This is a genomic window from Amycolatopsis sp. NPDC004747, from assembly GCF_053601335.1.
Genome location: NZ_JBSGBQ010000023.1, coordinates 101,221 through 158,056, shown reverse-complemented (window position 1 = coordinate 158,056; position 56,836 = coordinate 101,221). Strand labels below are relative to the sequence as shown.

General features: G+C 71.3%; 48 protein-coding genes and 1 riboswitch (1 of these 49 cut by a window edge). Of the genes, 25 read left to right on the top strand and 23 right to left on the bottom strand.

Annotated features, from left to right (window positions below; all coding sequences use genetic code 11):
* Both ACWEGE_RS32275 and ACWEGE_RS32270 read right to left on the bottom strand, forming a co-directional pair.
* On the bottom strand, window positions 1–100 hold the beginning of the coding sequence (locus tag ACWEGE_RS32275) for a DUF3618 domain-containing protein (RefSeq protein ID WP_449664225.1). 206 nt of this gene lie to the left of the window's left edge; 100 of the gene's 306 nt are visible here — the first part of the coding sequence; its start codon is at window positions 98–100; the stop codon falls past the left edge of the window.
* Window positions 97–510 (bottom strand): phage holin family protein, encoded by a 414-nt coding sequence (locus tag ACWEGE_RS32270; protein ID WP_449664224.1) that lies wholly within the window; start codon window positions 508–510, stop codon window positions 97–99. Before ACWEGE_RS32270 ends, ACWEGE_RS32275 begins: the two co-directional genes overlap by 4 nt.
* A 129-nt stretch (window positions 511–639) precedes the next feature.
* Between ACWEGE_RS32270 and ACWEGE_RS32265 the strand changes: the two genes are divergently transcribed.
* From ACWEGE_RS32265 to ACWEGE_RS32255, 3 genes are all read left to right on the top strand, one after another.
* Window positions 640–1,104, top strand: coding sequence for an SRPBCC family protein (locus tag ACWEGE_RS32265; RefSeq protein WP_449664223.1), 465 nt, complete (start codon window positions 640–642; stop codon window positions 1,102–1,104).
* 97 nt (window positions 1,105–1,201) lie between these two features.
* On the top strand, window positions 1,202–2,041 hold the full coding sequence (locus tag ACWEGE_RS32260; protein ID WP_449664222.1) for an aldo/keto reductase: 840 nt from the start codon (window positions 1,202–1,204) through the stop codon (window positions 2,039–2,041).
* Window positions 2,042–2,159: 118 nt separating this feature from the next.
* The gene (locus ACWEGE_RS32255; RefSeq protein ID WP_449664221.1) at window positions 2,160–2,627 is read left to right on the top strand and encodes a hypothetical protein; all 468 of its coding nucleotides are present in this window, start codon (window positions 2,160–2,162) and stop codon (window positions 2,625–2,627) included.
* Window positions 2,628–2,680: 53 nt separating this feature from the next.
* On the opposite strand, the gene ACWEGE_RS32250 is transcribed toward ACWEGE_RS32255, so the two are convergent.
* Window positions 2,681–3,481, bottom strand: coding sequence for a GAF and ANTAR domain-containing protein (locus ACWEGE_RS32250; RefSeq protein ID WP_449664220.1), 801 nt, complete (start codon window positions 3,479–3,481; stop codon window positions 2,681–2,683).
* Window positions 3,482–3,525: 44 nt separating this feature from the next.
* A complete protein-coding gene (locus ACWEGE_RS32245) occupies window positions 3,526–4,047 on the bottom strand; it encodes a hemerythrin domain-containing protein (protein ID WP_449664219.1) in 522 nt (173 codons plus the stop codon).
* A gap of 125 nt (window positions 4,048–4,172) precedes the next feature.
* On the opposite strand from ACWEGE_RS32245, the gene ACWEGE_RS32240 reads away from it, so the two are divergent.
* Complete coding sequence (locus ACWEGE_RS32240; RefSeq protein ID WP_449664218.1) at window positions 4,173–5,690, top strand: CYTH and CHAD domain-containing protein; 1,518 nt, start codon at window positions 4,173–4,175, stop codon at window positions 5,688–5,690.
* A gap of 114 nt (window positions 5,691–5,804) precedes the next feature.
* Here ACWEGE_RS32240 and ACWEGE_RS32235 read toward each other — a convergent pair whose 3' ends face one another.
* From ACWEGE_RS32235 to ACWEGE_RS32225, 3 genes are all read right to left on the bottom strand, one after another.
* On the bottom strand, window positions 5,805–6,596 hold the full coding sequence (locus ACWEGE_RS32235; protein WP_449664217.1) for a SigB/SigF/SigG family RNA polymerase sigma factor: 792 nt from the start codon (window positions 6,594–6,596) through the stop codon (window positions 5,805–5,807).
* Window positions 6,593–7,042: an ATP-binding protein gene (locus ACWEGE_RS32230; RefSeq protein WP_449664216.1), complete on the bottom strand. Its 450-nt coding sequence runs from the start codon at window positions 7,040–7,042 to the stop codon at window positions 6,593–6,595. Before ACWEGE_RS32230 ends, ACWEGE_RS32235 begins: the two co-directional genes overlap by 4 nt.
* A gap of 62 nt (window positions 7,043–7,104) precedes the next feature.
* On the bottom strand, window positions 7,105–7,434 hold the full coding sequence (locus ACWEGE_RS32225; RefSeq protein WP_449664215.1) for a plasmid stabilization protein: 330 nt from the start codon (window positions 7,432–7,434) through the stop codon (window positions 7,105–7,107).
* Window positions 7,435–7,615: 181 nt separating this feature from the next.
* Here ACWEGE_RS32225 and ACWEGE_RS32220 point away from each other — a divergent pair, with 181 nt between their 5' ends.
* Complete coding sequence (locus ACWEGE_RS32220; RefSeq protein WP_449664214.1) at window positions 7,616–8,581, top strand: TIGR03557 family F420-dependent LLM class oxidoreductase; 966 nt, start codon at window positions 7,616–7,618, stop codon at window positions 8,579–8,581.
* Here ACWEGE_RS32220 and ACWEGE_RS32215 read toward each other — a convergent pair.
* Entirely contained in the window at window positions 8,578–8,931 is a 354-nt protein-coding gene (locus tag ACWEGE_RS32215; RefSeq protein WP_449664213.1) for an STAS domain-containing protein, read from the bottom strand. The genes ACWEGE_RS32220 and ACWEGE_RS32215 overlap by 4 nt on opposite strands.
* 293 nt (window positions 8,932–9,224) lie before the next feature.
* Here ACWEGE_RS32215 and ACWEGE_RS32210 point away from each other — a divergent pair, with 293 nt between their 5' ends.
* On the top strand, window positions 9,225–9,953 hold the full coding sequence (locus ACWEGE_RS32210) for an ANTAR domain-containing protein (protein WP_449664212.1): 729 nt from the start codon (window positions 9,225–9,227) through the stop codon (window positions 9,951–9,953).
* 14 nt (window positions 9,954–9,967) lie between these two features.
* Here the strand turns inward: ACWEGE_RS32210 and ACWEGE_RS32205 are convergent, their stop codons facing one another.
* Entirely contained in the window at window positions 9,968–10,177 is a 210-nt protein-coding gene (locus ACWEGE_RS32205; protein WP_449664211.1) for a hypothetical protein, read from the bottom strand.
* Window positions 10,178–10,356: 179 nt separating this feature from the next.
* Between ACWEGE_RS32205 and ACWEGE_RS32200 the strand changes: the two genes are divergently transcribed.
* Together ACWEGE_RS32200 and ku are read left to right on the top strand one after the other, a co-directional pair.
* Window positions 10,357–10,554: a hypothetical protein gene (locus ACWEGE_RS32200; RefSeq protein WP_449664210.1), complete on the top strand. Its 198-nt coding sequence runs from the start codon at window positions 10,357–10,359 to the stop codon at window positions 10,552–10,554.
* 17 nt (window positions 10,555–10,571) lie between these two features.
* Window positions 10,572–11,510 (top strand): non-homologous end joining protein Ku, encoded by a 939-nt coding sequence (gene ku / locus ACWEGE_RS32195; RefSeq protein WP_449664209.1) that lies wholly within the window; start codon window positions 10,572–10,574, stop codon window positions 11,508–11,510.
* Between the two features lie 4 nt (window positions 11,511–11,514).
* Here ku and ACWEGE_RS32190 read toward each other — a convergent pair whose 3' ends face one another.
* The gene (locus ACWEGE_RS32190; protein ID WP_449664208.1) at window positions 11,515–12,147 is read right to left on the bottom strand and encodes a UdgX family uracil-DNA binding protein; all 633 of its coding nucleotides are present in this window, start codon (window positions 12,145–12,147) and stop codon (window positions 11,515–11,517) included.
* Between the two features lie 87 nt (window positions 12,148–12,234).
* Here ACWEGE_RS32190 and ACWEGE_RS32185 point away from each other — a divergent pair, with 87 nt between their 5' ends.
* Entirely contained in the window at window positions 12,235–12,651 is a 417-nt protein-coding gene (locus tag ACWEGE_RS32185; protein ID WP_449664207.1) for a CBS domain-containing protein, read from the top strand.
* Between the two features lie 61 nt (window positions 12,652–12,712).
* Here ACWEGE_RS32185 and ACWEGE_RS32180 read toward each other — a convergent pair whose 3' ends face one another.
* The 6 genes from ACWEGE_RS32180 to ACWEGE_RS32155 all read right to left on the bottom strand — a co-directional run bounded on the left by ACWEGE_RS32180 (window position 12,713) and on the right by ACWEGE_RS32155 (window position 19,569).
* Window positions 12,713–13,018, bottom strand: coding sequence for a DUF3040 domain-containing protein (locus tag ACWEGE_RS32180; RefSeq protein WP_449664206.1), 306 nt, complete (start codon window positions 13,016–13,018; stop codon window positions 12,713–12,715).
* A 65-nt stretch (window positions 13,019–13,083) separates the two neighbouring features.
* Window positions 13,084–14,850, bottom strand: coding sequence for an IlvD/Edd family dehydratase (locus ACWEGE_RS32175; RefSeq protein ID WP_449664205.1), 1,767 nt, complete (start codon window positions 14,848–14,850; stop codon window positions 13,084–13,086).
* A gap of 151 nt (window positions 14,851–15,001) precedes the next feature.
* Window positions 15,002–16,414, bottom strand: a complete 1,413-nt coding sequence (locus ACWEGE_RS32170) for a GH1 family beta-glucosidase (RefSeq protein ID WP_449664204.1) — start codon at window positions 16,412–16,414, stop codon at window positions 15,002–15,004.
* A complete protein-coding gene (locus ACWEGE_RS32165; protein ID WP_449664203.1) occupies window positions 16,411–17,268 on the bottom strand; it encodes a carbohydrate ABC transporter permease in 858 nt (285 codons plus the stop codon). Before ACWEGE_RS32165 ends, ACWEGE_RS32170 begins: the two co-directional genes overlap by 4 nt.
* Window positions 17,265–18,260 carry a carbohydrate ABC transporter permease gene (locus tag ACWEGE_RS32160; protein ID WP_449664202.1) on the bottom strand — a complete coding sequence of 332 codons (996 nt, stop codon included), beginning with the start codon at window positions 18,258–18,260 and terminating at the stop codon, window positions 17,265–17,267. The genes ACWEGE_RS32165 and ACWEGE_RS32160 overlap by 4 nt, the downstream gene beginning before the upstream one ends.
* A gap of 4 nt (window positions 18,261–18,264) precedes the next feature.
* A complete protein-coding gene (locus ACWEGE_RS32155; protein ID WP_449664201.1) occupies window positions 18,265–19,569 on the bottom strand; it encodes an ABC transporter substrate-binding protein in 1,305 nt (434 codons plus the stop codon).
* Between the two features lie 250 nt (window positions 19,570–19,819).
* Here ACWEGE_RS32155 and ACWEGE_RS32150 point away from each other — a divergent pair, with 250 nt between their 5' ends.
* The 4 genes from ACWEGE_RS32150 (at window position 19,820) to ACWEGE_RS32135 (ending at window position 27,588) form a co-directional block, all read left to right on the top strand.
* Window positions 19,820–20,815: a LacI family DNA-binding transcriptional regulator gene (locus ACWEGE_RS32150; RefSeq protein WP_449664233.1), complete on the top strand. Its 996-nt coding sequence runs from the start codon at window positions 19,820–19,822 to the stop codon at window positions 20,813–20,815.
* 414 nt (window positions 20,816–21,229) lie between these two features.
* Window positions 21,230–24,148, top strand: a complete 2,919-nt coding sequence (locus tag ACWEGE_RS32145; RefSeq protein ID WP_449664200.1) for a glycoside hydrolase family 48 protein — start codon at window positions 21,230–21,232, stop codon at window positions 24,146–24,148.
* A 10-nt stretch (window positions 24,149–24,158) separates the two neighbouring features.
* Window positions 24,159–25,688: a cellulase family glycosylhydrolase gene (locus tag ACWEGE_RS32140; RefSeq protein WP_449664199.1), complete on the top strand. Its 1,530-nt coding sequence runs from the start codon at window positions 24,159–24,161 to the stop codon at window positions 25,686–25,688.
* A gap of 67 nt (window positions 25,689–25,755) precedes the next feature.
* A complete protein-coding gene (locus tag ACWEGE_RS32135; protein WP_449664198.1) occupies window positions 25,756–27,588 on the top strand; it encodes a glycoside hydrolase family 6 protein in 1,833 nt (610 codons plus the stop codon).
* 504 nt (window positions 27,589–28,092) lie between these two features.
* On the opposite strand, the gene ACWEGE_RS32130 is transcribed toward ACWEGE_RS32135, so the two are convergent.
* On the bottom strand, window positions 28,093–29,364 hold the full coding sequence (locus ACWEGE_RS32130) for an ABC transporter substrate-binding protein (protein ID WP_449664197.1): 1,272 nt from the start codon (window positions 29,362–29,364) through the stop codon (window positions 28,093–28,095).
* Window positions 29,365–29,546: 182 nt separating this feature from the next.
* Between ACWEGE_RS32130 and ACWEGE_RS32125 the strand changes: the two genes are divergently transcribed.
* Complete coding sequence (locus tag ACWEGE_RS32125; RefSeq protein WP_449664196.1) at window positions 29,547–30,497, top strand: LacI family DNA-binding transcriptional regulator; 951 nt, start codon at window positions 29,547–29,549, stop codon at window positions 30,495–30,497.
* 94 nt (window positions 30,498–30,591) lie between these two features.
* Here the strand turns inward: ACWEGE_RS32125 and ACWEGE_RS32120 are convergent, their stop codons facing one another.
* Window positions 30,592–31,737, bottom strand: a complete 1,146-nt coding sequence (locus tag ACWEGE_RS32120) for a lytic polysaccharide monooxygenase (RefSeq protein WP_449664195.1) — start codon at window positions 31,735–31,737, stop codon at window positions 30,592–30,594.
* Between the two features lie 167 nt (window positions 31,738–31,904).
* On the opposite strand from ACWEGE_RS32120, the gene ACWEGE_RS32115 reads away from it, so the two are divergent.
* Together ACWEGE_RS32115 and ACWEGE_RS32110 are read left to right on the top strand one after the other, a co-directional pair.
* The gene (locus ACWEGE_RS32115) at window positions 31,905–33,098 is read left to right on the top strand and encodes an AGE family epimerase/isomerase (protein ID WP_449664194.1); all 1,194 of its coding nucleotides are present in this window, start codon (window positions 31,905–31,907) and stop codon (window positions 33,096–33,098) included.
* Window positions 33,099–33,143: 45 nt separating this feature from the next.
* The gene (locus ACWEGE_RS32110) at window positions 33,144–34,139 is read left to right on the top strand and encodes an aldo/keto reductase (RefSeq protein WP_449664193.1); all 996 of its coding nucleotides are present in this window, start codon (window positions 33,144–33,146) and stop codon (window positions 34,137–34,139) included.
* A gap of 10 nt (window positions 34,140–34,149) precedes the next feature.
* Here ACWEGE_RS32110 and ACWEGE_RS32105 read toward each other — a convergent pair whose 3' ends face one another.
* A complete protein-coding gene (locus tag ACWEGE_RS32105; protein WP_449664192.1) occupies window positions 34,150–35,322 on the bottom strand; it encodes a cellulose-binding domain-containing protein in 1,173 nt (390 codons plus the stop codon).
* A 533-nt stretch (window positions 35,323–35,855) separates the two neighbouring features.
* Here ACWEGE_RS32105 and ACWEGE_RS32100 point away from each other — a divergent pair.
* Genes ACWEGE_RS32100 through ACWEGE_RS32080 form a run of 5 tightly spaced genes read left to right on the top strand, consistent with a single transcriptional unit; the run spans window position 35,856 to window position 40,727 of the window.
* On the top strand, window positions 35,856–37,310 hold the full coding sequence (locus ACWEGE_RS32100) for a hypothetical protein (RefSeq protein ID WP_449664191.1): 1,455 nt from the start codon (window positions 35,856–35,858) through the stop codon (window positions 37,308–37,310).
* A complete protein-coding gene (locus tag ACWEGE_RS32095; protein WP_449664190.1) occupies window positions 37,307–38,152 on the top strand; it encodes an AfsA-related hotdog domain-containing protein in 846 nt (281 codons plus the stop codon). The genes ACWEGE_RS32100 and ACWEGE_RS32095 overlap by 4 nt, the downstream gene beginning before the upstream one ends.
* A 31-nt stretch (window positions 38,153–38,183) precedes the next feature.
* Window positions 38,184–38,999 (top strand): carboxymuconolactone decarboxylase family protein, encoded by an 816-nt coding sequence (locus ACWEGE_RS32090; protein WP_449664189.1) that lies wholly within the window; start codon window positions 38,184–38,186, stop codon window positions 38,997–38,999.
* On the top strand, window positions 38,996–39,697 hold the full coding sequence (locus tag ACWEGE_RS32085; RefSeq protein ID WP_449664188.1) for an HAD family hydrolase: 702 nt from the start codon (window positions 38,996–38,998) through the stop codon (window positions 39,695–39,697). Before ACWEGE_RS32090 ends, ACWEGE_RS32085 begins: the two co-directional genes overlap by 4 nt.
* Window positions 39,698–39,725: 28 nt before the next feature.
* Window positions 39,726–40,727: a zinc-dependent alcohol dehydrogenase family protein gene (locus tag ACWEGE_RS32080; RefSeq protein ID WP_449664187.1), complete on the top strand. Its 1,002-nt coding sequence runs from the start codon at window positions 39,726–39,728 to the stop codon at window positions 40,725–40,727.
* 312 nt (window positions 40,728–41,039) lie between these two features.
* Here ACWEGE_RS32080 and ACWEGE_RS32075 read toward each other — a convergent pair whose 3' ends face one another.
* Window positions 41,040–43,787 (bottom strand): cellulose binding domain-containing protein, encoded by a 2,748-nt coding sequence (locus tag ACWEGE_RS32075; RefSeq protein WP_449664186.1) that lies wholly within the window; start codon window positions 43,785–43,787, stop codon window positions 41,040–41,042.
* A 289-nt stretch (window positions 43,788–44,076) separates the two neighbouring features.
* On the opposite strand from ACWEGE_RS32075, the gene ACWEGE_RS32070 reads away from it, so the two are divergent.
* Window positions 44,077–45,462, top strand: coding sequence for a sugar porter family MFS transporter (locus ACWEGE_RS32070; protein WP_449664185.1), 1,386 nt, complete (start codon window positions 44,077–44,079; stop codon window positions 45,460–45,462).
* Between the two features lie 68 nt (window positions 45,463–45,530).
* On the opposite strand, the gene ACWEGE_RS32065 is transcribed toward ACWEGE_RS32070, so the two are convergent.
* A complete protein-coding gene (locus ACWEGE_RS32065) occupies window positions 45,531–46,397 on the bottom strand; it encodes a TIGR03619 family F420-dependent LLM class oxidoreductase (protein ID WP_449664184.1) in 867 nt (288 codons plus the stop codon).
* Window positions 46,398–46,674: 277 nt separating this feature from the next.
* A riboswitch (S-adenosyl-L-homocysteine riboswitch) is annotated at window positions 46,675–46,753 on the top strand.
* Window positions 46,754–46,767: 14 nt separating this feature from the next.
* Between ACWEGE_RS32065 and metH the strand changes: the two genes are divergently transcribed.
* Window positions 46,768–50,397 (top strand): methionine synthase, encoded by a 3,630-nt coding sequence (gene metH, locus ACWEGE_RS32060; protein WP_449664183.1) that lies wholly within the window; start codon window positions 46,768–46,770, stop codon window positions 50,395–50,397.
* Here the strand turns inward: metH and ACWEGE_RS32055 are convergent.
* Window positions 50,379–51,530: an FAD-dependent monooxygenase gene (locus tag ACWEGE_RS32055; RefSeq protein ID WP_449664182.1), complete on the bottom strand. Its 1,152-nt coding sequence runs from the start codon at window positions 51,528–51,530 to the stop codon at window positions 50,379–50,381. The genes metH and ACWEGE_RS32055 overlap by 19 nt on opposite strands.
* Before the next feature lie 146 nt (window positions 51,531–51,676).
* A complete protein-coding gene (locus tag ACWEGE_RS32050; RefSeq protein WP_449664181.1) occupies window positions 51,677–53,077 on the bottom strand; it encodes a hypothetical protein in 1,401 nt (466 codons plus the stop codon).
* A gap of 274 nt (window positions 53,078–53,351) precedes the next feature.
* Between ACWEGE_RS32050 and ACWEGE_RS32045 the strand changes: the two genes are divergently transcribed.
* Both ACWEGE_RS32045 and ACWEGE_RS32040 read left to right on the top strand, forming a co-directional pair.
* Window positions 53,352–55,928, top strand: a complete 2,577-nt coding sequence (locus tag ACWEGE_RS32045) for an AAA family ATPase (RefSeq protein WP_449664180.1) — start codon at window positions 53,352–53,354, stop codon at window positions 55,926–55,928.
* Window positions 55,929–56,058: 130 nt separating this feature from the next.
* Window positions 56,059–56,836: glycoprotein (locus tag ACWEGE_RS32040; RefSeq protein WP_449664179.1), on the top strand; the 778-nt coding region annotated here is incomplete at its 3' end.

Genomic DNA, 56,836 nt, shown 5'->3' with positions numbered 1-56,836 from the left:
GCTTCTGCCCGAGCGCTTCGAGCGTCTCGGTCAGCTCCTCCCGCGTGGTGTCCCGGTCGAGCCGCGCTTCCTCGGCGTTCTTGGGGAAGTCCCCGCTCATGTCCGCACTCCCTGCTTGACGGTGTCCACGTCTTCGCGGACGCCGCTGATCGCTTCTTCGGGCACCGGCGGCACCCCTTGCGTCACTTCCTTCTTGCCGACGAGCGCCGCGATCCCGGCGACGACGAACAGCGCGACCGCGACGATCACCGCCGCCAGCCAGCCGGGCACGGCCAGCGCGAGCGCCAGCACGGCGGCCGCGACCAGCGTGCCGGCGCCGAGGAACGCGAACAGGCCCGCCGCACCGAACAACCCCGCGCCGAGGCCCATCTTCTTGCCCTTGCGCTGCAGTTCGAAGACCGCGAGCCGCATTTCGTCCCGGACGAGCCGTTTGACCTCGTCGGTCAGGTCCGTCACCAGCTCGCCGACCGAGCGGTCGGCCGCCGGTGTCTTGTTTGCCTCTTCGATCACCGAACACCTCCTTTGCCTGGCCGCCGGGTACCCGGCCCCACCGGGCGTCAATCGCGCCCGGTTTGACCGCCGGTGCACCGGGTAGCCGGATGACGCCACCGATCGACATCCATCGACGAGGAGGAGTGCATGAGCACGATCACCGAAATCGTGGACGTGGAAGTCCCCGTCTCGACCGCGTACAACCAGTGGACGCAGTTCGAGGAGTTCCCGCGGTTCATGGAGGGCGTCGAGGAAATCCGCCAGGTGGACGCCACCCACACCCACTGGGTGACCCGGTTCGGTGGCGTGACGCGCGAGTTCGACGCGACCATCACCGAACAGCACCCGGACGAGCGGGTCGCCTGGACTTCGGACTCCGGGCCCGACCACGCCGGCGTCATCACCTTCCACCGGCTCGACGACTCGCGCACGCGGGTCACCGCGCAGATGGACATCGACCCGGAGGGCTTCGCCGAGAACGTCGCCGACAAGCTCGGCGTGCTCGACCGCCGGGTGAAGGGCGACCTCAAGCGGTTCAAGGAGTTCATCGAGCAGCGCGGCGGCCGGGAGACCGGCGGCTGGCGCGGTGACGTGGACCGCCCGGGGCGATAACCCACGCGTCACCCGTCCGGGGTGAGTTGGCGCGGTGGGGCGGGATCACCCGCCCCACCGCGTTTCGCGTCACGGGACCGCCGGGTAGGCCGTAGGCATGACGACCACCACTGCCGGCGTTCCGGTGCTCGAACTGAACAACGGCGTGCGGATCCCCCAGGTCGGGTTCGGCGTCTTCCAGATCCCGCCGGAGGAAACCGCCCGGGCCGTGCGGACGGCGCTGGAAACCGGGTACCGCCACTTCGACACCGCGCAGATGTACCGCAACGAGGCCGGTGTCGCGGCCGGGATCGAGGAATCCGGTGTGGCCCGCGAAGACGTGTTCGTCACGACGAAACTGGCGAACGACGCGCACGGGCACGACAACGCGATCACCGCGCTCGAAGGCAGCCTGCGCCGGCTGGGCTTCGACTACGTCGACCTGTACCTGATCCACTGGCCGTTGCCCGCCAAGGACAACTACGTCCGGACGTGGCAGGGCTTCGAAGACATCCTGCGGGCGGGCAAGGCCCGCGCGATCGGCGTGTCGAACTTCCAGCCCGCCCACCTCGACCGGCTCGCCGGGGAGACGTCCCTGCTGCCCGCGGTCAACCAGGTCGAGCTGCACCCGGCGCTGCAGCAGCACCAGCTGCGCGAGTACCACCGGGCGCACGGCATCGCCACCGAGGCGTGGAGCCCGCTGGCCCAGGCCGAGGTCCTCGGCGACCCGGTGCTCACCGGCCTGGCCGACAAGCACGGGCGGACGGCCGCGCAGGTCGTGCTGCGCTGGCACGTCCAGCTCGGGAACATCGTGATCCCGAAGTCGGCCTCGCCCGGCCGGATGCGCGAGAACCTCGACGTGTTCGGCTTCGAGCTCGACGACGAGGACATGGCCGAGATCGGCCGGCTCGACGAGGGCCGCCGCACCGGGCCGGACCCGGACACCTTCGGCGGGTGAGTGCGCGCCGGGTGACCGGGTTCGCCGCGTGCCGGCTCTCCCCGCGTGACGGGGGCGTTTCCCTGCGCGACCTGCCGGGTATTCCTCCGGCAAGGTCCCCCAGGAAGGAGCGTCCGGCATGACCACGAACGCGTACCTGTCGTTCCTCGCGATCGGCGTTGCGCTGGTCCTGATAGACGGGCAGATCATCTACCGCAGCGGCCGCCGGTACCTGGAGAACTCCTACGGCGACCCGGCGGCGGGCGCTTCGATGACGCGCCTGGTCACGGTGTTGTTCCACCTCGCCACGCTGGGTGTGCTGGCCCTGCTCTCGACCATCGAGATGGGCGGCAGCGACCTGCCCGGCGTGGTCGGGCGGCTCGGCGTGCTGCTGCTGATCCTCGCGCTGGCCCACGCGATCACCCTCGGCGTCCTGGCCCGCATCCGCGGGGAGCAGGAGGTCGAGGCCGTCGTCCAGCGCGGCCCCCGGCCGCGGGTGGAGGCGGAGCAGCAGGCCACGACGGTCACCCCGGTGCCGGGGCAGGACGGCCGGTACCCGGCCGCCAGCCCGTCGCTGGAGAACCGGTCCCCGTACTCGGCCCAGTAGGACCGGCACGTTCGAGGGCGCCACTCTCCCCGGAGAGCGGCGCCCTCGGCGTGTCAACCCTCGGCGACCGGGAGATCCACTTCGGTGTGCCGGGAGGCCAGGGTCTTCGCCAGGTCGGCGAGCTTGACGTTGAGGTCCTGGGACGCGCGGCGCAGCACGTCGAAGGCCTCGTCGGCGGTGATGCCGCGGCGCTGCATCAGGATGCCCTTCGCCTGGCCGATGACGTCGCGGCTGTCGACCGCCCGGCGCAGGTGCGCCGCCTCCAGCTCGGCCGCGGCCACGGCCCGGGTGTGGGCCAGCGCCAGTGACGCGTGCGTCGCCAGCAGCAGCGCGACGTCGATCGACCGCGCGTCGAACGCACCCGGGGTGCGTGAATAGATGTTCAGGGCGCCGGACAGCCGCGGCGGGCGGGCGTCCGGGAGCAGCGACGTGGCCAGCACCGAGTGGTAGCCGTGGCGGGCGGCGGCCGGGCCGAACGCCGGCCACCGCGGGTCCCGGCCCAGGTCCTGCGACCAGCCGACGGCCGGGCCGTCCGGGCGCGCCGACTCCACGCAGGGGCCTTCGCCGTGGTCGTACTGCACCTGGTCGAGCCGCTCGGCGACCGGGTCCGTGCCGACCGGGGTGTGGAAGGTGCCGTCGGAGTCCCGCAGGGTGATGCTGACCAGGTCGGCGTCCGGAATCAGCGCGGTCGCGGCCCCGACGACGAGCTTGAGCACCCCGCCGACCGTCGGCGTCACGTCGAGCAGGATCCGCGTGAGGTCGGCGAACTGCCGCGAGAGCGGCCCGGGCGCCGGTTCCCCGTCCTGCCCGAACCAAGCCCGGTCGCGGGCCCACTCCTCTTCGCCGACGCTCATGGGTGTTCGCTGTCCTTCCGGATCGGGGTGGCCGATGAACCCATTCAACCCGATGCCGGGGCGCGCAGGGCGGCACGGGCCCGGTCGACGAACCCCGGTCCCGGCCACAGCTGGTCGGCCTGCGGCACCCGGTCGGCGAGGTCGGGGTGCGGCAGGGTCGCCGCCGACTCGCGGACCTCGAGGACCTGCCTGCCCAGCTCCGCCTGCCGGTCGGGGGAGCAGGTGCGCCGGATCTCGCGCACCGCGGCGGCGCCTTCCTCCCGGACGTGCCGCCGGACGGCGCGGATCAGCCCGCCCAGCAGGCGCTCGAACCGCGGCTCCTGCGGTCCCGCGCCTTCGAGCCCGCGCATCAGGCGGTCCGCCTCGGCCAGGTCGCCGTCGCCGTCGAGGTAGGGCTCCTCGGCCACGGCGTGCCGGACCAGCGACGCGATCAGGTGATCGGCGAGGTCCTTGCGGTTCTCCGGGCTGCCCTGGCCGAGCTCGAGCTCGGTGCAGAGCCGGTCGAGCTCGCGGTGGTCGCCGTCGAGGACGGTCGTCAGGTCGGTTGCGGACTGCTTGCCGTTCATGCACTCTCCTGGTCCGGGCTCCGGTTCGCAAAAGGGGATACCCGCTGGCCCGGCGCCGAATCCTGTGTCGGCCGCGCGCCGGGCGGGTACCAATCCGGCGAACCCGGCCACAGGGAGGACGAACCATGGCAGCGCCGTCGCGGGTGATCGAGCGCGAACGCAAGTACGAGATCGTCGCGGGCAGCGGCGTGCCCCGGCTGGTCGGCGTCGGCGGTGTCGACGCCCAGGACGACCCGGTCGAGCACGTTCTCGACGCGTCCTACTACGACACCGAGACGTTCCGGCTGGCGCGCAGCGGCATCACCCTGCGGCGGCGCGTCGGCGGTTCCGACGCGGGCTGGCACCTGAAGCTGCCGGTGTCGGCCGATGAGCGGCAGGAACTGCAGCTGCCGCCGGGCGGCGACCCGCACAAGGTGCCCGGCCGGCTCCGGCGCCTGGTGCGGGCGTACACGCTGGGGGAGAAGCTGGTGCCGATCGCGCACCTGCGCACCGACCGGTTCGCCCACCGGCTCGCCGGCGCGGACGGCCGCACGCTCGCGACCCTGACCGACGACCACGTGACCGGGGAAGCCGGCGGCGCCACCGCGCGCCTCGACGAGTGGCGGGAGCTGGAGCTCGAGCTCGACCCCGCGGCCGACCCGGGTTTGCTCGAGGAACTCGACCGGGCGCTGACCGGCGCCGGCGCCTCGGCGTCACCGTGGCCGTCGAAACTGCGCCGCCTCATCGGCGACCGCGTGCCGGACCCGCCCCGGCGCCGCAAGAAGCCGACCGCGGGTGACATCGTGCTGACGGCGTTGCACGAGCACTACGGCCGGCTGCGCCGTGCGGACGTCGGGGTGCGGCTGGACGTCGACGATGCGGTGCACCAGATGCGCGTGGCGATCCGGAAGCTGCGGAGCACGCTTCGCACCTTCGGATCACTGGTGGATTCGAAGGAGACCGCGCCCGTCGTGGCCGAGCTGCAGTGGCTGGGTCGCGAGCTGTCGCCGGCCCGGGACACCGAGGTCACCGAACAGCGGCTGCGGGAACAGCTCGACGAGGTGCCTTCGGAGCTGGTGTTCGGGCCGCTGCGGCAGTTCCTGACCCGCCAGTTCGCGCGGGAAGCCGAGGAGGGGCGGACCCGGGTGCTGGCCGCGCTGACTTCCCGGCGGTACCTGCGGCTGTTGCGGGCGTTGGACGCGCTGGTGGAGGACCCGCCGCTGACGGCTGCGGCGCGGAAGCCGGCGAAGGCCGGGCTGCGGAAGCCGGTGCGGAAGGCCGCCCGGAAGCTCGCCCGGGCCGAGGCTGCCGCTCGTGGGTTGACCGGGCGTGAGCTGGAGGTGGCTCTTCACGATGTCCGGAAGAAGGCCAAACGGGCTCGGTATGCCGCTGACACGGTCAGGGGGGTTTACGGGAAGAAGCTTCGGGCTTGGCGGAAGAATGTGAAGACTGTTCAGGGTACTTTGGGGGAGCATCAGGACACGGTTGTCGGGCGGGGTGTCCTGCATCGGCTCGGGCTTGCCGGGCACGGGGAAGGGCAGAACACCTTCACCTTTGGGATGCTTTACGGGGAGGAATCCGGCCGGGCCGGGTTGCTGCGGGAGCGGTTTTCGCGGGAATGGCGGGGTGTTCGGAAGGGGGAGCGCCCTCGGTGGCTGAAGTGAGGCCCGCTGGGTGATTCTTCCGCTCCGCCGGCCCGGACGGCGCCCCAAGGCGGCCTTCGGTGCGCTGGACGCAACCAAGGCCGCCTTGGGCGCTGCTGCGAAAGCGACCCGGCCTCAAGCGTCGCCGGTGAGTTTTCCGCGCAGCTGCTCCAGCGTCTGGGACAGCAGGCGGGATACGTGCATCTGGGAAATGCCCACTCGGTCCGCTATCTGGGTCTGGGTCAAGCCGCCGAAGAAGCGCATCACCAGAATGGCTCGCTCGCGCTTCGGGAGTTCCTGCAGGAGGGGCTGGAGGGCCTCGTGGTTCTCGACCATGGCCATCTCGTGGTCCGGTTCGCCCATCGTGTCCGCCAGGGACAGCGCCTCCGCGTCGTCGTGCACCGGCTTGTCCACCGACAGCGCCTGGTACGCGTTGCCCGCCAGGAGGCCTTCGCGGACCTCGTCCACGTCCAGGTTCAGGTGCTCCGCCAGCTCGGTCGGCGTCGGGGCCCGGCCCAGCCTCTGCGAAAGCACCGCCGATCCCTGGCTCAGTGACAGGTGCAGCTCCTTGAGGCGGCGCGGGACCCGGACGGACCAGCCCGTGTCGCGGAAGTGCCTGCGGACCTCGCCCATGATCGTCGGGACCGCGAACGACAGGAAGTCGTGGCCGCGGGCCGGGTCGAAGCGGTCGACCGCGTTGATCAGGCCGATGCGGGCCACCTGGACCAGGTCCTCGCGGGGCTCGCCGCGGCCGGAAAACCTCGTGGCGATGTGCTCGGCCAGCGGGAGGAGCTCGGTGACCAGTTTGCTCCGGACGACCTCGCGCCGCGGGTCGTCGGCCGCGAGCGCGACCAGCTCCTCGAACAGCGGCTCGCAGTGGGCATATTCGTCCGGGCGGTGGAGGAGGGTTTTGCGCTCGTTGCTCACGCGCTCGTTCCCGGGTTGAGCACCAGCTCGATCGTGACGATGCCCGCCCCTCCACCGGGAAGCGTGTCGCAATGGGCCGTCACCGAACGGCTCAGGGTGGTCAGTACGTGCCAGCCGAACGTGCGGTCGCTCGGCGGCCGCGGGTCGGTCGAGCGGGTGGACACGATCACGTGCAGGCCGTCGGGGGCCAGGCGGAAGCGGCACTGCAGCTGCGAGCCGAGCTCGGCCAGCTGGACCAGCTGGGCGCACGCCTCGTCCACCGCCATCTTGGCGTCGGCGATCGCGTCCAGCCCGAAGTCGGCGCGCGAGACCACGCCGTGGGTGAGCATCCGGACCAGCGGGATCTGCTCCGCCATCGCGGGGAGCCGCAGCTCGACGAGTTCGTCGAGCTGCTCGTCGACGGTCGGCTTGCCGCCGAACGAGCTGTCGCTTCGAGTTTCTTCCATGCGGGAACTACTACCCATCCGGTGTAATGCTGACACTTCGTGATCAGGGGTTTCGGGTATGGTCACCGGCCCAGCGCCCGTTCGAGTTCCTTCTTGGTCATCTTCGAGCGGCCGTCGATGTTCTTCTTCTTCGCTTCGTTGTAGAGCTGCTCCTTCGTCGGGCCACCCGGGCCCTTGCGGTTCCCGGACCGCTCGCCGCCGCGCTGCTGGGGTGACTTGTCCTTCAGCGACGTCTTGCTGGCCTGCCGCGATTCACCCGACTGCGCGCGGTTCTTGTTCACCGTGCGGGCCGCGATCTCCTTGGCCCGTTTCGTGCTCGCGCCGCGGTCCTCGGCCGAGTCCTTGATGTGCTCGTACTGGCGTTCGCGCTTGCCGCTCCACGACTGAGGCATGCCCGCTCCCTTCGTCTCGCGGGGTGGGTACCCGGTTGATCGCCGGGCAAACGTCACGGTCGTGGTGGTTACCGGCTGCTGCCCACGGGTAAGCGGAGAGCTGTGCCGGCCGGGGCCCCCGCCCCGGCGCCGGGGCTCCCCACCGGAACCCCCGGAGAGCAGCCGACGAGAGGAGGCGCCGATGCGGATCGGCTACACCCTGATGACCGAGCAGGCGGGTCCGGACGACCTGGTCCGGTTCGCCGCCGGCGCGGAACGGGCCGGTTTCGACTTCGAGGTCATGAGCGACCACTACTCGCCCTGGCTGGACGAACAGGGGCACGCACCCTACGCCTGGGCCGTGCTGGGCGCGGTCACCCAGGTGACCGAACGCGCCGAGCTGATGACCTACGTGACCTGCCCGACCATGCGCTACCACCCGGCGGTGGTGGCCCAGAAGGCGGCGACCGTGCAGGCGCTCTCCGGCGGCCGGTTCACCCTCGGCCTCGGCGCGGGGGAGAACCTCAACGAGCACGTCGTCGGCCGGGGCTGGCCGCCGGCCAACGTGCGGCACGAAATGCTCGCCGAGGCCGTGCAGATCATCGGCGGCCTGTTCGACGGCGGCTACTTCGACTACGAGGGCAAGCACTTCCGGGTCGACTCGGCGAAGCTGTGGGACCTGCCGGAGAAGCGGACGCCGATCGGGGTGGCCGTGTCCGGTTCGCAGTCGGTCCGGAAGTTCGCGCCGGTCGCCGACGCGATGATCGCCGTCGAACCGAAGGCGGAGCTTTCGCAGGAATGGGACGCGACGAAGCTGGGCGGCGCCCCCAGCCGCAAGATCGGGCAGCTGCCCGTGTCGTGGGGCACCGACCGCGACGCCGCCGTCCGGCGAGCGCACGAGCAGTTCCGCTGGTTCGCCGGCGGCTGGAAGGTCAACGCCGAGCTCCCCGGACCGGCCGGGTTCGCCGGCGCGACCCAGTTCGTCCGCGAGGAGGACGTCGCCGGCTCGATCCCCTGCGGCCCGGACGTCGAGCCGATCGCCGAGGCGGTGCGGGAGTTCGAGAAGGCGGGCTTCACCGACGTGGCGCTCGTCCAGATCGGCGGTGACCAGCAGGAGGACTTCCTCGGCTTCGCGGAGAAGGAGCTGCTCCCCGCGCTGCGGGGCTAGGCGGGTGCGGGGGCGGGCCGGTGTTCGGCCAGTGCGAGACGGCGGTCCGCCCCGGTCACCCGCAGCGCTCGCCGGACCACCGGGTTCGTCCCGGTGACCACCAGCAGCTCGGTGCCGCCCTGCCCGGCCTGCAGCGCCGCGTGCAGCAGCACCCGGATCCCCGCCACGCCGAGGAAGTCCACTTCGGACAGGTCGACCACCAGCCGGTCCGGCGTCGCCCACAGGCGGTCGGACAGCAGCGTGGCCAGGTCGACGGCGGTCGCGGTGTCGAGGTCGCCGCGCGCGGTCACCAGCACCGCGTGCGGGGCGGGCCACGCCGTGCGCAGCCGCAAGCCGGAGTGGAAGTTCATGCCGGTTCGCCACCGTCCTGATGCGGCGCGGCCGCAGCGCCGCGCTCGGGGAGTTCGAGCGGCTGCTGGTTGAACCGTGCCACCGACACTAACCCTGCGCCCGCGGCTCGCAACCGTCGTTGCTCCGAACGGGCGTGCGGCGCGCCGCGGTGGTGACCGCTCGTGCCCGGTCCGACCGCGATGCAGTAATCTCGGGCCGGACCCGTTAAAGCGCTAGCGGCCCACTAGTGGCGCGCGCCCGGGTCCTCCCTGGTTGAGAGCGCCCTGTCGAACGAGGGAGGGGCGTCACCAGGATGACGGGCGGCCATGAGCAGCTCGCCGCGAGGCTCGACGAAGTCACGCTCGCGATGGAGTCGCTGACCGCGATGCTGGAGAGCGAGCTCGACGTCGGCCAGATGCTCCAGGCGGTGTGCGACCACGTCGTGCAGGTGGTACCGGGGGCCGACATGGCCAGCATCACCCTGTTGCGCGACGGCGTGCCGGAGACGGTGGCCAGCACCGACCAGCGGGCGGTGAACTTCGACCGCGAGCAGTACCGCATCGGCGACGGGCCCTGCCTGCGCGCCGCCGAGACCGGCCAGCCGGTCCGCGTCGGCGTCGGCGCGGTCGGCGACCTGTGGCCGCAGTTCGTCACCGCCGCCGAGCAGCTGGGCGTGGCCAGCTTCCTCGCCGCGCCGCTGACCGTGGACGAGGACATGTCCGGCGCGGTGAACCTCTTCGGGTTCGGCGAGCACGGCTTCAACGAACTCGGCACCAAGATCCTCGAGCTGTACACGGCGACGGTGGTCATCGGCCTGCGCAGCGCGCGGCGGTACTTCGCGGCCCGCGAGCTGGTCGACCAGCTCAACCGCGCGCTGGAGACCCGCGCCGTGATCGACCAGGCCAAGGGGATCCTGATGGCGGCGCACCGGATCACGGCGGAGGAAGCCTTCCAGCGCCTGGTGAAGCGTTCGCAGGACGGCAACCGGAAGCTCCACGAGGTGGCGGCGGAGTTCGTGGCGGCGGTGGCGACGACGGCGTGACCGCCGGCCGCTTCCTACCCGGCCGCGACCTCGTCCGGGGGCGCCTCGGACCCGACCGGCGGCTCCGGGCGGTGCCTGCTGCGCTGGCACGTCGTGCAGACCAGGGTCCGGCCCAGCACCGTGCCGTCGTCGGCGACGACCTGGGCCACGTGCATCGTCGGGAAACCGCAGACCTCGCAGGGCAGTGAGGCGTCTTCCCGGCTGATGCGGAGCTGGGTGCCCATCCGGCCTCCTGGTGTGACGTGGGTCTCACCACCTTGCCCGGGTCCGGGCCGAGACCTGGGTGAATTCACTCGTTCGGCGTAGTCGGGCCGGCTCTCGGTAGCTCCTTCGGTGACGACCGTGTCGCCTGCGGTGATCCTGGGTAACCCGACCGCGAACGAATCGCCGGAGGGGAGCGAACATGCGAGACAAGCGGAACGACCTGCGGCCGGTGTCGGACCTCCTGGCCGACGGCCCCGACTCGCCGGAGCTGGAGCACGCGCGCCACAAGGCCGCGCTGGCCGTGGCGGCGCGGGCGAAGGACCCCGAGGACTGCGCGCGCCTGCTGGAGATGCTGGGGCTGCACCGCGGCGGCCGCCGCAGCAGCGACGTCGCCTGAAAGCGGGGAGGACGGACATGGCCCGACCGGTGTGGAGCGGCGCGCTGAGCCTGGGGCTGGTCACCGTGCCGGTGGAGCTGTACCCGGCGGTGGCGGACCACACGATCCACTTCCACCAGTTCGAACGCGGGACGTCGGACCGCATCCGCAACCGCCGCGTCAACGAGCGGACCGGCGAGGAGGTCGCCCAGGACGAGATCGTCAAGGGCTACGACCTCGGCGGCGGTGACCACGTGCTGGTCGAACCGGACGAGCTGGACGAGATCGCGCCCGAGCGGTCGCGCCGGATCGACATCGAGCAGTTCGTCGGACTCGACGAGATCGACCCGTGGTTCTTCGACAAGACGTACTGGCTCAAGCCGGCGAAGGAGGACTTCGCCAAGGCGTACGGCCTGCTGCTGCAGGCGATGGACCGCAGCGAGAAGGCCGGTATCGCGAAGTTCGTGCTGCGCGGCAAGGAATACCTCGCCGCCGTTCGCGCCGGCGAGGACGTCATGGTCCTCAACACGCTGCACTTCGTCGCCGACCTGCGCAAGCCCAAGGACGTCATGGGCGGGCTGCCGCAGCTGCCGAAACCGCGGCCCAAGGAACTCGACATGGCGCTCGCGCTGGTCGACGAGATGACGGCGCCGTGGAAGCCCGAGGACTACCGCGACGAGTACTCGAAGCGCGTCGAAGAGCTGATCAAGGCGAAGGAAGCGGGCAAGGAGATCACCCACGAGGAGCAGCCGGAGCCCTCGGCCGACGTCGTCGACCTGTTCGAGGCGCTGTCGCGCAGCGTGAAGAACCGCAAGGACGGCGGTGGCGCGAAGCCGAAGAAGAAGGCCGCCGCGAAGAAACCGGAACTGTCCGCGCTGTCGAAGTCCGACCTGGACAAGCTGGCCCGCGAGCAGGGGGTCAAGGGCCGGTCGAAGATGACGCGCGCCGAGCTCGAAAAGGCCCTGAAGGCGTCGTGAGCGGTTACCCCAGCTGCTTGGCCGCGGCCCGCAGGTCGGCGACGAAGCCCGCGTAGGCCTCGTCGCGGTCCGGCGCCCGCAGCACCGCCGACGGGTGGACGGTCGCCATCGCCGACGGCACCAGCGCCGCCAGCTCCTCCGGCGGTTCGAGCGGCTCGCCGCGGTGCGCGGTCAACCGGAACTTCGGGCCGAGCAACGACTGCGCGGCCGTCGCGCCCAGCAGCAGCACCAGGTCCGGGCGCACCGCGCGCAGTTCCGCCAGCAGCCACGGGCGGCACGCGACGACCTCGGTGCGGCCCGGCTTCTGGTGGATCCGGCGCTTCCCGCGTTCGTCGCGCTTGAACTTGAAGTGCTTGACCGCGTTGGTGACGTACAGGGAGCGCCGGTCGAAGCCGGCCTCTTCGAAGGCCCGGTCCAGCAGCTTCCCGGCGGGGCCGACGAAGGGCTCGCCCGCGAGGTCCTCCTTGTCGCCCGGCTGCTCGCCGACGACGAAGACCTGCGCCCCGGCCGCGCCTTCGCCGAAGACCGTCTGGGTGGCGTCCTGGTGGAGGTGGCACCCCTCGCAGCCGGACGCCGCCGACCGCAACCGGTCGAGGTCGGTGGTGTCCGGTGGCTCGGCACCGCGGGAATCCGGCATGTGCGCCGAAATTCCCGCTCCGGGCCACGGGTAAACGTGCCCGGCCCGGGTAGCCGAAGCACCGAGGACCCGAGAAAGGAGTTCACGATGACCACCGCACGCGACATCATGACGCCGGACGCGACCTGCGCCCGTGAGTCGGACACCGTGCACGACGCCGCGGTCACCATGGCGCAGAAGGGTGTCGGCGCTCTGCCGATCTGCGGTGAGGACAACCGCCTGAAGGGCATGATCACCGACCGCGACATCGTGGTGAAGGTCCTGGCCGAGGGCAAGGACCCGCGAGCGCTGCACGTCGGCGAGCTCGCCCAGGGCGAAGTCGTGACGATCGGCGCGGACGACGACGCCCAGGAGGTCCTGCGCACCATGTCCGAGCACCGCGTCCGCCGGCTGCCGGTGATCGACGGGCACGACCTCGTCGGCATCGTCGCCCAGGCCGACGTGGCCCGCGCACTCCCGAACCCGAGCGCCGGCGAGCTGGTCGAGGCCCTCTCCTACGACTGACTCCCCGCACGCCGAACGGCCGCCCGTGCCCGCGGGCGGCCGTTCGGCGTGCGAGACGGGGTCAGGCCTGGCCCGCCGTCGGTGCACCGTCCTCAGTGGACTCGCGAGCCGCCTCGGCGCGGGCGATGTGCCAGGCCACCAGTGCGCCCGCGCTCACCGTGCCCCACAACACGAGCGCGGCGTCCCTGGCGAACAGCCCGACGAGCAGCATCACCACCGCCGTGACGTCGCAGAGCACCAGCAACAGGCTCCACCGCCGGGACGAGCGCAGCGTGCGTCCGCTGAAGGCGGCGGCGAACGCGGGATCACTCGCGCGCAGCTCCGCCTCGATCTCGCGCAGGGCGTGGCGTTCTCGATCCGGGAGCATGGGGGGCCTCCTCGCCTCGGCTCTCGCTGGGGATACCCGTTTTCCGCCACGCCGAAGCGCCGGGATCAGTGGTTGTCGCGGGGAATTCCCTTCGTCGCCGCGATGCGTTGGTAGGCCACGGCGGGACGCAGCACCATGCCGTCGCACAGCTGGTCGACCATCGAGCGCTGGATCTCCTGCCACGGCGTCTGCGATTCCGGCACCGGGTAGCCGCCCGCCTCGGCCAGTTCCCGGTGCCGCCGCGCGAGTTCTTCGTCGGAGACCAGCACGTCCGCCGTGCCGGCGCCGAGGTCGATCCGGACGCGGTCGCCGGTCCGCAGCACGGCGAGGCCGCCGCCCGCCGCGGCCTCGGGTGAGGCGTTGAGGATCGACGGCGAGCCGGAGGTGCCCGACTGGCGGCCGTCGCCGAGGCAGGGCAGCTCGTGCACGCCGCGCTTGATCAGCTCCGCGGGCGGCCGCATGTTGACCACCTCCGCCGAGCCCGGGTAGCCGAGCGGGCCGGTGCCGCGCATGACCAGCAGCGAGTGCTCGTCGACGCCGAGGTCCGGCTCGTCGATGCGGGCGTGGTAGTCCTCGGGGCCGTCGAACACGACCGCGGTGCCTTCGTAGACGCCGCCGGCCAGGTACCGCCGCCGGAACTCCGGCGAGATCACACTGGACTTCATGATCGCCGCGTCGAAGAGGTTGCCCTTCAGCACCAGGAACCCGGCGTCGGGGGTGAGGGCGGTGTCGAAGGTCCGGATGACGTCCCGGTCCCCGGCCTCGGCGCCGCGGCAGTTGTCGCCTAGGGTGCGGCCGTTGACGGTGCGCGCGTCCTCGTGGATCAGCCCGTGCCGCATCAGCTCGTGCACCACGGCCGGGACCCCGCCCGCGCGCTGGAACTCCTCGCCGAGGTACTTGCCCGCGGGCTGCAGGTCGACCAGCAGCGGGACGCCGTGGCCGAGCCGCTGCCAGTCGTCGAGGGGCAGGTCGACGCCGATGTGCCGGGCGATCGCGCCGAGGTGGATGGGGGCGTTGGTCGAGCCGCCGATCGCGGAGCTCACCACGATGGCGTTCTCGAACGCCTCGCGCGTCAGGATGTCCGACGGCTTGAGGTCCTCGCGGACCATCTCCACGATCCGCAGCCCGGTCCGGTAGGCCATCCGCGCCCGGTCGCGGTGCGGCGCCGGGATGGCCGCGCAGCCGGGCAGGCTCATCCCGAGGGTTTCGGCGAGCGCGTTCATCGTCGACGCGGTGCCCATCGTGTTGCAGTGCCCGGGGGAGGGGGCCGAGGACGCGACGAGCTCCATGAACCCGGCGTCGTCGATCTCCCCGGCGGCGAGCAGCTCCCGCGCCTTCCAGATGATGGTGCCCGAGCCGGTGCGTTCGCCGTTGTACCAGCCGTTGAGCATCGGGCCGCCGGACAGCACGATGGCCGGGAGGTCCACGGTCGCGGCGGCCATCAGGCACGCCGGGGTGGTCTTGTCGCAGCCGGTGGTGAGCACGACGCCGTCGATGGGGTAGCCGTAGAGCGTCTCCACCAGGCCGAGGTAGGCGAGGTTGCGGTCCAGCGCCGCGGTCGGGCGCTTGCCGGTCTCCTGGATGGGGTGCACCGGGAACTCGATGGCGATGCCGCCGGCTTCGCGGATGCCCTCGCGCGTCCGGTGGGCGAGCTGCAGGTGGTGGCGGTTGCAGGGAGTGAGGTCGGAGCCGGTCTGGGCGATGCCGATGATCGGCTTGCCGGACTGCAGCTCCTCCCGGGTGACGCCCCAGTTCATGTACCGCTCGAGGTAGAGGGCGGTCATCCCGGGGTCGGCGGGGTTGTCGAACCAAGCTTCGCTGCGCAGTCCCATACCGGCCAGTCTGGCAACGCGGATCCCGGAATGCACGCGCCCGGCTGAACGCACCCGAGGCGGCCTTCGGTGCGTCACCAGCAACCGAGGCCGCCTCGGGGCGCCTGGACCGGGACAGGCGACCGCGCCGGCGCCCGTCCCGGATCCTGGTTCAGCCCAGCCCGTTGAGGCCGATGACCCGCGAGTACCAGTGGGCACTCTGCTTCGGCGTCCGCCGCTGGGTCGCGTAGTCGACGTGGACCAGGCCGAACCGCTTCGCGTACCCCTCGGCCCACTCGAAGTTGTCCAGCAGCGACCAGTAGAAGTACCCGCGCAGGTCGACCCCCTCCTGGAGGGCGTCGTGGCAGGCCCGCAGGTGGGAGTCGAGGAACGCCACGCGGTCGGTGTCGACGATGTCACCGCCGTCGGAGACGACGTCGGGGTAGGACGCGCCGTTCTCCGTGATGTACAGCGGCACCGGCCGGTAGCCGCGGTGCACCTGCAGCAGGGACTCCGTCAGGCCGGCCGGCTGGACCTCCCAGCCCGAGTCGGTGCGGGGTGCCGCCGGGTCGGGGACGAAGTGCACGTCGGCCGCGCCGACCCACTCCGGGCCCGCCGGCTCGCTGCCCGGCACCGGACGGCCCGCGACGCGGTAGTCGCGGTAGTAGTTCACGCCCAGCCAGTCGACGTGCGCGGCGATGACCGCGGGGTCGTCGTCGCGCACGACCGAGCCCAGCCCGAACGGCTCGAGGTCGGCGACCAGGTCGTCCGGGTAGCCGCCGCGCAGCACCGGGTCGAGGAACAACCGGTTCTGCAGGCCGTCGATCCGCCGGGCCGCGGCGACGTCGGCGACGTTCGCCGGGTCGTGCGGGGCGACCGGGTACAGGTTCAGCGTGATGCCGGCCGCGGTGCTCGGGGCGTGCCGCCGGATGATGTCCATCGCGAGGCCGTGGCCGAGCAGCAGGTGGTGGGTGGCCGCGACGGCCGCCGCGTGGTCGGTGCGGCCGGGCGCGTGGATGCCGCCGGCGTAGCCGAGCATCGCCGCGCACCACGGCTCGTTGAGCGTCGACCAGCTGGCGACGCGGTCGCCCAGCCGCTCCAGCACGGTCTCGGCGTACTCGGCGAACCGGTAGGCGGTGTCCCGGTTGGTCCAGCCGCCCTTCTCCTCCAGCGCCTGCGGCAGGTCCCAGTGGTACAGCGTCGCCCACGGCTGGATCCCGGACTCGAGCAGGCAGTCCACCAGCCGGTCGTAGAAGGCGAGCCCGGCGGCGTTCGGCTCGCCGCCGTCCGGCCGCACCCGCGGCCAGGCCAGCGAGAAGCGGTAGGCACCGAGGTTGAGCCGGCGCATCAACCCGACGTCTTCGGAGTACCGCCGGTAGTGGTCGGCCGCCGGTTCGCCGTTGTCGCCGCCCCGGACCGCACCCGGGCGGCGGGCGAAGACGTCCCAGACCGAGTCGGTGCGCCCGTCGGCCGTCGTGGCTCCTTCCACCTGGAACGCCGCGGTGGCGGCGCCCCAGACGAAGCCAGGCGGGAACATCAACGCGGTCTCCGCCCGAACGCTGTCGGGATGTACGGACATGTTCACCCTTTCACGGCACCTTGCATGATCCCGGCCACGATCTGGCGGCCGAGGAGGACGAAGACGATGAGGATGGGGATGGTGGCCAGGGTCGTGCCGGCCAGGACGAGCGAGTAATCGATGTAGTAGCCGCTCTGCAGCTTCTCCAGGGCCACCTGGACGGTGGGGTTGCCGGCGTCCAGCACGACGAGCGGCCACAGGAAGTCGTTCCACGACATCATGAACGTGAACATCGCGAGGATCGCCGCGGCCGGGCGCACGGCGGGCATGCAGACGTTCCAGAAGATCCGGATCATGCTGCAGCCGTCGACGCGCGCGGCCTCGACGAGCTCGTACGGCAACGCGTCGAGCGTGTACTGGCGCATCCAGAACACGCCGAACGCGGTGACCAGGTTGGGCACGATCACCGCCGGCAGGCTCCCGGTCCAGCCCAGTTCGGACATCGCGATGAACAGCGGGATGATGCCCAGCTGGGTGGGCACCGCGAGCGTGACGACGATGAACACGAACAGCTTGTTGCTCCCCCGGAACCGGAGTTTCGCGAAGGCGAACCCGGCCAGCGAGGAGAACAGCACCGTGGTGAGGGTGACGGTACCCGACACGATGACGCTGTTGCCCAGTGCTTTCCAGAACGGCACGGTGTCGAACACCCGGGCGGCGTTGGCGAAGAAGTTGCCGCCGGGCAGGAACGGCGGGATGCGCTCGGTGAGCATCCCGTTGTCGCGGCTGGCCACCAGGAACGACCAGTAGAACGGGAACAGCGAACCGAGCACGAAGATCGCCAGCACGACGTAGGTCGCCTTGCGCGGCTTGCCGAGCGTGGCGACGCTCTTGCGCAGTCCACTCTGGAGTGTTGTCATTTCTTCTTCACCTTCACCGCCGGGGTGCTGGCGATCCGGCTGGTGAGGAAGTAGTTCGCCAGCGCGATGAGCACGATGATCAGGAACAGCACCCAGGCGATCGCCGAGGCGTAGCCGAGGTCGGCGTTCTGGAACGCCGTCTGGTAGAGGTACAGCGTCACGGTCTGGAACTGGTTGGTGGAACCGCCGTTGTTCGACCCCGGCATGGCGTCGAACAGCTTCGGCTCGGTGAAGATCTGCAGGCCACCGATCGTCGAGGTGATGGTGATGAAGATCAGCGTCGGCTTCAGCAGCGGCAGGGTGACGTTCCAGAAGCGGCGCCACGTGCCGGCGCCGTCGATCAACGCCGCCTCGTGCAGTTCCTTCGGGATGGCCTGCATGGCCGCCAGCACGATCAGGGCGTTGTACCCGGTCCAGCGCCAGTTCACCATGATCGCGATCGCGACGTGGCTGGCGAACCGGTTGGCCTGCCACTCGATCGGGTCCAGCCCCAAGGTCTGCAGGACGCCGTTGATCAGCCCGTACTTCGAACCGAACAGGTTGGCGAAGATGATGCCGATGGCGACGAGACTGGCCGCGTACGGGAGCAGGATGCCCACGCGCCAGCCGGTCGCGCCGCGCAGCCGGGCGCCGAGCAGTGCCGCCAGCATGATCGCCATGATGAGCTGCGGGATGCTGGAGAGCAGGAAGATGCTGATCGTGTTGACCAGCGCGTTCCAGAACTGCGTGTCGGCGAACAGCTCCGTGTAGTTGCCCACCCCGAGGAAGTCGGGGTGGTCGGCCCCGGCCTCCCACTTGAACATCGAGACGTACGCGGTGTAGAGCAGCGGGAACAGGCCCACGATCCCGAAGACGACGAAGAACGGGGCGATGTAGAGGTACGGCGAGACCTTGACGTCCCACCGGCTCAACCGGTGACGGAAGGTGGGCCGGGGAGACACCCGCTCCCCGGCCTTACTCCCTTCTGGCGCGACCTTGTCGATGACGGTCATCGGTTCAGCGCGTGATCTTCTTCGCGGCTTCGACCATCTGGTTCCACGCGTCCGCCGCCGGCTTGCCCTGTTCGACCGCCTGCAGGGCGGGGCTGGACGCGTTTTCCTGGATCTGGCCGTCGCCGGGGCCCTTGTACTGCGGCTTCTGGACCTTCTTGGCCTGCTCGGCGAAGAGCTGGCCGACCTTCGTGTCGCCGAAGTAGGGGTTGGTGTAGCTCAGCAGCGCCGGGTCCGAGAGCGCCTTGACCTGGCTCGGGAAGGTGCCCTTGGCCTGGAACGCCTTGATCTGCTGCTCGGGCGCGGTCAGCCAGGCCGCGAGTTCGGCGGCCTCCTTCGGGTGCTTCGACTGCGTCGGGACGGTCAGGTACGAGCCACCCCAGTTGCCGCCGCCGCCGGGGAACGCCGCGGTGACCGCCCACTTGCCGGCGAGCTCCGGGCCGGCGTGTTCCTTGATCACGCCGAGCATCCAGGCCGGGCACACCTTCGTGGCGAACGCGCTCTGCTTGAAGCTGGCTTCCCATTCGGGGCTGAACGCCGTGAGCTTGGCCGACTCGCCCTTGGCGACCGCGTCGGTGACCTTGGTCCAGGCGTCCTTCAGGCCCTGGTTCTTCTCGATGGCCAGCTTGTCGTCGGTGCCGATGTAGCCCTCGGGGAGCTGGTTGACCATGGCGTTGAAGTTCTGCGAGGCCGAGTCGAACCAGGCCTTGCCGTTGCTCTTCTTCACGAAGTCCGCGCCGGCGGCGAAGTAGCTGTCCCAGGTGGCGAACAGCGGCTTGACCGCTTCGGGGTCGTCCGGCAGGCCGGCGTCCTTGAACATGTCCTTGCGGTAGCACATGGCGAGCGGGCCGATGTCGGTGCCGTAGCCGATGAGTTTGCCGTCCTTGGTCTTGGCGGCTTCGTACTTCCAGTTCAGCCAGCGGTCCGGGGAGGCGTCGGCCGGGCCGATCTTGCTCAGGTCGTTGAACTTCGAACCCTTGTCGAGGAAGTCGGAGAGGTGGCCTTCTTCGAGCGCCGTCACGTCGGCGAGGCCGGAACCCGCGGCCAGCTTGGTGACGAGTTCCTCGTGGTAGGGGCCGCCCTGGCCGGTCTTGCGGTGGGTGATCTTGATGTTGGGGTGCAGCCGCTCGTATTCCGGGATGAGGTCCTCGTAGCCGAACTCGGTGAACGTCGCCAGCGTCAGGTCCACCTTCTCGTTCGGGCCCGCGGCCGCCGGCGTGTTCGTGTCACCGCCCCCGCTGCAGGCCGAGGCGCCGAGCGCCGTCATCGTGATGCCCAGTGCCAGGACCAGGCCGTTCCGGATCGTTCTCACGTGTCCAACCACCTTGTTGACGGGAATGAGCGCTCTCACTGCTGGGAGCCGATCTGGGAGCGCTCCCAGGTGTGGCAGAGTCTGCTGGGGGCGTTCACCGGTGTCAAGGGGTTGTAACCGGAGCGTTTCCTGCGAGGAGCGCTCCCGGACGCAGCGGAGCGTGAACGTTAAGCTGAGGCGGTCAGAGTTGCAGAGGGTGAGCGAGGGCGGTGCCGTGGGGCCTCGAGCAGGGGATGAAGAACGGCCGACGCTGGAGGACGTCGCGGCGTTCGCCGGCGTGTCGCGGTCGACGGCGTCACGGGCGTTGAACGACGACGCGTACGTCAGCGCGGCGGCGCGCGAGAAGGTCCTGGCCGCGGCCCGCGACCTGGGCTATTCCCCGAACCAGGCGGCGCGGTCGCTGGTCACGCGCCGCACCGGGGCGATTGCGGTGGTGCTCTCGGAGCCGGAGTCCCGGCTGCTCGACGACCCGTACCGGGCCGCCGTCATGCGGGCGGGCTACCGGGAGCTCGCCGACGTCGGCCGCCAGATGGTGCTGATCTTCAGCGACATCCGCGAGGACCTGAGCCGGACGGTCCGGTTCCTCGAGGGCGGGCACGTCGACGGCGCGCTGGTGTTCGCCCCGCACCGGGCCGACCCGCTGCCCAAGGCGCTGCGGCTGCTGCGCATCCCGGTGGTCTTCGGCGGCCAGGCGGCCGGCATCCGCCGCGGCGTCCACGTCGTCGACTTCGACAACGAGGGCGGTGCCCGGCTGGCGGTCGAGCACCTGGTCGCGGCCGGGCGGCGGCGGATCGCCACGATCGCCGGGCCCCAGGACCAGAGCGCCCCGATCGACCGCCTCGCGGGCTGGCGCAAGACCCTCCTCGACGCCGGGCTCGACCCCGCCGACCTCGCCGAAGAGGCCGACTTCACCCTTTCGGGCGGCGCGAACGCGATGTCGGCCCTGCTGTCCCGGCACCCGGACCTCGACGCGGTGTTCGTCGCCAGCGACATGATGGCGGTGGGCGCGTTCCGCACCCTCGGCGCGGCGGGCCGGCGCATCCCGGACGACGTCGCGGTGGTCAGCTTCGACGACAACGCCACCCTCGCCCCGGCCATGGACCCGCCGCTGACGTCGGTCCACCAGGACCCCCGCGAGCAGGTCCACGGCATGGTCGAAACCCTGATGCGCCTGCTCGAGGACCAGAACCTCAAGCCGCGGCAGCACATCCTCCCGGTCTCGCTGGCGGTCCGCGCCTCGAGCTGATCCTCCGCGTGTCCGGCCGAACACGCGTGTCGTCCATCCGGACACGCGTGTCGTCCGCCTGGGTGCGTGCCGGTTTCCCCGCCGGCGATCAACTCCGCGTGTGCTCGGCCGGCCGGTGTTGCCCGCTCGGTGGGAGCCTAACCGTTGAGGTCTACACGTTCGGCGCTAAATAACGTTTCACTGAACGCAGTGTCACCGCTTTGCTGGGCTGAATGGGTGACTCACCCCCTTTCGGGTGCGGCTGTTCAGGAGCGTTCAGTGCACCGGTGTTCGCCGGGCGCGTAGATGTGACACCCGGGGCCGCGGTGTCCTTCTGACTCGATTCTTTACATCCAGGTTTCCCGCTGGCTACCGTCTGCGCCTGGAAGCGCTCCCAGATCGCTGGCTCCCTACGGACAAAGGAGTTCCGCAGCCATGCGTTCCTCTCCCCGAAAGCGCGTCCGTGCGCTGGCACTGGCCTCGGCCGTGCTGGCGGCCACGGGCGCGGTGGTCGCCCCACCCCCGGCGCTCGGCGCCGACATCGCCTGTTCCGTCACCTACACCACCAACGACTGGGACACCGGGTTCACCGCCAACGTCTCGCTGCGCAACGACGGAGCTCCGTTCGACAGCTGGAAGGTCGGCTGGACGTTCCTGGACGGCCAGAAGGTCCAGCAGGGCTGGAGCGCGACGTTCGCCCAGTCCGGCGCCGCGGTCACCGCGACGAACCTGTCCTACAACGGCCACCTCGGCACCGGGGCGAGCACGTCGTTCGGGTTCAACGGCTCGAAGGGCTCGGCCAACCGGCCGCCCACCGACTTCTCCGTCAACGGCACCGCGTGCACCGGCGCCAACAAGGCGCCCACGGTCACGCTGACCTCGCCGACTTCAACCGGCACCTACTACGCCCCGGCGACGATCCCCCTGTCCGCGACGGCCGCCGACAGCGACGGCACGGTGAGCAAGGTCGAGTTCTACGCCGGCGACACGCTGCTGGCCACCGACACGGCCGCGCCGTTCGAAGGCAGTTGGGGCAACGTCCCCGCCGGGACCTACTCGATCACGGCGAAGGCCTACGACAACAAGGGCGCGAGCACGACGTCCAGCCCGGTCAGCGTGAAGGTGCTCTCCGGCCCGACGATCGTGGCCACCCCGGCGACCGCGCAGGTCAAGCAGGGTGGCACGACGACGTTCGCCGTCTCCCTCGCCGGCGCCCCGTCCTCGCCGGTCACCGTCGCCGTCGCGCGCACGGCCGGGAGCACCGACCTCACCGCGTCCCCGGCGAGCCTGACGTTCACGGCGTCGAACTGGAACGTGCCGCAGAACGTCACGGTCGCCAGCGCCGACAACGGCGGCGACCTGGGCAGCGCGACCTTCACCGCGAGCAGCAGCGGCTACACCGCGGCCACCGTGACGGTCAACGAGATCTCGTCGTCCACTTCGGACTACCAGCTCGCGTTCCTCACGCAGTACAACAAGATCAAGGACCCGAACAACGGCTACTTCCGCAAGTTCGGCAACATCCTGGTGCCCTACCACTCGATCGAGACGCTGATCGTCGAGGCACCGGACCACGGCCACGAGACGACGTCGGAAGCGTTCAGCTACTACCTCTGGCTGGAGGCGTCCTACGGCCGGGTCACCGGTGACTGGGCCCCGTTCAACCAGGCGTGGACCTCGATCGAGACGTACGCGATCCCGTCGGCGGCCGACCAGCCGGGCAACTCCGGCTACAACGCCAGCAAGCCGGCGACCTACGCCGCGGAGTACCCGAGCCCGAAGAACTACCCGTCGCAGCTGCAGTCGAACGTCTCGGTCGGGGCCGACCCGATCGCGGCCGAGCTGAAGGCGGCCTACGGCTCGCCGGACGTCTACGGCATGCACTGGCTGCTCGACGTGGACAACATCTACAAGTTCGGCCACTGCGAGGACGGCACCAACACCGCGCCGGCGTTCATCAACACCTTCCAGCGCGGCTCGCAGGAATCGGTCTGGGAGACGGTCACCCAGCCCAGCTGCGACCTGCTGAAGTTCGGCGGCAAGAACGGGTACCTCGACCTGTTCACCGGGGACTCCTCCTACGCCAAGCAGTGGAAGTACACCGACGCGCCGGACGCGGACGCCCGCGTGGTGCAGGTGGCCTTCCAGGCCGAGAAGTGGGCCCAGGCCCAGGGCAAGAGCGCCGATGTCGCGGCCGTGCTGAAGAAGGCCTCGAAGATGGGCGACTACCTGCGGTACTCGCTGTTCGACAAGTACTACAAGAAGATCGGCAACTGCGTCGGCGCCTCGAGCTGCCCGGCCGGCACCGGCAAGGACAGCGAGCACTACCTGATTTCGTGGTACTACGCCTGGGGCGGTTCGGCGGACACGGCCAGCTCCTGGGCGTGGCGGATCGGTGACGGCGCGGCGCACCAGGGTTACCAGAACCCCTTGGCGGCCTACGCGTTGTCGGCCGACCCCGGCCTGAAGGTCACTTCGTCGACCGGCGCCACCGACTGGGCGACCAGCCTCGGCCGGCAGATGGAGTTCCTGCAGTGGCTGCAGTCGTCCGAAGGCGGGCTCGCCGGCGGTGCGACCAACAGCTGGGACGGCCAGTACGGCACCCCGCCCTCGGGCACGCCGACCTTCTACGGGATGTACTACGACTGGCAGCCGGTCTGGCACGACCCGCCGAGCAACCAGTGGTTCGGCTTCCAGACCTGGGGCATGGAACGGATCGCCGAGTACTACCAGGCGACGGGCGACGCCCGGGCCAAGAAGATCCTCGACAAGTGGGTGCCCTGGGCGATCAGCAAGACCACGGTCGGGGCAGGCGGGAGCTTCCAGATCCCGTCCGACCTGACCTGGAGCGGCGCGCCGGACACCTGGAACGCCACCAGCCCGGGTGCGAACACCGGCCTGCACGTCTCGGTGAAGAACTACAGCCAGGACGTCGGGGTCGCGGCCTCGCTCGCCAAGACGCTGCTCTACTACGCGTCCGGGTCGAGCAACGCCCAGGCCAAGACGGTCGGGGAGCAGCTGCTGACCGCCCTGTCGGCGAACACCGACACCAAGGGCATCGCGGTGCCGGAGACCCGGTCGGACTACGACCGGTTCGACGACAAGTACAACGCCAGCACGGACCAAGGGCTGTACGTGCCCTCCGGCTGGACCGGCACCATGCCGAACGGCGACGCGATCAACTCCAGCTCCACGTTCCTGTCCATCCGGTCCTTCTACAAGAACGACCCGCAGTGGCCGAAGGTCCAGGCCTACCTGGACGGCGGCGCCGCGCCGACGTTCACCTACCACCGGTTCTGGGCGCAGTCCGAGATCGCCACGGCGTTCGCCGCGCACGTCGCCCTGTTCGGCTGAGAGGCACTTGATGAAGCGACTGCTCTCGCTGGTGGTCGCCGCACTGGTCGGGGGCGCCGTTCTCACGGCGTCCCCGGCCACCGCGGCTCCCGGAAGCACGGCCGCGGCCGGTACCGGCACCGGGTTCTGGCACGCGTCCGGATCCCAGCTGTTCGACTCGACCGGCGCGCCGGTCCGGATGACCGGGATCAACTGGTTCGGTGCGGAGACGGCCAACTACTCGCCGCACGGGCTGTGGAGCCGCAACTACAAGGACATGCTCGACCAGATGGCCGGGCTCGGGTACAACACGCTGCGGCTGCCGTACTCGAACCAGCTGTTCGACGCCGGGTCCAAACCGGTCAGCATCGACCAGGTGGCGAACCCCGACCTGCAGGGCCTGTCCGGCCTGCAGGTGCTCGACAAGATCGTCGCCTACGCCGGCGCCAAGGGCATGCGCGTGCTCCTGGACCGGCACCGGCCGGACTCCGGCGCGCAGTCCCCGCTCTGGTACACCAGCGCCTACTCCGAAAGCCGGTGGATCTCCGACTGGACGATGCTGGCGAAGCACTACCAGGGCAACCCGACGGTGATCGGCGCGGACCTGCACAACGAACCGCACTCGATCCAGGGTGGCGGCGGCGCGTGCTGGGGCTGCGGCGACACCGCGACCGACTGGCGGCTCGCCGCCGAACGGGCCGGCAACGCCGTGCTCGCGGTCAACCCGGACTGGCTGATCGTCGTCGAAGGCGTCGACTGCGTCAGCGGCACCGGCGACCCGCAGTGCGGCTGGTGGGGCGGCAACCTCTCCGGGGCGAAGCAGTTCCCGGTGCGGCTGTCCAAACCGGACAAGCTGGTGTACTCGGCGCACGAGTACGCGACGTCGGTGTTCGCCCAGAAGTGGTTCTCCGACCCGGCGTTCCCGGCGAACCTGCCCGCGCTGTGGGACCACTTCTTCGGCTACCTGCAGAAGCAGAACATCGCGCCGGTGCTGCTCGGCGAGTTCGGCTCCACGCTCGCCGACCCGCGCGACAAGGTCTGGCTGCAGGAGCTGATGAAGTACGCGGGCACCGGGACGTCCGGGATGAGCTTCACCTACTGGTCGTGGAACCCGAACTCCGGGGACACCGGCGGCATCCTCAACGACGACTGGACCACGGTCAACCAGACCAAGCAGGCGATCCTGCAGCCGTACCTGATCCCGCCGGTGGGCTCGGGCGGCGGCACGACCGACCCGCCGCCCGCGGCGAGCTGCGCGGTCACCTACCACGTCGACAACACCTGGCAGGGCGGTTTCACCGCCACCGTGACGCTGAAGAACACCGGCGGCTCGGCGCTGAAGAACTGGGCCCTCGGCTGGACCGTGCCGTCCGGGACGCAGATCACCGGCGGCTGGGGCGCCACCGTCACGCAGGCCGGGCAGCAGGCGAGCGCTAAGGCACCCACCTGGGCGCCCGACCTGGCCGGCGGTGCCTCGGTGTCGATCGGCGTCCAGTCGACCGGCCCCTCGACCGGTGCACCGAGCGGCTTCGCCATCGGCGCAACCGCCTGCACCACCTGACCGAAGCACCCGAAGACCCCAACCACCCGAGAGACCCCAACCACCGAGAGACAAAGGAGCGCACTCGATGAGGAGTGAATTCTGGTCCGCGAAGAGGAAGTCACGGTTCGCCGTGGCGTCCTCGGTGACGGCGGCGGCGATGACCGCCGGATTACTGGTGGCCGGGGGCAGTCCGGCGGGCGCCGCCACCGGCTGCAAGGTCACCTACACGGTCAACCAGTGGGACACCGGCTTCACCGCGAACATCGCCGTGACCAACCTGGGCGACGCCGTTTCGTCCTGGAACGTCGAATGGGACTTCGGCGGCAACCAGAAGGTGCAGCAGGGCTGGAGCGCCACCTTCAGCCAGAGCGGCAAGCACGTGAGCGCCAAGAACCCGTCGTGGGGCGGGAACCTGGGCTCGAACGCCACGGCCAGCTTCGGCTTCAACGGGTCGTACTCGGGCACGAACGACATCCCGACGTCGTTCTCGCTCAACGGGGCCCACTGCGACGGCACGCCGACGACCACGACGCCGACCACACCCACCACGACGCCGACCACCACCACGACGACCCCGACGACGACGCCCACGACCACCACGACGACTCCGACGACGGTGACCACGACGCCCCAGCCGGGCACCCACGTGGACAACCCGTACGCCGGGTCGAAGGGGTACGTGAACCCGGACTGGTCGAGCCAGGTGAGCGCGGCGGCCGCGGCCAAGGGCGGCACGCTCGGCGCCCAGATGGCCAAGGTGGCCAACACCTCGACCGCGGTCTGGCTGGACCGGATCGCCGCGATCGAGGGCACGTCGAGCGCCCGCGGCCTGCGCGGGCACCTCGACGCGGCGCTGTCCCAGGCGAGCGGCGGCACGCCGGTGACCATCCAGATCGTCGTCTACGACCTGCCGAACCGCGACTGCGCGGCGCTGGCGTCCAACGGTGAGCTGAAGGTCTCCCAGAACGGCCTGGCCCGGTACAAGAGCGAGTACATCGACCCGATCGCCTCGATCCTGTCGGACTCGAAGTACGCGCCGCTGCGGATCGTGGCCATCGTCGAGCCGGACTCGCTGCCGAACCTGATCACGAACACCTCGATGGCCACCTGCGCGGAAGCGCAGTCCAGCGGGGCGTACACGCAGGGCATCCAGTACGCGCTGAACAAGCTGCACGCGATCTCCAACGTCTACAACTACCTGGACATCGCGCACTCGGCGTGGCTGGGCTGGGACAGCAACTTCCAGCCGTTCGTCAACCTGGTCAAGCAGACCCTGCAGGGCACCACGGCCGGCGTGAACAGCATCGACGGCTTCATCAGCTCCACGGCCAACTACACGCCGCTGACCGAGCCGAACCTGCCCGACCCGAACCTCACCGTGGGCGGGCAGCAGCTGAAGTCGGCGACGTTCTACCAGTGGAACCCGTACTTCGCGGAGATCCCGTTCGCCACGGCGATGTACAACGCGTTCGTCTCGGCGGGCCTGCCCAGCGGCATCGGCATGCTGGTCGACACCTCCCGCAACGGCTGGGGCGGCTCGGCCCGGCCCACCGGGGCTTCGGGATCCACTGTGGACGCCTACGTCAACTCGGGCCGGATCGACCGGCGGCTGCACCGCGGCAACTGGTGCAACCAGAGCGGTGCGGGTCTGGGCATCCGGCCGACGGCGTCCCCGCAGGCGCACTTCGACGCCTACGTCTGGGTCAAGCCGCCGGGTGAGTCCGACGGTGCGAGCCAGCAGATCCCGAACGACGAAGGCAAGGGCGCGGACCCGATGTGCGACCCGACCTTCCACGGCACCCAGCAGGCCAACGGCGGCAACCTGACCGGCGCCCTGCCGAACGCCCCGCTGTCCGGCAAGTGGTTCGAGGCCCAGTTCGAGGAACTGGTTCAGAACGCCTACCCGCCGGTGCAGTAGCAGACCCCGGGCCGGGCGGTGCCGCGCAGCCGCCGCCCGGCCCGGCCTCCACCACGGCGAGTGCGCACCCGTCCCGCCGGGCGCACTCGCCGGAGGTCCCGCCCGCGCCGCCTGACCGGCCGGGTGGGACAGCGGGATCCGGCCGGGGCGCCTGCCGCGGCCTCCGGCGGCCCCGGGCCGGATCCCGCGGCGCGCACCTCCGGCGTGTCAGCCGAGGTCCTCGCGGAAACCCGGCCGGTGCGGCCCGGCCCGTCGTGGCCGGGCCCGCACCGGCACCCCCTCGAACCCCTTCGGCCCTGGTTCGGCGACGAACCCCCATCCGGGTGTGGAACAGTGCGAACCCTTGTGCTCCGGCAATGCGCCTCAAGGCGGCCTTCGGTGCGTCAGACGCACCGAAGGTGGCCTTGGGTGCGTCAGACGCAACCAAGGCCACCTTGGGGCGCACGGATCCCGCCGGCCGGAACGCCGGACACCCGGCGACGGGCGCCGACGGCGGGTGCCCGGTCAGGGGACGAGCCGGTGCACCCCGACCAGCACCTGCTGCCAGACGGCGGCGGGGTCGGCGCCCTGCTCGACCGACTTGAGCGCGGGCGCGATCACCGTCTCCTGGATCTTGCCGTCGCCCGGCCCCTTGTACTGCGGCTTCCCGACCTTGCGGGCCTGTGCGACGAAGACCTGGCCGCTCAGCGCCCCGCCGAAGTAGCCGTTCATCTCGCTGAGCAGGTCCGGGGAGGTGAAGGCGTCGACCTGGCTGGGGAAGTTCCCGCTCACCCGGAACGCGTGCAGCTGCTGCTCCGGCGCGGTCAGCCAGGCGGCGAGCGCGGCGGCCTCCTTCTGGTGCGGGCTCGAGGCCGGCACGGTGAGGAAGGAACCTCCCCAGTTGCCACCGCCGTCCGGGAAGGCGTCGGTGAGCGCCCACTTGCCCGCGTTGCCCACGCCGGCCTGCTGCTCGATGATGCCGAGCATCCACGACGGACAGACCTTCGTCGCGAAGGCGCCGGTGCGCAGGCCGTTGTTGCCGTCGTCCTCGAAGGCGGTGAGCCCGGCCGACTGTCCCTGCTTCACCGCGGCGGTGACCTGGTTCCAGGCGTCCCTCAGCGCGGTGTTCGTCTCCAGCGTCGAATGGTTTTCGCGGTCGAGGTAGCCGACCGGCAGCTGGTTGACCTTCGCGTTGAAGATCTGCGCCGAGGAGTCGAACCACGGCTTGCCGTGCGAGCGCTTGACGTACTTCTCGCCGGCCTGGAAGAAGCTGTCCCAGGTCGCGAACATCGTCTTCACCGAGCCCGGGTCGGTCGGCAGCCCGGCCGTCTCGAGCAGGTCCTTGCGGTAGCACATGGCCAGCGGGCCGATGTCCGTGCCGTAGCCGACGAGCTTGCCGTCCTTGCTGCGGCCCGCTTCGTACTTCCACTCCAGCCACCGGCCGGGTTTCACGTCGGGCGGCCCGATCTCGGCCAGGTCGGCGAACTTGTCCGCCTGCGCGAGCACGTCGGCGAGGTGGCCTTCCTCGACGGCCTGGATGTCGGCGAGCTCCTGGCCCTTCTGCAGCTTGTCCAGCAGGTCCTGGTGGTAGGGTCCGCCCTGCTCGGTCCGGACCTGGCGGATGGTGAGGCCGGGGTGGGTGAACTCGTAGCCGGGGATGAGGTCCTCGTAGCCGAACTGGCCGAAGGTCGCCACGGTGAGCGTGATCCGCTCCGGCGTCCCCGGTCCGCACCCCCCGATCAGGAAGAGCAGGACGACGGTGGCGGCGAAAGCCGCCGGTCTTCGGATCTGCCACATGCGCGCGCACTCCCCATCCACGGCACGCTCCGAACCCTCGTTGGCTGGGAGCGCTCCCGGGCCGAGTCTCGTTTCCCGGTGCGGCGGGTGTCAAGTCGTGCGACGGCGGGTGTCCGCGCGGACACGGACCGCGGGCTCCGGCCCCGGTCCCGCGACGACTCGTGGTGCGAAGAGAGGGTGCGATGAAGCGTCCGACGATCACCGACATCGCGAAGGAGGCCGGCGTCTCCAAGGGGGCGGTGTCCTACGCCCTCAACGGCCGCCCCGGCGTCTCGGAGGCCACCCGCCGGCGGATCACCGAGATCGCCCGGGAGCTCGGGTGGTCGCCCAGCAGCACCGCGCGGGCGCTGTCCGGCGGCCGGTCCGGGGCACTCGGCCTGGTGCTCGACCGCCGGCTGGAGGCGTTCGTCCCGGCCCTGCTCGACGGGTTCGAAAGCGAGCTGCTGCTGCAGGTCGCCCCCGGCCGCGAGGCCGCGCTGGCCATCTACCGCCGCTGGCGGGCCGAGCGGAAGGTCGACGGCGTGCTGCTCACCGCACCGGACTGTGCGGCCGAGCTGGTGCGGATCGGCCTGCCGGCGGTGATGCTCGGCGGGCCGGGCGGGGTGCCGGGGGTGCCTTCGGTGCTCGTGGACGACGTCACCGGCGCGGCCGAGGCGCTGGCGTACCTCGCCGCACTGGGGCACCGGCACGTGGTCCGCATCGCGGGCGCGGCGGTGTTCGCCGACCCGGCCGCGCGGCGGCGGGCGTTCACCACGGCGGCGACCGGTCTCCCGCACCCGGGCACGGTCCACCCGGAGCCGTCGGCCGACGCGGTCCGCCGGGTGCTGGCCGCGCGCCCCCGGCCCACGGCGCTGCTGTGCGACACCGACGACCTCGCGGTGGCCGCGCTCGCCGCCGCGCGCGAACTCGGCCTCGCGGTGCCGAAGGACCTCTCGGTCGTGTCGTGGGACGACACCCCGCTCTGCCGGCTGGTCCGCCCCGCGCTCACGGCGATCCGGCGCCCGCTGGCCGAGCTCGGCACGCTCGCGGCTTCGGTGCTGCAGGACCTGCTGGCGGGGGAGCGGACCGGTGACGTGTACTCGTCCCGGCCGAGGCTGATCACGCGGGGGAGCACCGGCCCGGCGAACGGGTGAGGGCCGCGCGGCTTCGGGCCCGCAACGCCTGGAGGCCGCCTCGGGGAACGATCCCCGGAGCGGCCTCCTCGCCTGACTGTCCACCCGGGACGGTTCAGGTGCCCTGGCACGTCGGCGACGGTGCCGCGTTGCCTCCCGTGGTGTTGACGACCAGGCCGAAGCTGGTCGTGCCGTCGGCCGCGACGCTGCCGTTCCAGTTGGCGTTGCGGACCGTGACCGCCGAGCCGGACTGGCTCAGCGTGCCGTTCCACACGCTGGCGATCGTCTGGCCCGCGGGCAGTGTCCAGCCCACCTGCCAGCTCGTGTACGCCCTCGTGCTGTGGTTCATCACCGTCACCGAGGCCTGGAAGCCGCCGCTCCAGGTGTTGGTGATCTCGTACATCGCCATGCACGACCCCTGGGGCATCGACGTCGTGGTGGTCGGTGTCGTGGGAGTGGTGGGTGTCGTGGGAGTGGTGGGTGTCGTGGGCGTGGTGGGCGTGGTCGGTGTCGTCGGGGTGGTGGGTGTCGTGGGCGTGGTCGTCGTGCCGGTGCCCGGGTCCTTCACGCCGGTGACCTCGCCGTGCCCGCCGTCGAAGGTGACGTCCGAGCAGCCGTAGAACGTTTCCGCGCTGTCTGAGCGCTTCCACACCGAGTAGACGATGTGCCGGCCGGACTTGTTCGACGGCAGCGCGCCGCTCCACTTGTACTGCCCGTCCACCGTGCCCACCTGGCCGGTCACCGGTGGGTGGTCGATGGTCAGGAACGGCTGGTCCTCCAGCGAGTCCCAGGTGAGCGGCTGGTTGGGGTTCCAGCCGTCCTTGGTCACGTACGTGTAGAACCAGCCCGGGTGGGCCGCCCACGCGTTGTACGAGAAGTCGAACTGCGCGCCGGCGGTGAGGTGGGTCAGCGGCCAGTCGCCGACCCCGTCGAAGCCCGCGTAGTTCGGGTTCCCGCCCGAGCACAGCTTCCCGTCGGGGATGAACCCGCGCGTGCGCCCGGCGCCGTCCGAGCGGAGCACGCCGAACCAGTTGTACAGCGAGTTGGCGCCGCTGACGCCCACCGCGGCCGCGCAGGCCGGGTTGACGGGCTTGATTTCGCCGGTCGAACTGAGCCCGTCCCGCCAGCACAGGAAGGTCCGGCTGCCCGGTTTCATCATGGCGCCGTGCGCCTCGGCCGTGCCGGTGCTCAGCAGGATCGCGGTCAGGCTCGCCAGCAGCACGGTGACGGCGGCGAGAATGGTACTTCGTCTCCTGGTCACGTCAGTCCCTTCATTGGGTTGCGTGCGTCGAAGACTGGGAGCGCTTCCAAGGTCAGGATACGCGGTGGGGGTCACTTCCGGAACAGCCCGCGATGGCCGGAGCGGGTGCCTTGGCCTACGTTGACGGGGGCCGTCGTACCGGGCGGGCCCGTGGAGAAAGGCAGAGAGTGGACAGTCCGTCTTCGGTTCCCGCCTGGGTGCGCGCCGAACCCGCCCGGCTGCTCGGGTTCGCCCGCGGCGCGGCGCACCCCGGTGGCGGGTTCGCCTGGCTCGACGACACCGGGCGGCCGGTGCTCGAGAGGCCCGTCGAGACCTGGATCACCTGCCGGATGACGCACGTCTTCGCGCTCGCGGCGCTGGGTGGCGCGGACACCGGCGAGCTGGTCGCCCACGGCGTCGCGGCGCTGAAAGGCCCGCTGCGGGACGGCGAGCACGGCGGCTGGTACGCCTCGACGGCCCTGGCCGAGAAGCGCGCCTACGAGCACGCGTTCGTCGTGCTGGCCGCGGCGAGCGCGGCGGCGGCCGGTGCCGAAGGCGCGCGGCCGCTGCTGGCCGAGGCCCTTGAAACCGTCGAACGCCGGTTCCTGGAGCCGGAAGCCGGGCTCGTCGCCGACGTCTGGGACCGCGGCTGGACGCGCCTGGAGGACTACCGCGGCGCCAACGCCAACATGCACACGGTGGAGGCCTTCCTGGCCGCCGCCGACGTCACCGGCGACGCGGTGTGGGCGGCGCGTGCGCTGTCCATTGTGGAGCGCCTGGTGCACGGCGAGGCCCGTGCGCACGGCTGGCTGCTCCCGGAGCACTACGACCCGGACTGGCGCGTCCGGCTCGAGTTCAACCGCGCCGAACCCGCCCACCCGTTCCGCCCGTACGGGGCGACCGTCGGGCACCTCTTCGAATGGGCGCGGCTGGCCGTCCACCTCGGACGGGCGCTCGGGCCCGCCGCGCCGGCGTGGCTGGTGCCCGACGCGGCCGCGCTGTTCGAGACGGGCGTCCGGTACGGCTGGGCCGTCGACGGGCGGCCGGGCTTCGTCTACACGACCGACTTCGCCGGCACGCCGGTGGTGCGCACCCGGCTGCACTGGGTGGTCACCGAGGCGATGGCCGCGGCCTGGACGCTGCACCAGGAGACCGGCGACCCGGCGTACCTCGCGCGCTTCGAGGAGTGGTGCGCGCACGCCGAAACCTGTTTCGTCGACCGGGAACTCGGTTCGTGGCACCACGAACTCGACCCGGATAACCGTCCCGCCGCGACGGTGTGGGCCGGCAAACCGGACGTCTACCACGCCTACCAGGCGACGCTGCTGCCCGGCCTGCCGCCCGCGGCGTCGTTCGCCGGCGCGCTGCTCGCGCGCGGATAGACTGCGCACATCGAAGGCCGTCGCCCTCTTTCGCAAAGGAGCACCATGTCGCCTTACGTCGCGGCTGAAGACCGGTACGCGGGCCTGCCGTACCGGCGGGCCGGCCGCAGCGGGCTCAAGCTGCCCGCCGTGTCGCTCGGCCTGTGGCACAACTTCGGGGACGACAAGCCCCTCGACGTGCAGCGGGCCGTGCTGCGCCGGGCGTTCGACCTCGGGGTGACGCACTTCGACCTGGCCAACAACTACGGCCCGCCGCCCGGCTCGGCCGAGGCCAACTTCGGGCGGCACTTCGCCGCCGACTTCCGCCCGTACCGCGACGAGATCCTGGTGTCGTCCAAGGCGGGCTACCTGATGTGGGACGGCCCGTACGGCGAGTGGGGCTCCCGCAAGAACCTCCTGGCGAGCCTCGACCGGAGCCTGGCCCGCACCGGCCTGGACCACTTCGACATCTTCTATTCGCACCGCCCGGACCCGGACACGCCGATCGAGGAGACGATGGGCGCGCTCGACACCGCCGTCCGCTCGGGCAAAGCGCTGTACGCGGGCATCTCGAACTACTCGCCCGAGCAGACCGAGGCCGCGCTCGCCGCGCTGAAGGAGCTGGGGACGCCGCTGCTGATCCACCAGCCGCGGTATTCGATGCTGGACCGCTGGGTCGAGGACGGCCTGCTGGACACCCTGGACGCCCACGGCGTCGGCTCGATCGCGTACTCGCCGCTGAGCCAGGGCCTGCTGACCGACCGCTACCTCGACGGCATCCCGGCCGACTCCCGCGCGGCCGGTGCGAGCCCGTTCCTCACCAGCGAGCGGCTGACCGAGGAGACCCTCGCGACCGTCCGCGCGCTGAACGACGTCGCCAAGCGGCGCGGGCAGACGCTGGCCCAGCTGGCCATCGCCTGGGTGCTGCGCGGCGGCCGCGTCACCTCCGCGCTGATCGGCGCGAGCAGCGTCGCGCAGCTGGAGAACACCGTCGCGGCCACCGCGAACCTCGACTTCGCCGAGGAGGAGCTGGCCGAGATCGAGCGGATCCTCGGCCGGTAGCCCCGCCCGGTCAGCAGCCGATGCGCGAGCTGCCCAGTGCCACGTCGTCGAACCACAGCGTGTCGGCGTCGCCGGCGTAGCTCTCCCAGCCGAGGCGCAGGTCGGTCAGCGCCGGGTGCCAGGCCTTGGCGAGCCACTGCTGGTCGATGTCCTGGGTCGGGACGCGGTCGACGACGAGGCCGGGCACCTCGGCCGAGTTCAGCCAGGTCCGCAGCTTGCCCGCGGCGCCGTCGACCTCGAACTCGAAGCACGACCAGGTACCGGTCGCCAGCGGGACGCTCTGGGCCACCCCGGCCGGGCTCTGCGCGGGCAGCGTGGCGTCGTCGGACTCGCGGTTCCACTGCAGGGCGCGGTTCTGGCCGCCGGCGCGCAGGTCGCGGCCGCCGTCCGCGGTGTCGCGCAGGGCCATGAAGGCGACGTGCCCGGTGGGCAGGGCGGTGGTGTGCCGGACCCAGAACCGGCCGAAGAGCGGGCCCGAGCCGACGCCGGCGAGGCTGGTGCCGAGGAAGGCGTGGTTGCAGTAGCCGCCCTGGCCGGTGACCTTGACCGAGCGGCCGCCCGAGTGCGCGACCGCGGTGTCGACGGCGACCGTGCCGGTGCCGGTGCAGTTGGCCGCGCCGACGGTCCAGCGGCCGCCCGGGGTGCTGCCGGTCTGCTGTTCGAAGTCGTCGCAGATCGCGGCACCCGTGCAGCCGGCGGGCGGCGGGCCGGAGGTCGTCGTGGTCGGCGTCGTGGGCGTGGTGGTGGTGGGGGTGGTCGGCGTGGTTGAGGTCGGGGGTGCCGGATCGCCGCACGGGACGCCGTTGAGCGCGAAGTCCGCCGGCGTGGCGTTGGTCCCGCTGTAGGTGCCCTGGAGGCCGAAGGAGATCGTGCCGCCCGCGGGCACGGTCCCGTTGTAGGTGAGGTTCTGCGCGGTGACCTCGGTCCCGCTCTGGCGGACGGTGGCGTTCCAGGCGGACGTCACCGTCTGGTTCCCGGCGTAGTGCCAGGTGAGCGTCCAGGAGGAGAGCGCGGTGGCGCCGTTGGTCACCGTGATGTCGGCGGTGTAGCCGCTCTGCCACTGGTTGACGCGGTAGGCGACCGAGCAGGCGGGTGCGGCGGCGGCCGGACCGGCCACGACGAGCGCGGCGGTGCCCGCCGCGGCGAGGCAGAGCGCGGCCAAGGCGCCGGCGAACCTGTTCATGGGGTGGGCTCCTCCGGGTACGCGGACAGGGGCGTCGTGGCCTGCACCACGACGCCCCTGGGTGGTGGCCGCGTTCTGGCGAGGCGACCTGGCATGGGAGCGCTTCCAGCCGCCGGAAAGGTAACCCCCGCGTGTCACCCTTGTAAAGAGCGACCCGGACGCGGCCCGATCCGGTGGTCCGTTTTCCGCAGCCGGCGCCGCCGGTCCCGGCACTGAACATCACTGAACGGCCGAACCCGTTGGGACGCAGGACATCTCTCCGTCGCGCTGCGCCACCGGGGTGCGGGCCTGTGCGCCTCCGTTGGGGTGGATTCCGGAAATCCGCCCCAAGATCACGAAACCGGTGCCGGACCACCGGAAATGGGAGCGCTCTCAGTCCGCCGCGAGAGCGGGGGTTGCCCGAGATCCCGTTGCGTACTCAACTTCTCGGGAATCGCACGGTTCCCACCGCGGTCACGAGTTGGGCCGGCGCGGTCGCACTGCGGTAGGGTCGGCCTCGGTGCCCCCGTACTCCGGAAATCGTTGGATGAACGATGAGTCGACAGGCCAAACCAGGGAGCAAGCCCTACCGCGCACAACTGCGCGACCGGCTGGCCGCCCTGGGCTTCCCCGAGGAGGCGATCCCCGCCCAGGTGGCGAAGAACCTGATCGTCGAATGCCGGATCCCGCCGCGCACCGCGTGGCGGCTGGCCTCCGAGCTCTCGCTCGATGTCGCGGCGCACCAGTACAACGCCGTCACCGGCGACCCCCGGGCGGGCATGCGCGGCACGCGGATCTGGGAGTACGAGCAGTGGCCCGACCGCGGTGTCCGGCCCACCGTCGCCGCGCTGCGGGTGCTGGCGCAGGTCTACGGCACCGGCTGGAAGTGCCTGCTGGGACTGCGTGATCTCGAGCGGCTGCCGGCCAAGGACCTCGCCGAGTACCACGCCGAGGCGGAGCCGGCGGCCGGGCCGGAGGTGCCACCGGTCCGCGCCGTCGCCCACGCCGAAGCGCGGGCACCGGAGGAAATCGGCGCCGGCGCCCTCGGCAGCGCCCTCGAAACGGCCATCCTGCTCACGAGGACCAACGTGGACGACGTCCAGCTCGACGACCTGTGGGCGGACCTCGACTTCCTGGGCGGCGCCTACACCCGCACCGCACCCGACTCGGTCCTCGGCCAGCTCGCCGTGATCGCGGAGCGGACCGCGTCGCTGCTGAAGGGCCGTCAGCGGCCGAAGCAGACGCAGGACCTCCTGCTCGTCGGCGCGAAGTCGAACGCGATGATGGCCTGGATCGCGGGGGACCTCGGCCGGTACCGGCTTTCGCGGGAGCTCAATTCCGCCGCCTGGCTCTACACGCAGCACGCCGACGACTTCCTCGCCCGGCGCTGGGTGCGCACGTCGCAGGCCCGGGTGGCGTTCTGGGCCGGCAACGGCATCGAGTCCGCGAAGCTCGCCGCCGACGGGCTCCGGTACCACGTGGGCGGGCGCCTCACCGACGCCCCGCTCATCCTCGCCGAGGCCCGCGGCTGGTCGTCGGTGCAGGCCGAGCCGCAGGTACTGGACGCGATCGCGCGCTGGACGGCCATCGAGGACCCGGGGCTCGGGGCCGGCGGCGAAGACAGCTTCTTCAACATCACCAAGGACCGGCGGCACTACGTCGCGGGCAATTCGCTGCTCGCGGTCGGGCAGGCTCCCGCCGCGCTGCGCGAGTTCGCCACCGCCCGCGAGGCGTTCGAGCAGCTGTCGCTGGAGAACCGCTGGGAGGCCATGGATCCGATGATCCGGATCGACACGGGCCGCGCGCACCTGCTGCTCGGCGACCTCGAAGGCGCTGCCGCGCAGGTCGAACCGCTGCTGGACGCGGGCGTCGGCAAGCAGCCGGACATGGTGCGTGCCATGCTGAAGCTGATGGCGACCGAGCTGTCCGGGCCGCGCTGGCGCTCGGCCGCGACGGCCCGGAACCTTTCCGAGGCACTCCTCGACGCCCACGCTTCGGCGCGGCCGTGACGCCGGATCCGGCCCGGACGAAGGCGCCCGAGGCGGCACCGCGCGATTTTCCCCGCCCGGACGCGGGCACCCCGTGCGAACCGGCCTGGGCCCTCGAAGGGCACACCCGGCGGGACATCGTCGTGGTCGCCGACCGCTTCGCGCAGTTCGCCCGCGAGGAGCGGGTGTTCACGCTGTCCGGCCTGCTGGCCCTGCTCGGCTCCGGCGGTCTCGTGGCGGCGGGCTGCCACTGGATCGTCCACTTCGGCCAGGGCATCGACGCGGCCGACGGCGAGCTGCTCGAAACCGCCTGCGAGACCAGCGGTGGCTCCGTGCGCCTGGCGGACCCGGACGGGTTCCGGCGGCCGTCCGAACCGCCCGTCGTCGTCCACAAGAGCCGGCCGGAGAACGTCCTGCTTGCCGGCGTGCACAGCCCCGCGCCCGCGCACTGCCGGGCCGAGCTGCGGATCCACCGCGACAACGAGCTGGTCCTCGACCACCACACCGGCGAGCACGTGCAGGGCATCGTGATCATCGAAGCGATGCGGCAGATCTGCATCGCGCAGTTCGAGACCGCGATCCGCCCCGGTCTCGCCCCGGCCGAGTACACCGGGGTGTGGCAGCGGATGGACCTGTCCTTCGACGACTTCCTGTTCCCGCTCCCGGCCACGGTCGAAGCCCTGATCGTCGAGTCCGACCTCGGCCGGGCGACCAACCTCAGGTTCCGCGCCACGACGTCGGTGCACCAGCAGGGGCGCACCGTGGCCACCGCCGGCATCGAGTACGCGATGATCGCGCGGGGGCGCATCGACACCCTCGAACGCCGCAAGGCCGGCCAGGCCGCCCGGGCCTACCTCGGCTGAGCGGCCACTCCGGAAGGGAAACCACGCCACGATGTCCGACCTGCAGCAGCAGGACCGCGCCAAGTCCTTCGCCCAGGGCCTGAAACTCATCCAGCAGCTCGGCGGGGTGGACCGGCCGGCCGTGCTGGACCTGTTCGAGAGCATCGGGGAGGCCGAGTTCGGCGAGCAGTGCGTCGGGTTCATCTACGGCGACGTCTACCACCGGCCCGGCCTGCCGCTGCCGGAGCGGCAGCTGGCGACGGTCGCCGCGCTCACCGCCCTCGGCTACGCCGGCTCGCAGCTGCAGTTCCACGCCAAGGCCGCGCTCAACGTCGGGTGTACCCGCCGCCAGCTGGTCGAGGCCGTCATCCACGTCAGCTCGTTCGCCGGGTTCCCGGCCACGCTCAACGCCTTGACGGCGCTCAAGACGGCTTTCGACGGCCTGCCCGAAGAAGCGCCGTCGCCGTCCGAAGAGGCCGGCGACGTGCCGTGGGCGGGCATCGAGGACCGCTACGAGCGCGGCCTGGCGGCGATGAAGGCCGTCGACGGCGAGGCGGGCGAGAAGGTCGCCGCCGGCCTGCGGGACATCGCCCCGGACCTGGCTGCCTACATCGTCGAATTCACCTTCGGCGAGATCTACTCCCGGCCGCACCTGAGCCTGCGCCACCGCGAGATCGTCACGATCGCCGCGTGCGTCGCGCTGGGCACCGCGCTACCGCAGCTGAAGGTGCACATCCACGGCCTGCTCAACGTCGGGGGCACCGAGCGGGAAGTCGTGGAAACCGTGCTGCACCTGGCGTTCTACTGCGGCTTCCCGGCCGCGCTCAACGCCATCGCCGCCGCGCGGGAAGTGTTCGCGCAGCGGTGAGGACCTTCGAGAAGCTGCGCGTGGTCGCGCTCGACTGCGACGGCGTGCTCGTCGACGACACCTACCTGGCGATGATCGCCCGGTTCGTCACCGGGCACGGCGGGACCTACGACGCCGCCGCCGAGCGGGACGTCATCGGGCTGCGCGACATCGTCGTCGCCGAGAAGGTCACCCGGCTCTGCGGTCTGGACCAGCCGGCCGAGGAGACGCTGAAGCAGCTGTGGGCCGCGCGGCAGGACTACCTGGCCGAGCACCCGATCCGCGTGGCCGAAGGCGCGCGGGACTGCCTGGAGGCGCTGGCGAAGCTGCCCGTGCGGCTGGTCTGCTACGGCGGCCGGACCCGCGAGCACACCTTCGACCGGCACCTCGGTGACCACGTGGACCTCTTCGACCCGGAGGTGCCGTACGTGAGCATCAACGAGCACCGCCCGGGCGTCGAGCACATCGCCCGGACGGTGTTGGGCGTCGGCTTCGACGAGATCGTCTTCGTCGACGACGTCAGCCGGGTCGCCGGGGACGCCCGCGCGCACGGCGCCGGGTTCGTCGGGTTCCCGTCGAGCCCCGCCCACGCGCGGCAGCGGGACTTCATGGCCGCCGTCGGCGTCCGCCACTTCGCGACGTCGCTCGCCGGCCTCACCCCGGAACTCCTGGCGATCGTCGACGGCGAGCTCGCGGCTTCGACACACTGGCCTCGTTGAGGAGTGCCCCGACCCCTTGGAGTGCGCTGTGAAGTTCTTTTCCCTGCCCCGGCCCGGCGCCGGGCTCGTGCTGGGCGAGCGTGACGTGCCCGAACCCGGGCCCGGGCAGGTCCTGGTCCGGCTGCGCGGCTGGGCGGTCAACGCCCGGGACCTGATGATCCTGAAGGGGTTCTACCCGAAGCCGGTGAAGCCGGACGTGATCCCGCTGTCCGACGGCGCGGGCGAGGTCGTCGCGGTCGGCGACGGGGTGCGCGCCTGGACCGCGGGGGACCGGGTCGCGGCGACGTACTTCCCGGACTGGCTGTCCGGTCCCGGCACGCCGGAGAAGACCGCGGACGACCTGGGCGGCACCCTCGACGGCGTGCTCGCGGAGTACGCAGTCTTCGCCGAGGACGCCCTGGTCGCCGTGCCCGCGCACCTCGACTACGCCGAAGCCGCCACGCTGCCCAGCGCCGGCGTGACGGCGTGGCGGGCGGTCGTCGAGGAAGGCCGGCTGAGGCCGGGGCAGACCGTGCTCACCCTCGGCAGCGGCGGCCTGTCCACCTTCGCGCTGCAGTTCGCCGCGCTCGGCGGCGCCCACGTCGTCGCGACGTCGAGCTCGGACGAGAAGCTCGAGCGGCTGCGCGGGCTCGGCGCCGCCGAGACGCTCGACCACGCGGCCACCCCGGAGTGGGGTGCCGCGGTGGCCGAGCTGACCGGCGGCGGTGTCGACCACGTCGTCGACGTGGGCGGCGGCGGCACGATCGGCCAGTCGATGCTCGCCGCGCGCTACGGTGGGCACGTCAGCGTGGCCGGCGTCCTGACCCACGAAGGCGGCGCCGACCCGATCCTGGTGCTGGTCAAGCAGCTGACCCTGCGCGGTCTCACCAACGCCTCCCGCGAGACGTTCCAGGCGATGAACACCGCGATCGAGCGGACCGGCCTGAAGCCGGTGATCGACCGCCGGTTCGGCTTCGCCGAGGTGGCCGGGGCGCTGGAGCACCTGGAGTCCCGGAAGCACATCGGGAAGGTCGTGCTGGAGAGCGCCTGAGCGCCCGCCTCCCGCGCCGCTGTCCGCCGGGTAAGTTTTCCCCGCCCGGCTGGGTATTTCCGGCACCTCCCGAGCGCGTTCCCGCAGCTCGGCAGGGGTGTGTGCGGGCGAAAAAGTCCCCTTTGGGCAGGAATGGCGGCGGCCGTCGGCACCGGGAAGAGTGGACCTCGCCGGGGACGTCGCCCGAGCAGGCTGTGCCGGCTCGGGCGAGGGCCCCGGACTGGGGGCGCGGGGAGGGGGTTTCAACCGCCTGGGGGTGGGTTGAAACCCCCTTCCCGCCCGCGGCCCCGCCCGCCCGGCCGGCGGACCGCGTCAGGTCGCCGTGCAGGCCCGCCCGTTGAGCGAGATCGAGCTCGGCCGGGAGTTCACCATCCCCGAGCTCCCGGTGAAGCCGAACTCGGCGCTCCCGCCGGCCGGGATGGTCCGGTTCCAGCCCGCGTCCAGCGCCGTCACGGCCGCGCCGCTCTGGGTGACCTGCGCGTTCCAGGCCTGGATCACCTTCTGGCCGTCGGCGTAGGTCCACGTCACCGTCCACCCGGTCACCGCGGCGGTGCCGGTGTTGCCCACCTTCACCGAGGCCTGGAACCCGCCCTGCCACTGGTTGGTGATCGCGTAGGCCGCGGTGCAGGAGCCCGACGGCACCGGGGTGGTGGTCGTCGTGGTGGGTGTGGTGGTCGTGGTCGTCGTGGTGGGCGTCGTCGTGGTGGTCGTCGGGGGCGGCTCGCCGCCCCCGGACTCGCCCACGATCACGCCGCGGCCGTTCGTGCCGACGTAGACCCGGCCGTACACCCGCGGATCGCCGGTCAGCGCCGCCCCGATGTTGCCGTACTGGTGCTGGTCGTCGTTGATCCGCGTCCACGAGGCCCCGGCGTCGTCGGAGCGGAAGATCCCGCGCACCCCGCCGATCTTCGCGATCGTGTACAACGCCGCGTACGTCCGGCCGGGAGCGGCCTTGCCGAACCCGACGTTGTCGGCTTCGGCGACGTTCGCCAGCTTCGTGAAGGACGTTCCGGAGTCGGTGGAGTGCCAGAGGCCGTACGCCGCGCCGGAGCCGCCGGCCAGCCAGATGTCGCCCTTGCCCCCCGGCACCGCCTTGAAGTGCGCCGAGCCGGACGGCAGCCCGGTGGCCGCGGTCGCGGTGAACGTCGCGCCGCCGTCGGTGCTGAGGTAGAACCGGCCCGCGGCGAACCCGTAGAACCGCTTCGGGTCGACCCGGTCCGACTCGACCACCGCGCCGGCGGGGATGCCGGTGGACGTCGTCCACGAGGAGCCGAAGCCGACCGAGTAGCTGACGTTCATGCCGTCCGGGCTCCAGACGAACCGGCTGCCGTCGGCGGCCGCGGCCACCGTGCCGCCACTGGCGTTGCCGCCCGGTTCGGCGCCCTGGAACCAGTTCTTGCCGCCGTCGGTGGAGAAGGCGATCCGGTTGTCGTTGGGCCGCGCGGACCGGTCCAGCGTGCCCACGCGCACGATCGTCGCCGGTGCCAGCTCGGCGTAGTCGAGGCTGGTGGTCGTGGTGAACACCGGCTGCGTGTACATCGTGGCCGGGACCGTGTCGAGGCTGTCGTGCCGGAACCCGCCGATGTCACCGAGGGCGGACAGCAGGGGAGCGCCCGACGGCGGGCTGATCAGGTCGAGCACCGCGGTTTCTTCGAGGCCGCCGACGACCGGCTTGATCGTGATCTTCCCGCCGCTGTCCCACTTCGTCAGGTCGTTGGTGCCGTAGATCGTCGCGCCGGTGCCGTAGAGGAGGTGGTTCGAGTCGAACGGGTCGATCTCCACCGACTCGGTCATCCAGCCGAGCTTCGGCGAGGGCACCGGGGGAGCGGGCTGCGCGCCGAAGGTCAGCCACGGCACCGCGGAGATGTCCTGGGTGTAGCGCAGCGACCGGTCCGGGTAGCTCGAAAAGTCCCAGATCCGGGTCCAGGTGGCGCCGCCGTCGGTGCTGCGGAAGAAGATGACGTCCGGCCACCACGACACCTGCGTCGCGACCATCAGCGTGTTCGGGTGCTGCCGGTCGATCGTCAGCCCGCTGTAGCCGAAGTAGTCGTCGCCGCTGTCGGAGGGGATCGGGCTGATCCGGGTCCAGGTGCCGGTCTTGGTGGCGTACTTCCAGACATCGCCCTTCGCGCCGTCGTACGGGCCGCCGGTGTCGCTGGTCGCCAGGTAGAGGTTGCCGCCGGCGCTGTCGAGGACGCCCTTGTGCGCCAGGAACCCGGTGGGCTGGCCGGCCAGTCGCGCCCAGGTCGTGCCGCCGTCGGTGCTGCGGTAGACCGTGTTCTGCTTGTCCGCGACGCCGACGTAGATCGTCTGCGTGGTGCTGCCGCGGGTGCCGGTGGAGGGGTCGAAGGTCACCCAGGTGACGCCCTCGTTGTCGCTGGAGTACCCCGTCGTGTCGTTCGGGTCGGGGACGTAGTTGCCGGGGTTGGGGAAGGCGGTCACCTTCGCCCAGGTGACGCCGGAGTCCGTGCTGCGCCAGAGGCCGTTGCCGCTGGGGGCGCCGAGGTAGAGGACGCTGTTGCGGTTCGGGTCGATGGCCAGCCGCTCGCCCATCCCGCGGCCGGGCATGTTGCCGCCGAGCTTGAACGGCAGCGTGGCCGCCTGCCAGGTGGCGCCGCGGTCGGCCGAGCGGAGGATCGCGCCGGGGTTCGGGTCCCAACTGTTGGTGTACATCCCGGCCGCGACGTAGACGCGGTTCGGGTCGACCGGGTCGGTGGCGAGGCTGACGACGCCGTTGTGCCCCCAATCGGTCCAGCCGACCGAGTCCAGCAGCGGTGTCCAGCGCCCGGTCGCGGTGTTCCACCGGTACGCCCCGCCGATGTCGGTGCGGGCGTAGACGAGCCCGCGTTCGGTCTGGTTGAAGACGATCCCGGGGACGAACCCGCCGCCGGCGATCTCCGCGTTGCGCCAGGTGGTGGCCGCCGGTGCGGCCGGGGACGGCGATGCGCCGACGGTGACCGCGAGCGCGGCGGGCAGCAGCACGGCGAGCGCGGACCCGAGCAGGCGTCTCGCTGACCGGGACCGGGCCGGGGAATGAGTTCTCGGCACGACGTTGTGCACCTTGGCCTCCACATTCTGGGAGCGCTTCCAGAAGGAAGGTAGACCAGCGTTCCGAGCGTTGTAAAGCATTCGACGATTTCGGCGATCCAGACTGTCCACAGTGGAATAGGGGGGTTCGCGGCCGCGACTGCGCGCCGGTTTTGCCGGAATCACATACATGAACGGCGATCAGGTTTCTGAATCGTTATCCGCGACTGTCTTGCTCGCGTTTTTGCGGCGTGTGAATGTGGTGGCCGCTGACTGGACTGGACCTACGCTGTATCGGATCTACGGAAGAGGCGACCCGGCAATGACGCAAGCAGCCCCGGCGCGGCACATCAGCCGGACCACGTTGTACTTCTTCGGCGCGCTCGGCGGCATCCTCTTCGGCTACGACCTCGGCGTGATCTCCGGGGTGCTCCCGTTCATCGGGAAACTGTGGGCGCTGACCAGCTGGGACAAGGGCATCATCACGGCCAGTCTCTCGGTCGGCGCCATCGTCGGCGCGCTGTTCTCCAGCCGCACCAACGAAGCACTCGGCCGGCGCCGCACGATCATGGTCGCCGCGGGCATCGTCATCGTCGGCACGCTGGCGGCGAGCTTCTCGCCGACGTTCGTGCTGCTGGTGCTCTCGCGGCTGGTCATCGGCCTCGGCATCGGCCTTTCGTCCTCGACCGTGCCGACGTACCTGTCCGAGCTGGCCCCGGCGAAGTGGCGGGGCGCGATGGGCGCGCTCAACCAGATCTTCATCGTGCTGGGCATCCTGATCGCGTTCCTGGTCAGCTACTGGCTCGGCCCGGTCTCGGCGTGGCGCTGGATGTTCGCCGGCGCGATCGTGCCCGCGGTGGTGCTGCTCGTCGGCCTGGTGTTCCTGCCGGAGACGCCGCGGTGGCTGGTCAAGAACGGTCAGGAGGAAGAGGCCCGGCGGGTGCTGGCCAGCGCGCACGGCAGCACCGTGGACCTCGACGAGGAGATCGCGACCATCCACGAGGTCATCCGGCTCGACACCGAGGAGAAGCCGCGGATCCGCGACCTGTTCTCCGGCTTCGTGCGGCCGATGCTCGTGGTGGCCCTGCTGCTCGCGATCGGCCAGCAGTTCAGCGGCGTCAACGCGATCAACGCGTACTTCCCGACGATGCTCATCGGCCTCGGGTTCGCCACGCAGGCCGCGCTGCTGTCCGGCGTGCTGCTGGGGGTCACCAAGTTCCTGTTCACCGCGTGGGTCGTGTTCGTCGTGGACCGCTGGGGCCGCAAGCCGCTGCTGCTCATCGGCAACGTCATCATGGTGCTGACCCTGGTGGGGGCCGGCCTGGTGGTGCTGAACGTCCACGACACCGGCACGCGCGGCCTGCTGATGCTGGTGATGATGGTGCTCTACCTGGTCGGCTACGAGCTCGGCTGGGGCGCGGTGGTCTGGGTGATGATGTCCGAGGTGTTCCCGCTCAAGTACCGGGCCACGGGCATGGGCGTCAGCAGCGTGGTCCTGTGGGCGGCGACGGGCATCGTGAGCGCGGTGTTCCCGATCATCTCCGACCCGAAGTCCCTCGGCATCGGCGGCTCGATGTTCCTCTTCGCCGGGGTGAACGTGGTGCTGTTCGTGCTGACCAAGTGGCTGGTCCCGGAGACCAAGGGCCGCTCGCTGGAGCAGATCGAGCTCGACCTGCGGGCGCGCCAGGGCGTCGCGGCCAAGAGCTGACCCCGGGGGGTCATCGCGGCGCCGGAAAGGCGGTCTGCCGCGGCTTGTCGTGAGTGGTGAGGCGGGTTCTAACCCGCCTTGCCACTCACGACCCGGAGTCCGAGCTTCCCGGCCAGCCGCCCGATCCAGGCCTCGACCTCCTCGGGCGAGCGGTCGGGGAGGCCGAAGATCGTCTCGGTGACGCCCAGGGAATCCAGGTGCGCCAGGCGCTCCGGGTCCGGCCGCTCGCCGAGCGCGTAGATCAGCGGCGCGCCTTCGCGGCCCTCGTCGGCCCAGATCCCCTTGAGCAGGGCCACGTGCCCGTCCAGGTCGGTGTCGGCCGGGGTGGTGAGCCAGCCGTCGGCGTGGCGGGCGATCCAGTGGAACGTCTTTTCGGTCGGGCCCGCGCCGAGCACCACCGGGATGTGCGCCTGGACCGGCTTCGGCCACGCCCAGCTCGGTCCGAAGGAGACGAACTCCCCGTCGTAGGCGGCCTCCTCCTGTGTCCACAGTGCACTCATCGCCTCGAGGTACTCGCGCAGCGCGGTGCGGCGGCGGTTCCCGGGCACGCCGTGGTCGGTCAGCTCGTCGACGTTCCAGCCGAAGCCGGCGCCGAGGGTGACGCGGCCGCCGGAGAGGTGGTCGAGGCTGGCGATCGTCTTGGCGAGGGTGATCGGGTCGCTCTCGACCGGCAGCGCGACGGCGGTGGAGAGCCGGATCCGCTCGGTGACCGCGGCCGCCGTGGCCAGCGCGACCCACGGGTCGAGCGTCCGGCTGTAGCGGTCGTCGGGCAGCGACGCGTCGCCGGTGCGCGGGTGCGGCGACTCCCGCTTGACCGGGATGTGGGTGTGTTCGGGGACGTAGAAGGTCGAGAACCCCGCGGCCTCCGCGGCGCGCGCCGCGGCTGCCGGGGTGATTCCCCGGTCGCTGGTGAACAGCACGATTCCGTAGTCCACCCGCGGAGCGTATTAGAACGTGTTTCAGTTTTCAAGCCGGCCGGTCCGTCGCTCTTCGAGGTCGTTCGAGTACGATCGGTGGCCTTGAGGAGGGCTCGATCCCGGGCTGTCACACTCGGCGCCTGCAGTGGCGCGCGATCGGCCGACGGAGGTGCGGGGTGACCCGGGTAATCCATTGTGGACAGACGGTGTTCCGGTCGTGGACACTGTCCCAGTCCGTGGACGCGGCGGCGGGGCGGGATGGCGTACCGGGGCGCGTTTCCGATACCGTGGACCACAGGTCGAGAGGCGCTGCAACGGACCACCGGGTCCGCCACGCTCGGCCGGGAATGACCAACCAAGGGCGCCTCCCGACCGAGGGAGGCTGCCGGTGAACACCCCGCACGAGTCCGAAGCACGCTTGCGCGAGCTGCTCGACCAGCGTGTGGCGGTCCTGGACGGCGCCTGGGGCACCATGCTGCAGGGCGCCGGGCTGACCCCGGCCGACTACCGCGGCGACCGCTTCGGCGAGCACACCCACGACGTCACCGGCGACCCGGACCTGCTGAACCTCACCCGCCCGGACGTCATCCTCGACGTCCACCGCCAGTACCTCGCGGCCGGCGCGGACATCACCACGACGAACACGTTCACCGCCACCAGCATCGGCCAGGCCGACTACGGGCTGCAGGCGTACGTCCACGAGATGAACGTCCGCGGCGCGCAGCTGGCCCGCCAGGCCGCCGACGAAGCAGGCGGCAAGTTCGTCGCCGGCTCGATCGGCCCGCTCAACGTCACCCTCAGCCTGTCGCCCAAGGTCGACGACCCGGCGTACCGCGCGGTCACGTTCGAGCAGGTCAAGGCGGCCTACGCCGAGCAGATCGCCGGCCTCGCCGAGGGCGGGGTCGACCTGCTGCTGATCGAGACGATCTTCGACACGCTGAACTGCAAGGCCGCGATCGCCGCCGCCCGTGAGGTCGCGCCCGAGCTGCCGCTGTGGATCTCGGTGACGATCGTCGACCTGAGCGGCCGGACGCTGTCCGGGCAGACGGTCGAGGCGTTCTGGAGCTCGATCGAGCACGCGAAGCCGCTGGTCGTCGGCGTGAACTGCTCGCTCGGCGCCGAAGAGATGCGCCCGCACGTCGAGGAGCTCGCGCGGATCGCCGACGCCTACGTCGCCTGCCACCCCAACGCCGGCCTGCCGAACGCGTTCGGCGGCTACGACGAGACGCCGGAGGAGACGGCCGGGCTGGTCGGCGGGTTCGCCCGCGACGGCCTGGTCAACCTGGTCGGCGGCTGCTGCGGCACGAGCCCGGACCACATCGCGAAGATCGCCGCCGCGGCGAAGCAGGCCGCCCCGCGAGTGGTGCCGCCGCCGCGCACCCACACGCGCTTCAGCGGCCTCGAGCCGTTCGGCATCGGCGCCGACACCGGGTTCGTGATGATCGGCGAGCGCACCAACGTCACCGGCTCCAAGCGGTTCCGGCGGCTCATCGAGTCCGGCGACCACCAGGGCGCCGTCGACGTCGCGCTGGAGCAGGTCCGCGGCGGGGCCAACCTGCTCGACGTCAACATGGACGCCGACCTGCTCGACAGCGAGGAGGCGATGACCACCTTCCTCAACCTCATCGCCACCGAGCCCGAGGTCGCCCGCATCCCGGTGATGGTCGACAGCTCCAAGTGGAGCGTGCTCGAAGCCGGCCTGCGCTGCCTGCAGGGCAAGGGCGTGGTCAACTCGATCAGCCTCAAGGAGGGCGAGGAGCCCTTCCTCGCCCAGGCCCGCACGATCCGCAACTACGGCGCCGGCGTCGTCGTGATGGCCTTCGACGAGCAGGGCCAGGCCGACACCGCCGACCGCAAGGTCGAGATCTGCGCCCGCGCGTACGACCTGCTGACCCGGCAAGCGGGCTTCGCGGGCGAGGACATCATCTTCGACCCGAACGTCCTCGCCGTCGCCACCGGCATCGCCGAGCACAACGGCTACGCGAAGGCGTTCATCGACGCGTTGCCCCGGATCAAGGAGCGCTGCCCGGGCGTCCACATCAGCGGCGGCATCTCGAACCTCTCGTTCTCCTTCCGCGGCAACGACGTGGTCCGCGAGGCGATGCACTCGGCGTTCCTGTTCCACGCCATGCAGGCCGGCCTCGACATGGGCATCGTCAACGCCGGCCAGCTCGCCGTGTACGAGGACATCCCCAAGGACCTGCTCGAACTGGTCGAGGACGTCCTCTTCGACCGCCGCGAAGACGCCACCGACCGCCTGGTGAGCTTCGCCGAGAACGTCAAGGGCAGCGGTACCAAGCGCGTCGTGGACCTCTCGTGGCGCGAAGGCACGGTCGGCGAGCGGCTCTCGCACGCCCTGGTGCACGGCATCGTCGACTACATCGAGGAAGACACCGAAGAGGCGCGGCAGCAGCTGGCGCGGCCCCTCGACGTCATCGAGGGCCCGCTGATGGACGGCATGAAGATCGTCGGCGACCTGTTCGGCTCGGGCAAGATGTTCCTGCCGCAGGTGGTCAAGAGCGCGCGCGTGATGAAGCGGTCCGTCGCCTACCTCGAGCCGTTCATGGAGGCGGAGAAGGAGAAGGCGCGCCAGGAAGGCCGGCTGGCCTCGGCGGGCGGCCAGGGCAAGATCGTGCTCGCCACGGTCAAGGGCGACGTCCACGACATCGGCAAGAACATCGTCGGGGTCGTGCTGGGCTGCAACAACTACGAGGTCATCGACCTCGGGGTGATGGTGCCCGCCGGCAAGATCCTCGACACCGCGGTCACCGAGGGCGCCGACGCCGTCGGGCTGTCCGGCCTGATCACGCCGTCGCTGGACGAGATGGTCGCGGTCGCCACCGAGATGCAGCGGCGCGGCCTGAAGCTGCCGTTGCTGATCGGCGGCGCCACGACGTCCAAGCAGCACACCGCGGTCAAGATCGCGCCGGCCTACGACAACGCGACGGTCCACGTGCTGGACGCCTCCCGGGTGGTGGGCGTGGTGTCCGACCTGCTGGACCCGGACCGCTCGATCGCGCTCGCCGAGAAGAACCGCGCCGACCAGGAGGTGCTGCGCGAGCAGCACGCGAGCAAGCAGCGCCGGCCGATGCTCACGCTCGAGCAGGCGCGGCTGAACCGCGAGCAGGTGGTGTTCGCCGACCTGCCGACGCCGCTGTTCACCGGCACCCGCGTCATCGAGCCGTCGATCACCGAGCTGCGCGAGATGATCGACTGGCAGTTCCTGTTCCTCGCCTGGCAGCTCAAGGGCAAGTACCCGGCGATCCTGGAGCAGCCGGTCGCCCGCGAGCTGTTCGACGACGCCAACAAGCTGCTCGACCAGATCATCGCCGAAGGCAGCTTCACCGCGAAGGGCGCGTACGCGTTCTGGCCGGCGCACAGCGAAGGCGACGACATCCTGCTCGACGGCGAGTTCTCCCACGTCGGGTTCCCGATGCTGCGCCAGCAGACGTCGAAGCCGGAAGACCGCGCCAACCGCTGCCTCGCCGACTACGTCGCCCCGGAAGGCGACCACCTGGGCGGCTTCGCGGTCGCGATCCACGGTGCCGAAGATCTCGCCGCCTGCTACGAGGCCGAGCAGGACGACTACCGCGCGATCATGGTGAAGGCGCTGGCGGACCGGCTGGCCGAGGCGTTCGCCGAGCACATCCACCTGCGGGCCCGCCGCGACTGGTTCGAGCCGGACGCCGAGCCGGTGCTGGCCGACCTGCACGCGGAGCGCTTCCGCGGCATCCGGCCGGCGCTGGGCTACCCGGCCAGCCCGGACCACAGCCAGAAGCGCGAGCTGTTCGAGCTCCTGGAGGCGGACCGGCTCGGCATGGACCTGACCGAGTCGTTCGCGATGACCCCGGCGGCGAGCGTGTCCGGGCTGATCTTCGCCCACCCGGACTCCCGCTACTTCACCGTCGGACGGCTCGGCCGCGACCAGGTCGAGGACTACGCGCGCCGCAAGGGCGTCGAAGTCGCCGAGGTCGAGCAGTGGCTGCGGCCGAACCTGGCCTACGACCCCGAGGCGTAGTCCGGCAGCTCGATGTCGGTGGCGAACCTGTCGGTCGCCTTCAGCAGCAGGCGGAGCAGGAAGCGGGACTTGAACGTCCAGTCCCGCAGCCTGATCCGCAGGGGTGAGGGCGGCGCGAGGAACGGGCCCGCGCTGCCGCGCTGCGAGACCTTGGCGTAGCCGCGCATCAGCTCCTCGTAGCGGGCGAAGGCGATCCGGTGGTCGCCGCCGGCCGCGCGGAGCTCGCCCGCGAGCACGTACGCGCCCACGACGGCCAGGCCGGTGCCGAAGCCGCCGAGGGTGTTGCCGTAGGCGGCGTCGCCCAGGAGCACGACCCGGCCGCGGGAGTAGCGGTCGATGGTGACCCGGCTGAGCGAGTCCAGGTGGAACTCGCGGGCCTGCGGGATCCGGGCCACCAGCTCCGGCACCCGCCAGCCGGCGCCCCGGTAGGCGTCCATCAGCAGCTGCCGCTGCCGGCCGGTGTCGGTGCGGTCGTAGTCGAGCTCGGGCGAGGCGAACACGAAGAACGCCGACGCCTTGGGCCCGCCGACGGCCGCCATCCGCCCCGGCTCGTTGTACATCTGCGCTTCGCCGCCGCCGAGCTCTTCGCCGAGCTCGGCCAGCGCGTAGTGGTAGCCGAGGTACCGGACGTAGTCGCGTTCCGGGCCGAACGCCAGCCGCCGGACGTTCGAGTGGATGCCGTCGGCGCCGACGACCAGGTCGAACCGCCGCGGCTCGGCGTGGGCGAAGGTGACGTCGACGCCGTCGGCGGTCTCGGTCAGCGACGTGATGGTGTCGCCGAAGAGGTACTCGCAGTCCGAGCTGGCGTGCAGGATCTCCGAGAGCTCGCCGCGGCGGATCTCGAGGTCGCCGCCGGTGAACTCGCCGGGGATCACCGCCCGCGGCCGCCCGGCGGCGTCGACGATCGTCTGGTCCTGCCCGCCCGTCTGCCGCGCCAGGACCTCGTCGAGGATGCCCATGCGAGCGAGGACCGTCCGGTGGGTGGGGCCCTTGAAGTCGACGGCTTGGCCGCCGGGCCGCAGCGCCGGGGCGTGTTCGACGACGGTGACGGAGTAGCCGGAGCGGGTGAGCCAGTGGGCGAGCGCGGGGCCGGCGATGCTCGCGCCGGAGATCAGGACGGTGCGGTTCTTCATACCGCCGAGCTTCGCCAGGGCCGCTTACCGGGCCCTGGCGAAGCGCTGACGGCGGCCGTCAGTGCTCGTCTGTGTTGCTCGCCCGCGGGGGCGCCCCCCGTTTTCCACGCTACCGGAGAGCACCGACAGTTCCGGATCGTCGCCGGCTACTCGACGGCACCCGTTTGGGTGAGCAGGTTCTGGTACCAGCTGTCATAAGGATGGTTGGTCGCCGGGTAGTTCGCCAGGGGAGTGGTCGCCTGGCCCGCGGAGTCGAAGTCCCAGCCGCGGACCAGCTTGCCCGCCTGCCGGGCCGAGGTGATGAACCCCGACTCCGTCGCCGGTGCGCCGTAGAAGAGCGCGCCCTGCTGGAGTTCGGCGCTGTCGCCCTGCTGGAACTCGTCGAAGGCGACCTGCCGGTAGCGGATCCGGTCGCCGGCGACCCGGTCGGTGTCGACGCGCAGGGTCTGGGCCGAGGTCGGGCCGTCCGCGCCGGTCCACACGAACACCGCACGGCCGGCCGTGCTGGCCACATCCTTGGCGAACCGCGCGTCGGACGTCTTCGCGTTGCCGGTCCACGTCACCGTGGTGCCCGCGAGCGCACCGTTCCAGGCCCAGTTCTGGCTGTTGTTCTGGCTCTTGTGGATCTCCCGCAGGTGCGTTGCGTCGGTGAAGTCGACGGTCGGCAGGACGCCGTTGTCGTACTGGTGGCTTTCCTGCCACGTGATCTCGCCGTCGGCGCCGAGCGTGCCGACGTGGTACCAGAGCGTGGAGGCACCTTCCGACTGGTGCACCTCGACGAGGTCGCCATTGTTGTTGAGGGCCACGGCCGGTGTCTGGCCGTTGTCGTACTTGCCGTGCCGCAGCCAGGTGATCCGCCCGTCGGCGCCGTAGGTGCCGGTCCAGTACCAGAGCCCGCCGGCGCCGGAGTCGTGCACCTCGACGACCTGGCCGCGGCCGTTCAGCGCGACGGCCGGGTGGTAGCCGACGTCCCGCTTGTACTCGGTGCGGGAACCGCCGTCCCCGGACAGCAGCGGCAGCACGCGCCCGCGCAGCGCGTCGACGTCCGGCGCCGCCGGGTAGTCCTGCGCACGCAGCAGCCGCCCCCCGAACACCGACTCGAGCTCCTGGTTGAGCGCGGTCAGGTTGCCCGCGGCGAACGAGGGGTTGTCGGTCAGGTCGTCCTTGAGGTCGAGCATGACGACGATCGGCGCGGCGGCCGGGTGCTGCGCGGACCAGGTGTTCACCACGGCCAGCCAGTCGCGGAGGTTGTTCGACGCCGGGTTGCCGCCACCGTGGTCGACGAGGTTGCCGGGCGAGTCGTGCCCGACGGCGTAGTCGTGGGCGGTCGCGTAGCCGTTGTCGTGCACGTCGAGTTCGAGGAACCGCACGCCGTGGTCGAGCTGGTAGGCGAGCGAGTTCTTCGCACCGTCGACATTGCCCGAGTAGCTGTTGTGGGTCGCGCGGAAAACCGACGCCGTGAACGGCGTGGCGGCATGAGCCGCGGCGGGGGTCAGGACCGCGGCGGTCACCAGTGCGGCGACGGTCAGCGCGGGCAAGCGGCTCATCCTCGGATCCTCACGTCGGGAACGGGGCGCCGCCCATCCTGGCGCCTCCCGCGAGGTCTTGTCCTGAATTCCGCGAAAACGGTTGATCACGGTGTCGGGAGAATGGCCGGGAAACGCTCACGGAATAGCAGATCGACTGTCTGCTATGTCGGTTTTGTCGCACCGCTTGAAGATTTATGCCAAATTGCTGTGCGGATTCGGTACTTCGCGGGGCCCGGCGTTGTCATTATCCCCACACAGCTGTGCGTGGGAGCGGTGGGAGGCAGCGGGGGTGGTGAACGACTGGCCACTGGTGGGCAGGGAACGGGAACTGGCGTTCGCGCGCCGGGCGCTGGCCGACGCCGAGGTGTGCGGGCTGCTGCTGACCGGGCGCGCCGGCGTCGGCAAGACCCGCCTGGCCAAGGTGCTGCTGGCCGAGCTGGCCGCCGGCGGGGCGCGCACGCACTGGGTGCGCGCCATGTCGTCGGCCTCGACGATCCCGTTCGGCGCCTTCGCGCACCTGCTGCCCGGCAGCGCGGACGGCACGGCCGACCGCGCCCACCGGCTCAACCAGGTCGCCGGCCACCTCACCCGCGGCGCGGAGGGACGCCGGCTGGTGCTCTGCGTCGACGACGCGCACCTGCTCGACGGCCTGTCCGCGACCCTGGTGCACCAGCTGGCCGCGACCGCGTCGGCGTTCGTCGTCGTGATCGCGCCGCACGGGGTGAGCGTGCCCGACCCGGTGTTCGCGATGTGGAAGGACCGCGTCGCCGAGCGGCTCGACGTCGGCGAGCTGACCCGGCCGCAGACCGCCGAGCTGATCACCGCGGCACTGGGCGGGCGGCTCGAGGACGGCGCGGAGCACCGGCTGTGGCACCTGACCCTCGGGAACCCGTTGTTCCTGCGCGAGCTCGTCCAGGGCGGGCTCGACAGCGGTGCGCTGTCGGCCACCGACGGCGTGTGGCGGTGGAGTGGCGCGCTGACCGCGACCCCGCGGCTGGTCGAGCTGATCGAAACCCGCACCGACCGCGTCGACGCCGACGAGCGGCGCCTGCTGGAGCTGCTGGCCTTCGGGGAGGAGCTGGGCTGCGAACCCCTGCTGCGGCTCGGCGCCGCGCGCGTGCTCGCCTCGGCCGAGCGGGCCGGGCTCGTCGTGTCGGAACGCACCGGGCGGCGGCTGAACGTCCGCCTCGCGCACCCGCTCTACGCCGAGGTGATCCGGCGGCGGACGTCGCCCCTGCGGCAGCGCGACACCTACCGCATCCTCGCCCACACCCTGGACCTGACCGGCGCGCGGCGCGCCGAGGACAAGCCCCGGCTGGTGCGCTGGCGGCTGGCCGCCGGCCTGGCGACCGACCCGCAGCTCGTCCGGGCCGCGGCGGAGACGTTGCTGCGCAAGGACTTCCCGCAGGCCGAGCGGCTGGCCGCGGAAGCCGTCCGGCTCGGCGGCGGGTTCGCCGCGAAGTACCTGCTGGCCCAGGTGCGGATCGCCGGCGGACGGCACGCCGACGCCGACGCGTTGCTGGTGGAGCTGGCCGGGGAAACGGTGTCGGACGTCCAGCACGCGCGCGTCGCCGGGACGCGGGCCCGGAACCTGGCGTTCGGCCTGAACCGCTTCTCCGACGCCGAAGCGGTGCTGGACACGGCCGAGACGGCGGTGTCCGGGCCGGCCGACGACCTCGTGGTCGCCCGGGCCGCCCTGCGCGCGGCCGTCGGTGCGGCACGCGCGGCCCTGGACCTGCTCGGCCCGGTGCTGGACCGCAACCCCCGCGGCGACGAGCTCCGCCTCGGGGCACTCGTGGTCGCGGCCGGGGCGCTGGCCGGCGCCGGGCGCACCGAGGCGTGCCTCGGCGTGGTCGAAGAGGGACTCGCGATCGCCGCGTCCGGTGCTTCCGTGCCAGGGTGCCGGGTCCGGCTGGAGCACGCCCGGATCGTCGCGCTCTGCCGCGCGGGCCGCCTGGAGGAAGCCGAGGACTTGGCGGGCGAGGACTACCGGGACGCGGTCCGCGACCGCTGGGGCCCGGCCTTGGCGAGCGCGGCGGCGTCCCTCGGCACGGTCGCGCTCGCGTACGGCAACGTGCGCGCGGCGATCCGGCGGCTCGGCGAAGCGCTGGCCGTGGAGGGCCACGACCAGCCGTACGAGTTCCGCCCCGTGGTGACGGCGGCGCGGGCCCGGGCCTCGGCGATGGCGGGCCGGCCCGAGGACGTGGACCTGCCCGGCCCCCTCGGCGGCTGGGCCGCCGCCTGGGCGGCCGCGGCCCGGGGCGAGCTGACCCGGGCGGCATCGCTGGCGGCCTCGGCGGCGGCCGCCGCCGAGGCGACGGGCCTTGCGGCGCTCGCGGCGGAGATCCGGCACGACCTGGTCCGCTTCGGCGTGCCCGAGTTCGCTTCGGACCTGGACGGGCCACTGGTGTCGCTGTACGCGGCCCACGCGAGGGCGTTGGCGTCAGGGGACGCGGCCGGGTTGGACACGGTCGCCGCGTCGTTCGCCGGCCTCGGTGCCCGGTTGCTGGCGGCCGAGGCGGCCGCGGAAGCGGCGCGGGTCCACCGCACGGCGGGCAAGCTGGGCAGCGCGGTCGGCTCGGCCCAGCGGGCCCGGGCGTGGCTCGCGTCCTGTGAGGACGCCGCGACGCCGGCGCTGGCGCTGCTGGAGGTCCCGCTCGACCTGACGGTCCGCGAGCTGGAGATCGCCCGTCTGGTGGCCACCGGCATGACGAGCCGCGCCGTCGCCGACCGGCTGGTCGTGTCGGTCCGGACGGTGGACAACGTGCTGCACGGCGTTTACGCGAAGCTGGGTATTTCGGGACGGCGGGAGCTGGCTTCGGTGGTGGGGCAGCCGGAGCCGGGGAGTAGCCCGGGCGACGGTCCGTAGGTAGCCGGCCGGGGTGCCCGCCCGGAAGCCGAGTAGGTCGCTACTCATGACCCGGCCGTGCGGTGACCCGAGACTGGATGACAACGGAGGGGCACGGGCTTCACCGATCCGAATGTCAGGAGTGCACACGATGACGACTTCATCGGGCGACGTTTTCCAGAACGAGCAGGGTTCCGGCGGGTACGGCGGGAACCAGTTCAACGAGCAGGCTTCGACGGGGGGCGGTGGCGACATCTTCCAGAACGAGCAGGGCTCGGGTGGTGCCGGCGGAAACCAGTTCAACGAGCAGGCTTCGACCGGCGGCCGGGGAGACATCTTCCAGAACGAGCAGGGTTCCGGCGGGTACGGCGGGAACCAGTTCAACGAGCAGGCTTCGACGGGGGGCGGTGGCGACATCTTCCAGAACGAGCAGGGCTCGGGTGGTGCCGGCGGAAACCAGTTCAACGAGCAGGCTTCGACCGGCGGCCGGGGAGACATCTTCCAGAACGAGCAGGGTTCCGGCGGGTACGGCGGGAACCAGTTCAACGAGCAGGCTTCGACGGGCGGCGGCGGCGACATCTTCCAGAACGAGCAGGGCTCGGGTGGTGCCGGCGGGAACCAGTTCAACGAGCAGGCTTCGACCGGCGGCCGGGGAGACATTTTCCAGAACGAGCAGGGTTCCGGCGGGTACGGCGGGAACCAGTTCAACGAGCAGGCCTCGACGGGTGGCCGCGGTGGCGACATCTTCCAGAACGAGCAGGGTTCCGGCCGCGGCGGCAACCAGTTCAACGAGCAGGCCTCGGCCGGCCACCACGGCGACGTGTTCCAGAACGAGCAGGGTTCGGGCGGCTACGGCGGGAACCAGTTCAACGAGCAGGCTTCCACGGGCGGCGGCGTCGGTGACATCTTCCAGAACGAGCAGGGCTCGT

Bases quoted from the DNA above. Each gene is read 5' to 3' on its own strand.
- ACWEGE_RS32050 (WP_449664181.1), bottom strand. From the start codon at position 53,077: ATGAGCCGCTTGCCCGCGCTGACCGTCGCCGCACTGGTGACCGCCGCG.
- ACWEGE_RS32055 (WP_449664182.1), bottom strand. From the start codon at position 51,530: ATGAAGAACCGCACCGTCCTGATCTCCGGCGCGAGCATCGCCGGCCCC.
- ACWEGE_RS32105 (WP_449664192.1), bottom strand. From the start codon at position 35,322: ATGAACAGGTTCGCCGGCGCCTTGGCCGCGCTCTGCCTCGCCGCGGCG.
- ku (WP_449664209.1), top strand. From the start codon at position 10,572: ATGGCCCGACCGGTGTGGAGCGGCGCGCTGAGCCTGGGGCTGGTCACC.
- ACWEGE_RS32190 (WP_449664208.1), bottom strand. From the start codon at position 12,147: ATGCCGGATTCCCGCGGTGCCGAGCCACCGGACACCACCGACCTCGAC.
- ACWEGE_RS32160 (WP_449664202.1), bottom strand. From the start codon at position 18,260: ATGACCGTCATCGACAAGGTCGCGCCAGAAGGGAGTAAGGCCGGGGAG.
- ACWEGE_RS32140 (WP_449664199.1), top strand. From the start codon at position 24,159: ATGAAGCGACTGCTCTCGCTGGTGGTCGCCGCACTGGTCGGGGGCGCC.
- ACWEGE_RS32210 (WP_449664212.1), top strand. From the start codon at position 9,225: ATGACGGGCGGCCATGAGCAGCTCGCCGCGAGGCTCGACGAAGTCACG.
- ACWEGE_RS32205 (WP_449664211.1), bottom strand. From the start codon at position 10,177: ATGGGCACCCAGCTCCGCATCAGCCGGGAAGACGCCTCACTGCCCTGC.
- ACWEGE_RS32250 (WP_449664220.1), bottom strand. From the start codon at position 3,481: ATGAGCGTCGGCGAAGAGGAGTGGGCCCGCGACCGGGCTTGGTTCGGG.
- ACWEGE_RS32175 (WP_449664205.1), bottom strand. From the start codon at position 14,850: ATGGGACTGCGCAGCGAAGCTTGGTTCGACAACCCCGCCGACCCCGGG.
- ACWEGE_RS32145 (WP_449664200.1), top strand. From the start codon at position 21,230: ATGCGTTCCTCTCCCCGAAAGCGCGTCCGTGCGCTGGCACTGGCCTCG.
- ACWEGE_RS32125 (WP_449664196.1), top strand. From the start codon at position 29,547: ATGAAGCGTCCGACGATCACCGACATCGCGAAGGAGGCCGGCGTCTCC.
- ACWEGE_RS32220 (WP_449664214.1), top strand. From the start codon at position 7,616: ATGCGGATCGGCTACACCCTGATGACCGAGCAGGCGGGTCCGGACGAC.
- ACWEGE_RS32215 (WP_449664213.1), bottom strand. From the start codon at position 8,931: ATGAACTTCCACTCCGGCTTGCGGCTGCGCACGGCGTGGCCCGCCCCG.
- ACWEGE_RS32110 (WP_449664193.1), top strand. From the start codon at position 33,144: ATGTCGCCTTACGTCGCGGCTGAAGACCGGTACGCGGGCCTGCCGTAC.
- ACWEGE_RS32185 (WP_449664207.1), top strand. From the start codon at position 12,235: ATGACCACCGCACGCGACATCATGACGCCGGACGCGACCTGCGCCCGT.
- ACWEGE_RS32165 (WP_449664203.1), bottom strand. From the start codon at position 17,268: ATGACAACACTCCAGAGTGGACTGCGCAAGAGCGTCGCCACGCTCGGC.
- ACWEGE_RS32265 (WP_449664223.1), top strand. From the start codon at position 640: ATGAGCACGATCACCGAAATCGTGGACGTGGAAGTCCCCGTCTCGACC.
- ACWEGE_RS32260 (WP_449664222.1), top strand. From the start codon at position 1,202: ATGACGACCACCACTGCCGGCGTTCCGGTGCTCGAACTGAACAACGGC.
- ACWEGE_RS32130 (WP_449664197.1), bottom strand. From the start codon at position 29,364: ATGTGGCAGATCCGAAGACCGGCGGCTTTCGCCGCCACCGTCGTCCTG.
- ACWEGE_RS32245 (WP_449664219.1), bottom strand. From the start codon at position 4,047: ATGAACGGCAAGCAGTCCGCAACCGACCTGACGACCGTCCTCGACGGC.
- ACWEGE_RS32200 (WP_449664210.1), top strand. From the start codon at position 10,357: ATGCGAGACAAGCGGAACGACCTGCGGCCGGTGTCGGACCTCCTGGCC.
- ACWEGE_RS32180 (WP_449664206.1), bottom strand. From the start codon at position 13,018: ATGCTCCCGGATCGAGAACGCCACGCCCTGCGCGAGATCGAGGCGGAG.
- ACWEGE_RS32090 (WP_449664189.1), top strand. From the start codon at position 38,184: ATGTCCGACCTGCAGCAGCAGGACCGCGCCAAGTCCTTCGCCCAGGGC.
- ACWEGE_RS32135 (WP_449664198.1), top strand. From the start codon at position 25,756: ATGAGGAGTGAATTCTGGTCCGCGAAGAGGAAGTCACGGTTCGCCGTG.
- ACWEGE_RS32070 (WP_449664185.1), top strand. From the start codon at position 44,077: ATGACGCAAGCAGCCCCGGCGCGGCACATCAGCCGGACCACGTTGTAC.
- ACWEGE_RS32255 (WP_449664221.1), top strand. From the start codon at position 2,160: ATGACCACGAACGCGTACCTGTCGTTCCTCGCGATCGGCGTTGCGCTG.
- ACWEGE_RS32225 (WP_449664215.1), bottom strand. From the start codon at position 7,434: ATGCCTCAGTCGTGGAGCGGCAAGCGCGAACGCCAGTACGAGCACATC.
- ACWEGE_RS32230 (WP_449664216.1), bottom strand. From the start codon at position 7,042: ATGGAAGAAACTCGAAGCGACAGCTCGTTCGGCGGCAAGCCGACCGTC.
- ACWEGE_RS32100 (WP_449664191.1), top strand. From the start codon at position 35,856: ATGAGTCGACAGGCCAAACCAGGGAGCAAGCCCTACCGCGCACAACTG.
- ACWEGE_RS32240 (WP_449664218.1), top strand. From the start codon at position 4,173: ATGGCAGCGCCGTCGCGGGTGATCGAGCGCGAACGCAAGTACGAGATC.